Annotated in this window: 56 protein-coding genes, 1 tRNA gene and 1 pseudogene (2 of these 58 running past the window's edge); 24 read left to right on the forward strand and 34 right to left on the reverse strand. The window is 54.0% G+C overall.

The window, feature by feature from the left end; all coding sequences use genetic code 11:
• Positions 1–18, forward strand: partial view of a cell division protein FtsP gene (gene ftsP, locus ACE3MN_RS03545; RefSeq protein ID WP_004125252.1) — the end only. The gene continues 1,395 nt to the left of window position 1, outside the view; the window shows 18 of its 1,413 coding nt (coding positions 1,396–1,413); its start codon lies beyond the left edge, outside the window; the stop codon is at positions 16–18.
• A gap of 30 nt (positions 19–48) precedes the next feature.
• Positions 49–2,289 (forward strand): annotated as a pseudogene (locus ACE3MN_RS03550) (YgiQ family radical SAM protein); the annotation flags it as partial.
• A gap of 127 nt (positions 2,290–2,416) precedes the next feature.
• On the opposite strand, the gene dkgA reads toward ACE3MN_RS03550, so the two are convergent.
• Together dkgA and yqhD are read right to left on the reverse strand one after the other, a co-directional pair.
• Positions 2,417–3,244 carry a 2,5-didehydrogluconate reductase DkgA gene (dkgA, locus tag ACE3MN_RS03555; RefSeq protein WP_004135777.1) on the reverse strand — a complete coding sequence of 276 codons (828 nt, stop codon included), beginning with the start codon at positions 3,242–3,244 and terminating at the stop codon, positions 2,417–2,419.
• 132 nt (positions 3,245–3,376) lie between these two features.
• Positions 3,377–4,540 (reverse strand): alcohol dehydrogenase, encoded by a 1,164-nt coding sequence (gene yqhD, locus ACE3MN_RS03560; RefSeq protein WP_004125245.1) that lies wholly within the window; start codon positions 4,538–4,540, stop codon positions 3,377–3,379.
• Positions 4,541–4,736: 196 nt separating this feature from the next.
• On the opposite strand from yqhD, the gene ACE3MN_RS03565 reads away from it, so the two are divergent.
• Positions 4,737–5,636: an AraC family transcriptional regulator gene (locus tag ACE3MN_RS03565; protein ID WP_004115613.1), complete on the forward strand. Its 900-nt coding sequence runs from the start codon at positions 4,737–4,739 to the stop codon at positions 5,634–5,636.
• Between the two features lie 31 nt (positions 5,637–5,667).
• On the opposite strand, the gene yghB is transcribed toward ACE3MN_RS03565, so the two are convergent.
• Both yghB and metC read right to left on the reverse strand, forming a co-directional pair.
• On the reverse strand, positions 5,668–6,327 hold the full coding sequence (yghB, locus tag ACE3MN_RS03570; RefSeq protein WP_004125241.1) for a DedA family general envelope maintenance protein YghB: 660 nt from the start codon (positions 6,325–6,327) through the stop codon (positions 5,668–5,670).
• 132 nt (positions 6,328–6,459) lie between these two features.
• Positions 6,460–7,647 carry a cystathionine beta-lyase gene (gene metC, locus ACE3MN_RS03575; protein WP_004125240.1) on the reverse strand — a complete coding sequence of 396 codons (1,188 nt, stop codon included), beginning with the start codon at positions 7,645–7,647 and terminating at the stop codon, positions 6,460–6,462.
• 251 nt (positions 7,648–7,898) lie between these two features.
• On the opposite strand from metC, the gene exbB reads away from it, so the two are divergent.
• From exbB to ACE3MN_RS03600, 5 genes are all read left to right on the forward strand, one after another.
• Entirely contained in the window at positions 7,899–8,630 is a 732-nt protein-coding gene (exbB, locus tag ACE3MN_RS03580; RefSeq protein WP_004125237.1) for a tol-pal system-associated acyl-CoA thioesterase, read from the forward strand.
• A 6-nt stretch (positions 8,631–8,636) separates the two neighbouring features.
• Entirely contained in the window at positions 8,637–9,062 is a 426-nt protein-coding gene (gene exbD / locus ACE3MN_RS03585; protein WP_004135785.1) for a TonB system transport protein ExbD, read from the forward strand.
• Positions 9,063–9,204: 142 nt separating this feature from the next.
• Positions 9,205–9,699 carry a TIGR00645 family protein gene (locus tag ACE3MN_RS03590; protein ID WP_004105804.1) on the forward strand — a complete coding sequence of 165 codons (495 nt, stop codon included), beginning with the start codon at positions 9,205–9,207 and terminating at the stop codon, positions 9,697–9,699.
• Between the two features lie 121 nt (positions 9,700–9,820).
• On the forward strand, positions 9,821–10,708 hold the full coding sequence (gene yghX / locus ACE3MN_RS03595) for a YghX family hydrolase (RefSeq protein WP_064411354.1): 888 nt from the start codon (positions 9,821–9,823) through the stop codon (positions 10,706–10,708).
• 83 nt (positions 10,709–10,791) lie between these two features.
• Positions 10,792–11,079, forward strand: coding sequence for a DUF2623 family protein (locus ACE3MN_RS03600; protein ID WP_024358670.1), 288 nt, complete (start codon positions 10,792–10,794; stop codon positions 11,077–11,079).
• Positions 11,080–11,114: 35 nt separating this feature from the next.
• Here the strand turns inward: ACE3MN_RS03600 and yghU are convergent, their stop codons facing one another.
• Positions 11,115–11,981: a glutathione-dependent disulfide-bond oxidoreductase gene (gene yghU / locus ACE3MN_RS03605; RefSeq protein ID WP_049099283.1), complete on the reverse strand. Its 867-nt coding sequence runs from the start codon at positions 11,979–11,981 to the stop codon at positions 11,115–11,117.
• A 60-nt stretch (positions 11,982–12,041) separates the two neighbouring features.
• The gene (locus ACE3MN_RS03610; protein WP_004135790.1) at positions 12,042–12,602 is read right to left on the reverse strand and encodes a DsbA family protein; all 561 of its coding nucleotides are present in this window, start codon (positions 12,600–12,602) and stop codon (positions 12,042–12,044) included.
• Here ACE3MN_RS03610 and ACE3MN_RS03615 point away from each other — a divergent pair.
• The 3 genes from ACE3MN_RS03615 (at position 12,602) to ACE3MN_RS03625 (ending at position 16,125) form a co-directional block, all read left to right on the forward strand.
• A complete protein-coding gene (locus ACE3MN_RS03615; protein WP_305955025.1) occupies positions 12,602–12,730 on the forward strand; it encodes a hypothetical protein in 129 nt (42 codons plus the stop codon). The two genes, ACE3MN_RS03610 and ACE3MN_RS03615, sit on opposite strands and share 1 nt — an antisense overlap.
• A 76-nt stretch (positions 12,731–12,806) precedes the next feature.
• On the forward strand, positions 12,807–14,678 hold the full coding sequence (gss, locus tag ACE3MN_RS03620) for a bifunctional glutathionylspermidine amidase/synthase (RefSeq protein ID WP_004135792.1): 1,872 nt from the start codon (positions 12,807–12,809) through the stop codon (positions 14,676–14,678).
• Positions 14,679–14,943: 265 nt separating this feature from the next.
• Positions 14,944–16,125 (forward strand): PLP-dependent aminotransferase family protein, encoded by a 1,182-nt coding sequence (locus tag ACE3MN_RS03625; RefSeq protein ID WP_004135794.1) that lies wholly within the window; start codon positions 14,944–14,946, stop codon positions 16,123–16,125.
• Positions 16,126–16,459: 334 nt separating this feature from the next.
• On the opposite strand, the gene ACE3MN_RS03630 is transcribed toward ACE3MN_RS03625, so the two are convergent.
• The 3 genes from ACE3MN_RS03630 to ACE3MN_RS03640 all read right to left on the reverse strand — a co-directional run bounded on the left by ACE3MN_RS03630 (position 16,460) and on the right by ACE3MN_RS03640 (position 17,875).
• Positions 16,460–16,648: a hypothetical protein gene (locus ACE3MN_RS03630; protein WP_004135795.1), complete on the reverse strand. Its 189-nt coding sequence runs from the start codon at positions 16,646–16,648 to the stop codon at positions 16,460–16,462.
• Between the two features lie 181 nt (positions 16,649–16,829).
• Positions 16,830–17,168: a hypothetical protein gene (locus tag ACE3MN_RS03635; protein ID WP_004135798.1), complete on the reverse strand. Its 339-nt coding sequence runs from the start codon at positions 17,166–17,168 to the stop codon at positions 16,830–16,832.
• A gap of 104 nt (positions 17,169–17,272) precedes the next feature.
• Positions 17,273–17,875 (reverse strand): short chain dehydrogenase, encoded by a 603-nt coding sequence (locus ACE3MN_RS03640; RefSeq protein ID WP_004135806.1) that lies wholly within the window; start codon positions 17,873–17,875, stop codon positions 17,273–17,275.
• A gap of 98 nt (positions 17,876–17,973) precedes the next feature.
• Between ACE3MN_RS03640 and ACE3MN_RS03645 the strand changes: the two genes are divergently transcribed.
• Positions 17,974–18,873: a LysR family transcriptional regulator gene (locus tag ACE3MN_RS03645; protein ID WP_004135809.1), complete on the forward strand. Its 900-nt coding sequence runs from the start codon at positions 17,974–17,976 to the stop codon at positions 18,871–18,873.
• 79 nt (positions 18,874–18,952) lie between these two features.
• Here the strand turns inward: ACE3MN_RS03645 and ACE3MN_RS03650 are convergent, their stop codons facing one another.
• Complete coding sequence (locus ACE3MN_RS03650; protein WP_014839554.1) at positions 18,953–20,098, reverse strand: trans-sulfuration enzyme family protein; 1,146 nt, start codon at positions 20,096–20,098, stop codon at positions 18,953–18,955.
• Positions 20,099–20,108: 10 nt separating this feature from the next.
• Complete coding sequence (locus ACE3MN_RS03655; RefSeq protein ID WP_004135812.1) at positions 20,109–21,479, reverse strand: pyridoxal-phosphate dependent enzyme; 1,371 nt, start codon at positions 21,477–21,479, stop codon at positions 20,109–20,111.
• 545 nt (positions 21,480–22,024) lie between these two features.
• On the opposite strand from ACE3MN_RS03655, the gene ACE3MN_RS03660 reads away from it, so the two are divergent.
• Complete coding sequence (locus ACE3MN_RS03660) at positions 22,025–23,413, forward strand: SLC13 family permease (protein ID WP_102650092.1); 1,389 nt, start codon at positions 22,025–22,027, stop codon at positions 23,411–23,413.
• 137 nt (positions 23,414–23,550) lie between these two features.
• On the opposite strand, the gene ACE3MN_RS03665 is transcribed toward ACE3MN_RS03660, so the two are convergent.
• The 4 genes from ACE3MN_RS03665 to ACE3MN_RS03680 are packed head-to-tail and all read right to left on the reverse strand — an operon-like array spanning position 23,551 to position 28,593.
• The gene (locus ACE3MN_RS03665; protein WP_180971302.1) at positions 23,551–24,714 is read right to left on the reverse strand and encodes a hypothetical protein; all 1,164 of its coding nucleotides are present in this window, start codon (positions 24,712–24,714) and stop codon (positions 23,551–23,553) included.
• Between the two features lie 50 nt (positions 24,715–24,764).
• Complete coding sequence (locus tag ACE3MN_RS03670) at positions 24,765–27,290, reverse strand: fimbria/pilus outer membrane usher protein (RefSeq protein WP_142385541.1); 2,526 nt, start codon at positions 27,288–27,290, stop codon at positions 24,765–24,767.
• Between the two features lie 37 nt (positions 27,291–27,327).
• Complete coding sequence (locus tag ACE3MN_RS03675; RefSeq protein ID WP_102650093.1) at positions 27,328–28,026, reverse strand: molecular chaperone; 699 nt, start codon at positions 28,024–28,026, stop codon at positions 27,328–27,330.
• Positions 28,027–28,074: 48 nt separating this feature from the next.
• Positions 28,075–28,593, reverse strand: a complete 519-nt coding sequence (locus ACE3MN_RS03680; RefSeq protein WP_102650094.1) for a fimbrial protein — start codon at positions 28,591–28,593, stop codon at positions 28,075–28,077.
• A gap of 791 nt (positions 28,594–29,384) precedes the next feature.
• On the opposite strand from ACE3MN_RS03680, the gene ACE3MN_RS03685 reads away from it, so the two are divergent.
• From ACE3MN_RS03685 to ACE3MN_RS03695, 3 genes are all read left to right on the forward strand, one after another.
• A complete protein-coding gene (locus ACE3MN_RS03685) occupies positions 29,385–29,750 on the forward strand; it encodes a RidA family protein (protein WP_257999605.1) in 366 nt (121 codons plus the stop codon).
• A 513-nt stretch (positions 29,751–30,263) separates the two neighbouring features.
• Positions 30,264–31,088, forward strand: coding sequence for a transcriptional regulator (locus ACE3MN_RS03690; RefSeq protein WP_102650097.1), 825 nt, complete (start codon positions 30,264–30,266; stop codon positions 31,086–31,088).
• Positions 31,081–31,554, forward strand: coding sequence for a hypothetical protein (locus ACE3MN_RS03695; RefSeq protein WP_102650098.1), 474 nt, complete (start codon positions 31,081–31,083; stop codon positions 31,552–31,554). Before ACE3MN_RS03690 ends, ACE3MN_RS03695 begins: the two co-directional genes overlap by 8 nt.
• Before the next feature lie 39 nt (positions 31,555–31,593).
• Here the strand turns inward: ACE3MN_RS03695 and ACE3MN_RS03700 are convergent, their stop codons facing one another.
• A complete protein-coding gene (locus ACE3MN_RS03700) occupies positions 31,594–32,142 on the reverse strand; it encodes a LuxR C-terminal-related transcriptional regulator (RefSeq protein WP_102650099.1) in 549 nt (182 codons plus the stop codon).
• A 389-nt stretch (positions 32,143–32,531) separates the two neighbouring features.
• Between ACE3MN_RS03700 and ACE3MN_RS03705 the strand changes: the two genes are divergently transcribed.
• Positions 32,532–33,398 (forward strand): nucleoside deaminase, encoded by an 867-nt coding sequence (locus ACE3MN_RS03705; protein WP_257999606.1) that lies wholly within the window; start codon positions 32,532–32,534, stop codon positions 33,396–33,398.
• Between the two features lie 154 nt (positions 33,399–33,552).
• Positions 33,553–34,446, forward strand: coding sequence for a PHP domain-containing protein (locus tag ACE3MN_RS03710; protein WP_102650101.1), 894 nt, complete (start codon positions 33,553–33,555; stop codon positions 34,444–34,446).
• Positions 34,447–34,658: 212 nt separating this feature from the next.
• Here ACE3MN_RS03710 and ACE3MN_RS03715 read toward each other — a convergent pair whose 3' ends face one another.
• From ACE3MN_RS03715 to ACE3MN_RS03725, 3 genes are all read right to left on the reverse strand, one after another.
• Positions 34,659–35,432 (reverse strand): alpha/beta hydrolase, encoded by a 774-nt coding sequence (locus ACE3MN_RS03715; RefSeq protein WP_102650102.1) that lies wholly within the window; start codon positions 35,430–35,432, stop codon positions 34,659–34,661.
• Positions 35,433–36,141: 709 nt separating this feature from the next.
• Positions 36,142–36,217, reverse strand: a tRNA-Phe gene (locus ACE3MN_RS03720).
• Between the two features lie 105 nt (positions 36,218–36,322).
• Positions 36,323–37,039 carry a DUF554 domain-containing protein gene (locus tag ACE3MN_RS03725; protein ID WP_004135818.1) on the reverse strand — a complete coding sequence of 239 codons (717 nt, stop codon included), beginning with the start codon at positions 37,037–37,039 and terminating at the stop codon, positions 36,323–36,325.
• 437 nt (positions 37,040–37,476) lie between these two features.
• On the opposite strand from ACE3MN_RS03725, the gene ACE3MN_RS03730 reads away from it, so the two are divergent.
• Positions 37,477–39,615: an ornithine decarboxylase gene (locus ACE3MN_RS03730; RefSeq protein WP_102650105.1), complete on the forward strand. Its 2,139-nt coding sequence runs from the start codon at positions 37,477–37,479 to the stop codon at positions 39,613–39,615.
• A gap of 67 nt (positions 39,616–39,682) precedes the next feature.
• Here ACE3MN_RS03730 and ACE3MN_RS03735 read toward each other — a convergent pair whose 3' ends face one another.
• The 4 genes from ACE3MN_RS03735 to mutY all read right to left on the reverse strand — a co-directional run bounded on the left by ACE3MN_RS03735 (position 39,683) and on the right by mutY (position 43,627).
• Positions 39,683–40,939 (reverse strand): nucleoside permease, encoded by a 1,257-nt coding sequence (locus tag ACE3MN_RS03735; RefSeq protein WP_102650106.1) that lies wholly within the window; start codon positions 40,937–40,939, stop codon positions 39,683–39,685.
• Positions 40,940–41,132: 193 nt separating this feature from the next.
• Positions 41,133–42,215 carry a membrane-bound lytic murein transglycosylase MltC gene (mltC, locus tag ACE3MN_RS03740; protein ID WP_004135825.1) on the reverse strand — a complete coding sequence of 361 codons (1,083 nt, stop codon included), beginning with the start codon at positions 42,213–42,215 and terminating at the stop codon, positions 41,133–41,135.
• A 50-nt stretch (positions 42,216–42,265) separates the two neighbouring features.
• Complete coding sequence (locus ACE3MN_RS03745; protein WP_004105744.1) at positions 42,266–42,541, reverse strand: oxidative damage protection protein; 276 nt, start codon at positions 42,539–42,541, stop codon at positions 42,266–42,268.
• Between the two features lie 27 nt (positions 42,542–42,568).
• Positions 42,569–43,627 carry an A/G-specific adenine glycosylase gene (gene mutY, locus ACE3MN_RS03750; protein ID WP_024358655.1) on the reverse strand — a complete coding sequence of 353 codons (1,059 nt, stop codon included), beginning with the start codon at positions 43,625–43,627 and terminating at the stop codon, positions 42,569–42,571.
• Positions 43,628–43,764: 137 nt separating this feature from the next.
• Here mutY and trmB point away from each other — a divergent pair, with 137 nt between their 5' ends.
• From trmB to ACE3MN_RS03765, 3 genes are read left to right on the forward strand one after another with little or no spacing between them, the layout of a single operon-like run.
• Entirely contained in the window at positions 43,765–44,484 is a 720-nt protein-coding gene (trmB, locus tag ACE3MN_RS03755; RefSeq protein WP_004125186.1) for a tRNA (guanosine(46)-N7)-methyltransferase TrmB, read from the forward strand.
• A complete protein-coding gene (locus ACE3MN_RS03760) occupies positions 44,484–44,810 on the forward strand; it encodes a YggL family protein (RefSeq protein WP_024358654.1) in 327 nt (108 codons plus the stop codon). Before trmB ends, ACE3MN_RS03760 begins: the two co-directional genes overlap by 1 nt.
• Before the next feature lie 50 nt (positions 44,811–44,860).
• Complete coding sequence (locus ACE3MN_RS03765) at positions 44,861–45,580, forward strand: DUF2884 domain-containing protein (RefSeq protein ID WP_024358653.1); 720 nt, start codon at positions 44,861–44,863, stop codon at positions 45,578–45,580.
• 48 nt (positions 45,581–45,628) lie between these two features.
• Here the strand turns inward: ACE3MN_RS03765 and ACE3MN_RS03770 are convergent, their stop codons facing one another.
• From ACE3MN_RS03770 to ACE3MN_RS03805, 8 genes are all read right to left on the reverse strand, one after another.
• Positions 45,629–46,930, reverse strand: a complete 1,302-nt coding sequence (locus ACE3MN_RS03770; protein WP_004135833.1) for a TRAP transporter large permease — start codon at positions 46,928–46,930, stop codon at positions 45,629–45,631.
• On the reverse strand, positions 46,930–47,433 hold the full coding sequence (locus ACE3MN_RS03775) for a TRAP transporter small permease (protein ID WP_004135834.1): 504 nt from the start codon (positions 47,431–47,433) through the stop codon (positions 46,930–46,932). The genes ACE3MN_RS03770 and ACE3MN_RS03775 overlap by 1 nt, the downstream gene beginning before the upstream one ends.
• A gap of 46 nt (positions 47,434–47,479) precedes the next feature.
• On the reverse strand, positions 47,480–48,466 hold the full coding sequence (locus tag ACE3MN_RS03780; protein ID WP_049099832.1) for a TRAP transporter substrate-binding protein: 987 nt from the start codon (positions 48,464–48,466) through the stop codon (positions 47,480–47,482).
• Between the two features lie 304 nt (positions 48,467–48,770).
• Positions 48,771–49,907, reverse strand: coding sequence for a radical SAM family heme chaperone HemW (gene hemW, locus ACE3MN_RS03785; protein ID WP_004135839.1), 1,137 nt, complete (start codon positions 49,905–49,907; stop codon positions 48,771–48,773).
• Positions 49,900–50,493 (reverse strand): XTP/dITP diphosphatase, encoded by a 594-nt coding sequence (locus ACE3MN_RS03790; protein WP_102650107.1) that lies wholly within the window; start codon positions 50,491–50,493, stop codon positions 49,900–49,902. The genes hemW and ACE3MN_RS03790 overlap by 8 nt, the downstream gene beginning before the upstream one ends.
• A gap of 12 nt (positions 50,494–50,505) precedes the next feature.
• Positions 50,506–50,796, reverse strand: a complete 291-nt coding sequence (gene yggU / locus ACE3MN_RS03795; RefSeq protein WP_102650108.1) for a DUF167 family protein YggU — start codon at positions 50,794–50,796, stop codon at positions 50,506–50,508.
• Positions 50,793–51,359, reverse strand: a complete 567-nt coding sequence (locus ACE3MN_RS03800; protein ID WP_004135843.1) for a YggT family protein — start codon at positions 51,357–51,359, stop codon at positions 50,793–50,795. The genes yggU and ACE3MN_RS03800 overlap by 4 nt, the downstream gene beginning before the upstream one ends.
• Positions 51,360–51,367: 8 nt before the next feature.
• Entirely contained in the window at positions 51,368–52,081 is a 714-nt protein-coding gene (locus ACE3MN_RS03805; RefSeq protein WP_004125172.1) for a YggS family pyridoxal phosphate-dependent enzyme, read from the reverse strand.
• A 16-nt stretch (positions 52,082–52,097) separates the two neighbouring features.
• Here ACE3MN_RS03805 and ACE3MN_RS03810 point away from each other — a divergent pair, with 16 nt between their 5' ends.
• The gene (locus tag ACE3MN_RS03810; RefSeq protein WP_004135845.1) at positions 52,098–53,078 is read left to right on the forward strand and encodes a type IV pilus twitching motility protein PilT; all 981 of its coding nucleotides are present in this window, start codon (positions 52,098–52,100) and stop codon (positions 53,076–53,078) included.
• A 348-nt stretch (positions 53,079–53,426) separates the two neighbouring features.
• Entirely contained in the window at positions 53,427–54,080 is a 654-nt protein-coding gene (locus ACE3MN_RS03815) for a LuxR C-terminal-related transcriptional regulator (RefSeq protein ID WP_004135847.1), read from the forward strand.
• Between the two features lie 55 nt (positions 54,081–54,135).
• On the opposite strand, the gene ruvX is transcribed toward ACE3MN_RS03815, so the two are convergent.
• The 3 genes from ruvX to gshB form a co-directional block, all read right to left on the reverse strand.
• Entirely contained in the window at positions 54,136–54,552 is a 417-nt protein-coding gene (ruvX, locus tag ACE3MN_RS03820; protein ID WP_024358650.1) for a Holliday junction resolvase RuvX, read from the reverse strand.
• Positions 54,552–55,115, reverse strand: a complete 564-nt coding sequence (locus tag ACE3MN_RS03825; protein WP_004135851.1) for a YqgE/AlgH family protein — start codon at positions 55,113–55,115, stop codon at positions 54,552–54,554. Before ACE3MN_RS03825 ends, ruvX begins: the two co-directional genes overlap by 1 nt.
• A gap of 176 nt (positions 55,116–55,291) precedes the next feature.
• Positions 55,292–55,751 carry the 3' portion of a glutathione synthase gene (gshB, locus tag ACE3MN_RS03830; protein WP_024358648.1) on the reverse strand. Its footprint extends 488 nt past the window's final position, so only the last 460 of its 948 coding nucleotides appear in the window; its start codon lies beyond the right edge, outside the window — the gene reads right to left on this strand; the stop codon is at positions 55,292–55,294.

The raw sequence follows: 55,751 nt of genomic DNA on the forward strand, positions 1-55,751 counted from the left end.
GTGAATCCGGCGCCGTAATGTGTTCTGTCCCGGCCCCTGCTGGCCGGGATCGGAAAAACCTCCTTCATTTCTTCCATCGTTCCGGCTTATAATCGCCGCCCTTTTTGATTATTTTTTTATCATTTCCCCGGAAGCAATATGAGCGCAATATCCCTGATCCAACCGGATCGTGACCTTTTCTCCTGGCCGCAGTACTGGGCCGCCTGCTTTGGCCCCGCGCCGTTCTTGCCGATGTCGCGAGAAGAGATGGATCAACTTGGCTGGGATAGCTGCGACATTATTCTGGTTACCGGCGATGCTTATGTCGATCACCCGAGCTTCGGCATGGCGATCTGCGGACGCATGCTGGAAGCGCAGGGATTCCGCGTGGGGATTATTTCCCAGCCGGACTGGAATAATAAAAACGACTTTATGCGCCTGGGTAAACCGAACCTGTTCTTCGGCGTCACCGCCGGTAACATGGACTCGATGATCAACCGCTACACCGCTGACCGTAAGCTGCGCCATGACGATGCTTACACGGCGGGTAACGTGGCCGGCAAGCGCCCGGATCGCGCTACGCTGGTCTACACTCAGCGCTGCAAAGAGGCGTGGAAAGATGTGCCGGTGATCCTCGGGGGCATCGAAGCCAGCCTGCGCCGTACCGCGCACTATGACTACTGGTCCGATACCGTGCGCCGCTCGGTGCTGGTGGACTCTAAGGCCGATATGCTGATGTTCGGCAACGGCGAGCGTCCGCTGGTGGAAGTGGCGCACCGTCTGGCCGCCGGCGAGCCTATCGGGCAAATTCGCGACGTTCGCAACACCGCCATCATGGTGAAAGAGGCGCTGCCGGGCTGGAGCGGAGTCGATTCCACGCGTCTGGATACGCCGGGGAAAATCGACCCAATCCCGCATCCGTACGGTGAAGATCTGCCGTGCGCGGATAACAAAACCGTCGCACCGCCAAAACAGGAAGCGAAGCGCGTCACCGTGCAGCCGCCGCGTCCGAAGCCGTGGGAGAAGACCTACGTCCTGCTGCCTTCCTTTGAAAAGGTGAAGGGCGACAAGGTGCTCTACGCCCATGCGTCGCGGATCCTGCACCATGAAACCAACCCCGGCTGCGCCCGCGCGCTGATGCAGAAACACGGCGAGCGCTATATCTGGGTTAACCCGCCCGCTATTCCGCTTTCCACCGAAGAGATGGATAGCGTGTTTGCCCTACCGTATAAGCGCGTTCCGCATCCCTCATACGGCGATGCCCGCATTCCGGCCTACGAGATGATCCGCTTCTCGATTAACATTATGCGCGGCTGTTTTGGCGGCTGTTCCTTCTGCTCGATTACCGAGCATGAGGGCCGTATCATTCAGAGCCGCTCCGAAGATTCGATCATCAATGAAATCGAAGCGATTCGCGACACGGTCCCCGGCTTTACCGGCATTATTTCCGATCTTGGCGGTCCGACGGCTAACATGTATATGCTGCGCTGCAAGTCGCCGCGCGCCGAGCAGACCTGCCGCCGCCTGTCATGCGTTTACCCGGATATCTGTCCGCATATGGACACTAACCATGAACCGACGATTAATCTTTATCGCCGCGCCCGTGACCTGAAAGGCATCAAAAAGATCCTTATCGCGTCCGGCGTGCGTTACGACATCGCCGTTGAAGACCCGCGCTATATCAAAGAGCTGGCCACCCATCACGTCGGCGGCTATCTGAAGATTGCCCCGGAGCATACGGAAGAGGGGCCGCTGTCGAAGATGATGAAGCCGGGAATGGGCAGCTACGATCGTTTTAAAGAGCTATTTGATACCTATTCGAAACAGGCCGGTAAAGAGCAGTATCTGATCCCTTACTTTATCTCCGCACACCCGGGGACGCGCGATGAAGATATGGTGAACCTGGCGCTGTGGCTGAAGCAGCATCGTTTCCGTCTGGATCAGGTGCAGAACTTCTATCCGTCGCCGCTGGCGAACTCAACCACCATGTATTACACCGGTAAGAACCCGCTGGGTAAGATTGGCTATAAGAGTGAGGATGTGGTGGTGCCGAAGGGCGACAAACAGCGCCGCCTGCACAAGGCGCTGCTGCGCTACCACGATCCGGCTAACTGGCCGCTGATCCGCCAGGCGCTGGAAACCATGGGTAAAAAGCACCTGATTGGCAGCCGTCGCGATTGTCTGGTACCGGCGCCGACGATCGACGAAATGCGCGAAGCGCGTCGCCAGAACCGCCATACCCGTCCGGCGCTGACCAAGCATACGCCGATTGTGCACCAGCGCTCGAACGGCGGGGCGACGGCGAAGAAGCCCGTAAAACGCGGTAAGGTCGCCGGTCGTTAATTCGGCTGCATTGCCCGGCGGCGTTAGCGTCTGCCGGGCTTACAAAACATCTCCAGGCCGGATAAGCGCCAGCGCTATCCGGCTTTTTTACGGTTTAGCCGCCAAACTGATCCGGGTCTGGCCCCAGGCGTTTGTTCTGGTCCAGTTTAGTGATTTCACTTAATTCATCTTTATCAAGACGGAAGTCCCAGACGTTAAAATTCTCGGCAATGCGCGATGGCGTCACCGATTTCGGGATCACCACCAGGCCGCTGTCCAGATGCCAGCGAATAACGATCTGCGCCGGGGTTTTACCGTATTTATCCGCCAGTTGACGAATAATTTTCTGATCGAATACCCCTTCGCCGCCCTGCGCCAGCGGGCTCCAGGACTCGGTCTGAATTTTATGCGTCGCATTCCAGGCGTGAAGCTGACGCTGCTGCATCAGCGGGTGAAGTTCAATCTGGTTTATCACCGGCGCGACGCCGGTTTCATCGATGATTTTTTGCAGATGATGAACCTGGAAATTACACACGCCGATGCTTTTTGCCAGCCCCTGCTGCTGCAGCTCAATTAAGCTTTTCCAGGCGTCGACGAAGTGGTTCGTTGCCGGAACCGGCCAGTGAATTAAATATAAATCGACATAGTCGAGCTTCAGTTTTTTCAGGCTTTCCTGCAGCGCTTCTTTGGGCTGCTTTTGATCGTCATTCCACAGTTTCGTGGTGACGAACAGCTCATCGCGGGGGACGCCTGCGCTGCTCAATGCGTTGCCGACGCCGGTTTCATTCTGGTACACGGCGGCGGTGTCAAACGAGCGATAACCGACTTCCAGCGCCTTATGAATGGCGGAGACGACTTCCTCGTTGCCTGCTTTCCACACGCCGAGCCCCAGCTGCGGCATCAGGTTGCCGTCGTGTAGTTTTATAACGGTTGGATGTGTCATGCCTTCCTCCTGTTAATGAACTCAGCGGAATAAAATCCGCCGAGGGGTAGCATTAAGTCTGGACGAAATAGCTAAAAACGGTAGTTAAACTCCTCTCCTTTGCGCGAGTTTACGCGTCGGAGAGGAGGTTGATTAGCGCGCAGCCTCGTAAATACGGCGGCTGACGTCCAGCGTAATATCCTGGTTTTCGCCCAGTTGGGTCATGCCGTGCTCTTCCAGCTTCGCCAGTAGCGCCGGGATAGAGCTGCCATCCAGACCGTAGGCGGAAAGGCGCGTCGGGACGCCCATCTGTTCGAAGAAATCACGCGTTGCGGCGATGGCGGCATCGATACGCTGTTCTTCAGAACCTTCGGTGATGTTCCAGACGCGAGCGGCGTACTGCAGCAGCTTGGCGCGTTTAACGTCGCGTTTTTCATTCCACAGCGCAGGCAGGACGATAGCCAGGGTCTGGGCGTGATCGAGACCGTGCATGGCGGTCAGCTCGTGGCCGAGCATATGGGTCGCCCAGTCCTGCGGCACGCCTGCGCCAATCAGGCCGTTCAGCGCCTGGGTGGCCGCCCACATAATATTGGCGCGTACGTCGTAGTTTTCTGGCTCTTTCAGCGCTTTCGGGCCATCTTCCACCAGGGTCAGCAGAATGCCTTCGGCGAAGCGGTCCTGAATTTTGCCGTCGACCGGATAGGTGACGTACTGCTCAACGGTATGGACAAATGCGTCGACTACGCCGTTAGCCACCTGGCGCGGCGGCAGGGTGTAAGTGTAAACCGGATCCAGGATAGCGAACACCGGCTGGACGTGGCTGGACATAAACGCGCGTTTGTCGCCGGTGGTTTTGCGCGAGATGACCGCGCCTTTATTGGATTCGGAACCGGTCGCCGGCAGCGTCAACACGGAGCCCATCGGGATGGCGCTGGCCACTTTGCTACCGTAGGTTTCGAGGATTTCCCACGGATCGCTGTCGGCATTGTAGTGGGCCGCTGCGGCGATAAATTTGGTGCCGTCGAGAACGGAACCGCCGCCCACCGCCAGCAGGAACGTGATCTTTTCATCACGGGCGATTTTCACCGCGTTCATCAGCGTTTCGTAGGATGGGTTGGGCTCGATGCCGCCAAATTCCCGGACGTCAATGCCGTTCAGCGCACTGAGAACCTGATCAAGCACGCCGGTTTTTTTCACGCTACCGCCGCCGTAGGTGACAAGCACGCGAGCATCCGCCGGGATTTGATCGCGCAGATTTTCAATCGCGCCTTTACCGAACAGAATGCGGGTTGGGGTATGTAGGTCGAAATTATTCATGGCTGGTGCCCTCAAATAGATAAAACCGCCAACAGAGACAATCCCTCTGTCAGATGACGGACATTGTGTTCCCGTCGCCCGTTCCCCTCAATGCACATTCCTGCCGTTGTCTTGCCCATTTCTCCTTGGGGCTGGAGAAATGCGCCGCAAGTGCGCACAATACGGAGGTATAAAAACGTTCGCAGAGGCCCGAAAAATGAACCGCGCTGAGATATGCCAGCTATTAACGCATAAAGTTAATCAGCTGAAAGATAAAGAAGAAATGCTTAATGGTCTGCTGCCGGATATTCGCCTGCTGTACGGTACCCAGCCGGGGACGCGGACGCCGGTCATGTATCAGCCGGGGATCGTTTTTCTCTTTTCCGGGCATAAAATTGGCTACATTAATGAGCGTACCTTTCGCTATGACACCAATGAGTATCTGCTGCTGACGGTACCGCTACCGTTTGAATGCGAAACCTTCGCCACCCCGGAAGTGCCGCTGGCGGGGATTCGGCTGAACGTCGATATTCTGCAGCTGCAAGAGCTGCTGATGGATATCGGTGAAGATGAGCAGTTTCAGCCGTCCATGGCGTCGAGCGGGATCAACTCCGCGGTGCTGTCCGAAGAGATTCTGTGCGCGGCGGAGCGCCTGCTGGATGTGATGGAGCGCCCGCTGGACGCGCGCATTCTGGGCAAACAGATTATCCGCGAAATCCTTTATCACGTGCTGACCGGGCCGTGCGGTGGGGCGCTGCTGGCGCTGGTCAGCCGGCAGACCCACTTCAGCCTGATCAGCCGCGTGCTGAAGCGTATTGAAAGCCAGTACACGGAAAACCTCAGCGTCGATCAGCTGGCGGCGGAAGCCAATATGAGCGTCTCGGCGTTCCATCATAACTTTAAATCGGTCACCAGCACCTCCCCGCTGCAGTATCTGAAAACCTACCGTCTGCACAAAGCGCGCATGCTGATGATCCACGATGGTATGAAGGCCAGCGCGGCGGCGATGCGGGTAGGGTATGAAAGCGCGTCGCAGTTCAGCCGCGAGTTTAAGCGTTATTTCGGCATGACGCCGGGGGAAGATGCGGCGCGAATCAGAACGATTCAGGGGATGTGAGGGCGGCGAATCCGCGCCGCCCTGGAAACGCTCAGGCGTTACAGTATTTCTTTTTAATCACCACGATAACCGTACCGAGCAGCCCGGCGATCAGCAGCGCGATAGGCAAAATCATCAGGCAGGTCATGACCTGATCTTCATGACGCTTAACGAAGGGAATCATGCTCAGCGCATAGCCCAGGCCGGTAACCACGCCAACCCACAGCAGCGCGCTCAGCCAGTTGAAGAACTGGAAGCGGCGGTTTGGCAGCCCGGAAATGCCCGCCATGGTGGGCAGCAGGGTGCGAACAAACGCCAGAAAACGCCCGGCCAGCAGCGCCAGCAGGCCGTGTTTGTCAAACATGCAGGTTGCCCGCTGATGGTACTTATGCGGCAGATGCCCAAGCCAGCGCTTAACCGTGACGGTGTTACCCAGCCAGCGCCCCTGGATATAGCTCAGCCAGCAGCCGAGGCTGGCCGCGGCGGTTAAAATGGCGACCGTGGGTACAAAGTCCATTACGCCTTTGGCGATCAGCGCCCCGGCGAGCAGCAGCAGGCTATCGCCCGGTAAAAATGAGGCGGGCAGCAGACCGTTTTCCAGAAACAGGGTTGCGAACATGACCAGATATACAACGCCCACAACGTGGGGGTTTGCCAACGCGGCAAAATCATGCTGCCACAGCGCGGCGACAATTTCTTGAATGACAACCATGGACTTTCCTAAGTGGTACCGTGTTTTTTGTCTAGTGTACTCCTGAAGAGGCTCGGGCACCTTGATCCCGGGCGCAACTAAAGCGGCCGTTTTTCTAAAAAACGTCCGCTATTGTTGCCACTGAGTGTCACTTTACACGATACGCGCGAAGCCCGCCGCTAAATCATCCTGCAGATCGGTAACATTTTCTAACCCGATATGCAGGCGGATCAGCGTGCCGCTGAAATCAACTTCAGCATCAGGTCGGATTGCGGCAATGTGTTCCGGCTGATTGGCTAAAATCAGCGATTCAAAGCCGCCCCAGGAGTAGGCCATGCTGAACAAGCTGAAGTGGTCCAGATAAGCGGACAATTCGGCGTCGGTCAGGCGTTTATTGAGCACGAAAGAGAACAGGCCGCTGCTGCCGGTGAAGTCGCGCTGCCAGAACTCATGGCCTTTGCTGCCGGGCAGAGCGGGGTGGTTCACGCGGGCCACCTGCGGATGCTGCGCCAGCCATTCGGCAATCTGCAGGCTGCTTTCATGGTGCTGACGCAGGCGCACCGCCAGGGTGCGCAGACCGCGGCTGGTCATATAGGCGGTATCGGCATCCACCATTTGCCCCATCAGATAGGCGTTTTCGCGCAGCTGCGCCCAGCAGCGCTCATTGGACACGGCGGTACCGACCATGGCGTCGGAATGGCCGATCAGGTATTTGGTGCCGGCCTGAATGGAGATATCGATACCAAACTCCAGCGCTTTGAACAGCACCCCCGCCGCCCAGGTGTTGTCGATCATAATGATGGCTTCTGGAGCGACGCGGCGCACCGCTGCAACGATCGCCGGAACATCATGAACTTCCATGGTGATGGAACCGGGGGATTCGAGGAACACCACGCGGGTGTTCGGCTGTACCAGACGGGCGATATCGCCGCCGATGAGCGGGTCGAACCAGCCGGTGGTGACGCCGAGTTTGGCGAGGATTTTGGTGCAGAAATCCTGGGTAGGTTCATAGGCGGTGTTGGTCACCAGAATATGGTCGCCCTGCTCGACAAACGCCAGAATGGTATTGGCGACCGCCGCCGCGCCGCAGGGAAAGAGCGCGCAGCCGGCGCCGCCTTCCAGCTCGCACATCGCTTCCTGGAGAGAAAAGTGGGTCAGCGTCCCGCGACGCCCGTAGAACAGCTCGCCTTTGGCGCGGTTGCGGGTGGCGTGTTTTTTCGCTTCGACGGTGTCGAAAACCAGCGATGAGGCGCGCTGAATGACGCTGTTTACCGAGCCCTGGGTGTATTTTTTGCTGCGCCCGGCATGAACCAGCGCAGTATCAAGATGTTTATCAGCCATGTTCAGATAACCTGTTTTTATACGTCTGGACGTCTAAACTAACATGAATACCCGTTGATGTACCGGGTCGCGGCGGATACAGGTAAAAATTTTACCAACGGCGGGGTCAGCAACTTTTTTACTGCGTAAGCGCAAGGAAAATAATCGTGATTTACTGCACAGTGTAAATACTAATGAGAACCACTATCAATTCGATGCCGTTTTGATATTATTGTGCGCAGTTTTTGTGATTTACGTCCTGGAGATACAGTGTGGGTAATAATTTGATGCAGGCGGATCTCTCCGTTTGGGGTATGTATCATCATGCCGATATTGTCGTTAAGGTAGTGATGATCGGCCTGATTCTGGCGTCGGTGGTCACATGGGCTATCTTTTTCGGCAAAGGCGCAGAGATCCTGGCCAGCAAGCGTCGCCTCAAGCGTGAACAGCAGCTGGTTGCCGAAGCACGCTCTCTCGACCAGGCCAGCGATATCGCTAACGCGTTCGAGGCGAAAAGCCTGACTTCCCAACTGATCAACGAAGCGCAGAACGAGCTGGAGCTGTCCGCAGGTTCTGAAGATAACGAAGGCATTAAAGAGCGTACCGGTTTTCGACTGGAGCGTCGCGTGGCGGCGGTGGGTCGTTACATGGGGCGCGGCAACGGTTATCTGGCGACCATCGGCGCGATTTCCCCGTTCGTCGGTTTGTTTGGTACCGTCTGGGGCATCATGAACAGCTTTATCGGTATTGCCCAGACCCAGACCACCAACCTGGCGGTCGTGGCGCCAGGCATCGCGGAAGCGCTGCTGGCTACGGCAATTGGCCTGTTCGCTGCGATTCCGGCGGTGGTCATCTACAACATTTTCGCCCGTATGATTGCCAGCTACAAAGCTTCACTTGGCGATGTCGCCGCCCAGGTTCTGCTGCTGCAAAGCCGTGACCTGGACCTGAGCGCCAGCGGCGTTAAGCCAGTGCGTACCGCCCAGAAACTCCGCGTAGGTTGATGCTTTATGGCCATGCATTTTAACGAAAACCTCGATGATAACGGTGAAATGCACGACATCAACGTGACGCCGTTTATCGACGTCATGCTGGTGCTGCTGATCATCTTTATGGTGGCGGCGCCGCTGGCCACCGTAGACGTGAAGGTGAATCTTCCGGCTTCTTCCAGCCAGCCGCAGCCGCGCCCGGAAAAACCGATCTACCTGTCGGTGAAGGCGGACAAAACCATGTTCCTCGGTAATGACCCCATCACCGAAGAGAGCATGATTGCGTCCCTGGATGCCCTGACCGAAGGCAAGAAAGATACCACCGTCTTCTTCCGCGCGGATAAAACCGTGGACTACGAGACGATGATGAAGGTCATGGATACTCTGCACCAGGCGGGCTATCTGAAGATTGGCCTGGTGGGCGAAGAGACCGTCAAAGCCAAGTAACCCCTTACCGACTCATCTCCCAGGCTGGCCTTGCGCCAGCCTTTTTTATCTCCTCGAATCGCTCTCCTGTTGGACGACTGTTGCTATAACGTTACCCTGTTGCGGTATAATGGCGGTCGTTTATGTTAACTGACAGGATCTTATGGAACGCTTTCTGGAAAATGCTATGTACGCCTCGCGCTGGCTGCTGGCGCCGGTTTATTTTGGCCTTTCGCTCGGTTTGATTGCGCTGACGATCAAATTTTTTCAGGAGATCTTCCACATACTGCCGCATATTTTCAGCGTCAGTGAGTCGGATATGATTCTGACCCTGCTGTCGCTGGTGGATATGACCCTGGTGGGCGGTCTGCTGGTGATGGTGATGTTCTCCGGCTATGAAAATTTTGTTTCGCAGCTGGATATCAACGAAGGTAAGGAGAAGCTCAGCTGGCTGGGCAAAATGGACGCCACTTCGCTGAAAAATAAGGTGGCCGCCTCCATCGTGGCGATCTCCTCTATTCACCTGCTGCGGGTGTTTATGGATGCGAAAAACGTCCCGGACAATAAGCTGATGTGGTACGTCATCATCCACCTGACCTTTGTGCTGTCAGCCTTTGTGATGGGCTACCTCGATCGTCTGACCAAAGTGAAACACTGATCCCTTCTCTCCCGGCGGCGTTGGCCGCTGGGCTTTTTACTCCCCGTTTCTGCTTTTCTGCGCTGGCGTATGTCGGGGCTTCTGCTTTGCTTAAAGGGCGCTTAACAACGGAGGCAGGGTGATGACGCGATTAACGGCCAAAGATTTCCCGCAGCAGCTGCTCGAATACTATGACTACTACGCCCACGGCAAAATCAGCAAACGCGAGTTTCTCCAGCTGGCGGGGAAGTATACCGTCGGCGGGATGACCGCGCTGGCGCTGTTTAATCTGCTGAAGCCCGACTATGCTCTGGCAGAGCAGGTACCGTTCACCGACCCGGATATCCGCCCGGAGTATATTCATTATCCCTCTCCTGACGGCCACGGCGAAGTGCGGGCTTATCAGGTGATGCCGGCGAAAATAGCCGACAAAGCGCCTGCCGTGGTGGTGGTTCATGAGAACCGCGGCCTGAATCCCTATATTGAAGACGTTGCCCGGCGGGTGGCGAAAGCGGGCTATATCGCGCTGGCGCCGGATGGCCTGAGCTCCGTCGGCGGCTATCCGGGGAATGATGATGAAGGCCGCGCGCTGCAGCAGAAAGTCGATCCCGTGAAGCTGATGAATGATTTCTTTGCGGCGGTCGCGTTTATGGCGAAGCATCCGCAGGCGACGGGGAAGGTCGGTATCACCGGTTTTTGCTACGGCGGCGGCGTCAGCAACGCGGCGGCGGTGGCTATCCCTGAGCTGGCCTGCGCGGTGCCGTTTTACGGCCGCCAGCCGCCATTGAAGGAGGTCGATAAAATTAAAGCGCCGCTGCTGCTGCACTATGCCGGCCTCGATAGCGGCATTAATGAAGGCTGGCCCGCCTATGAACAGGCGCTGAAGGCGCATAATAAAGTTTACGAGGCCTATCTCTATCAGGGCGTGAATCACGGCTTTCATAATGATTCCACGCCGCGCTACGATCGGGCTGCGGCTGACCTGGCCTGGCAACGCACGCTGGCATGGTTTGAACGGTATTTACGTTAGCGAACTCGTCAGAAATAGCGCTACCGCTCGCTTAAAAAAACGCTATATAATTTAATATATAGCGATTGGGTGGGGAGGGCGCGATGGAAAATCATTTTGGTAAAGGCTTAATGGCGGGGCTACAGGCATCCTATGCTGATACCGCTACGCATGCGGCGAACTTTTGCGCCGACTATAAACGCGGGTTTGTGCTTGGCTACTCGCACCGCATGTTTGAAAAAACCGGCGATCGCCAGCTTAGCGCCTGGGAAGCGGGGATCCTCACCCGTCGCTACGGTCTGGAAAGAGATTGGGTGATGGACTTCTTTAAAGAGGGAAATTCGTCTACCGCGCAGCGCTACTTTATGGCGGGCTATCGGCTGGAAAGCTAAAAACCGGAGGTGGGCGCCTCCGGTGGGCCAGAGCGTTACGCCTGGCGCTTATCTTCGGTTTGCGTGTCGAAGTCGCTGGCGTCATGGCGCTCGTGAAGCTGCTCGTTGAGCGGGCCAGAGGTGCGGTTAACCATACGTCCGCGCTGAACGGCCGGACGGTTGCCGACGTCCTGCGCCCAGCGCAGCACGTTTTTATAGCTACCGGCATCAAGGAACTCGGCGGCGTTGTAAACGTTCCCCAGCACCACGTTGCCGTACCACGGCCAGATAGCCATGTCGGCGATGGTGTACTCCTCTCCTGCCACAAAACGGCCGCGGGCAAGCTGCTTGTCGAGCACGTCAAGCTGGCGTTTGGCTTCCATCGTAAAGCGGTCGATCGCGTATTCGATTTTCACCGGCGCATAGCTGAAGAAATGGCCAAAACCGCCGCCGAGGAACGGGGCCGAGCCCTGCAGCCAGAACAGCCAGTTGAGAGTTTCAGTGCGGCCTGCCGGATCTTTGGGCAGGAAGAAGCCGAACTTTTCCGCCAGATAGAGCAGGATGCTGCCGGATTCAAAAACGCGGGTCGGCGGCGTGGTGGAGTGGTCGCGGAGCGCGGGGATTTTCGAGTTCGGGTTAACCTCGACAAAGCCGCTGGAGAACTGGTCGCCTTCGCCGATGCGAATCAGCCAGGCGTCGTATTCCGCGTCGCTGACGCCTAACGCCAGCAGTTCTTCCAGCATAATGGTCACCTTCTGCCCGTTAGGCGTCCCCAGCGAATAGAGCTGAAGCGGGTGCGCGCCCACCGGCAGCACCCGATCGTGCGTTGCGCCGGAAACGGGACGGTTGATATTGGCGAATGCGCCGCCGTTGTTTTGCTTCCATTCCCACACTTTAGGTGGCTGGTAGTTATTCTCTGACATGCTGATCTGCCTTTTTAGTGAGGTGTTGAAGTCGTGGCGCTAAACTTTCGGTGCGCCGGTCTAAGCCAGAATCCGCGCGGCCCATACGCTGACGTCGTCGCCGCTGCCGAGATCCGCCTGCACCAGGCCGTTAACCATAAAGGTCGGCGACACGTGGATGCCGTTCTGGCGGGCATACTTGCTGTGCCATTTGATCTCGTTTTGCAGCTCCGGGCGGGCAAACGCCGCAGCCAGCGAAACGTGGCTATAGCGTTCGATACGCTCGATAATCTGCTGCGGCGTGGCGTCCATGTTTGGCCCGCTGCAGTGGTCGGTAAACTCAAACTCTTCGCGGTGGTCGGCGACGGCTTTAAGCACCTTATGCGCCTGCTCCCGGCCGTGCGGCAAGGTGGAAGCGGCGAGAATGCAGCGCACGATGACGCCGGAAAACAGATGCCAGGGCTGGGACTGGAGACGAATTTTGATCGTCACGTTATCCGCGCCAACTTCATCCAGCAGATCATCCAGCTTATTAAAGGCGCGCACGGAGAAAGGGCAGGTGGGTTCGAGGAACACCTCAAAGGTGCGTGGGCCATGCCCCCAGACCAGCGGTTGGGCAGTCAGATGCGAAGGTGTGCTCATTGTCGACTCCTGTTTTTTTTATCTCAAATAACGATATCACTTTTGCCCGGCGGCGCAGGCTTATTTTCCTTAAGGGCACGATTAGCGAATCGAATGAGTGGTATCATCACTCCACCTCTGTCTGGTAAGTGCCTGCGGCAGGATAAGAAGAGGGAGTTTTGTTTCGCCAACTGCCCGGGCTGCATTAATTTGAGGTCAGGCTAAATGAGCAAAGGTTCGACAAGCAGTGACGCCCCGTTTGGTACACTCTTAGGCTACGCACCGGGCGGCGTGGCGATTTATTCTTCGAATTACAGTAGCTTAAATCCGCAAGATTACCCGGATGACGCCACGTTCCGCAGCTATATCGGTAATGAGTATATGGGGCACAAATGGCAGTGCGTGGAGTTCGCGCGCCGTTTTCTGTTCCTCACCTACGGTTTTGTTTTCACCGATGTCGGCATGGCCTACGAAATCTTCTCCCTGCGTTTTTTACGCGAGGTGGTCAACGACAATATTCTGCCGCTGCAGGCGTTCGCCAACGGCTCCCGCCGTCCGCCGATCGCCGGCTCACTGCTGATCTGGCAGAAAGGCGGCGAGTTTAAGCACACTGGCCACGTGGCGGTGATTACGCAACTGGTAGGCAATAAGGTCAGGATTGCCGAGCAGAACGTGATTCACTCGCCGCTGCCGCAGGGCCAGCAGTGGACCCGAGAGCTGACGCTGGAAGTGAAAAACGGCATCTACACGATTAAAGACACCTTTGCCGATACCGAAATCCTCGGCTGGATGATCCAAACCGCCGATACCGAGCACAGCCTGCCGCAGCCGGTGCTGCCGGGTGAGGCGATGGCCATCAAAGGCGCGCGGCTGCCGAATAAAGGCCAATACCGCGGCAACTGGCTCAACGAGAAAGATTCGCTGCAAAAAGCCTACGTGGAAGCCAACGGCCACGTCATCAATAAAGACCCTTACCAGTATTTCACCATCACCGAAAGCGCCGAGCAGGAGCTTATCAAGGCCACCAACGAGCTGCATCTGATGTACCTGCACGCCACCGACAAGGTGATGAAGGATGACAGCCTGCTGGCGCTGTTCGATATTCCGAAAATTCTCTGGCCGCGCCTGCGCCTCTCGTGGCAGCGGCGTCGCCATCATATGATTACCGGCCGCATGGATTTCTGTATGGATGAGCGCGGGCTGAAGGTATATGAGTACAACGCCGACTCCGCGTCCTGCCATACCGAAGGTGGGCTGATCCTCGAACAGTGGCTGAAACAGGGCTACTACGGCACCGGCCACAACCCGGCGGAAAACCTGCTGGATGAGCTGGCTGGGGCGTGGAAGCACAGCCGGGCGCGCCCTTTCGTGCACATCATGCAGGATAAGGATCTGGAGGAGAACTACCACGCGCAGTTTATCCAGCGTTCGCTGACCCAGGCCGGTTTCGAGAGCAAAATTCTGTTTGGCCTTGATGAGCTGCGCTGGGATGCCGCCGGGCAGCTGATCGACGCCGACGGTCGTCTGGTTAACTGCGTCTGGAAAACCTGGGCATGGGAAACCGCCATTGAGCAGGTGCGGGAAGTCAGCGCCGATGAGTACGCGGCGGTGCCGATCCGTACCGGACACCCGAATAATGAAGTTCGCCTGATAGACGTTCTGCTGCGCCCGGAAGTATTAGTCTTCGAGCCGCTGTGGACGGTCATCCCCGGCAATAAGGCGATTTTGCCGGTGCTGTGGTCGCTGTTCCCCAACCATCGCTATCTTCTGGATACCGATTTTGTGGTCAACGAGCAGTTGGCGGAAAGCGGCTATGCGGTTAAGCCTATCTCAGGCCGCTGCGGCAACAATATCGACCTGATTGGCCCGCAGGACGAAGTGCTGGATAAAACCAGCGGCCAGTTTTTCGACCGCAAAAATATCTACCAGCAGCTGTGGTGCCTGCCAAAAGTGGATGGCAAATACATCCAGGTTTGCACCTTCACCGTCGGCGGTAACTACGGCGGGACCTGCCTGCGCGGAGATGATTCTCTGGTGGTTAAAAAAGAGAGCGATATTGAGCCGTTAATCGTGCTAAAAGACACAGATAGCCGTTAAGTTTGGCCCGGATTGCGGCGATGAGCGCCTTATTCGGGCTGCGGTTCTCGTCACCTGCGGCATTTGTAGCCCGGGCAAGGCGCATCGCGCCGCCCCCGGGGGAAGGCCGCAGGATGCTGAAGAATATCCCGGAGGCGATGCTGCGCATCTGTCCGGGCTACCGAACATACGAACCCGTAGCCCCAGTGAGCATAGTGCGACCGGGAGAATTATCGGTAAAAAATAGATAAAACATCACAACAACAAGACAGAAAAGGAAAATAGTATGCACGATCGGCGACTCGCCGCCCGCGCGGGTGAACTTAAGCCCTCCGCCGTCCGCGAACTCCTCAAGCACAGTAAACTGCCCGGCGTGATCTCCCTGGGCGGCGGTATTCCGGCCCCGGAGCTTTTTGATACCGAAGGCCTGAACCTGGCGGTGCAGCAGGTGATGAACGGGCGCTTTAACGATGCGTTTCAGTACGGGTTGACCGAAGGTTATCCGCCGCTGCGTCAGGCCGTTAGCGAACTGTGTCAGGCGCGCGGCGTTGCCTGCCCGGCAAGCCATGTCTATATCACCTCCGGTTCGCAGCAGTCGCTGGATATCGTCGCCCGCACGCTGCTCGATCCGGGCGATGCCATCGTCGTTGAGCGCCCGACCTATCTGGCGGCGCTGCAGGTCTTCCAGCTGGCGCAGGCGAACATTCTCAGCGTCGATACCGATGATGACGGTATGCTGGTGGAGCAACTGGCCGACCTGCTGGAAACCACCCGGGTGAAAGCCGTTTACCTGGTGCCGACGTTTGGCAACCCCGGTGGGAAAACCCTGAGCGAAGCGCGCCGTCGCCGCCTGGTAGAGCTGGCGAAAAAGCATGACTTCGTCATCATTGAAGACGATCCGTACGGTGAAATCAGCTTCACTGACGAAGTGCGCCGCCCGCTGTATCAGTACGCGGTTGAGTTGGGCTGTGAAGATCAGGTGGTTTATACCTCCACCTTCTCCAAGATCCTCGCGCCGGGGATGCGTATTGGCTGGATCGTCATGCCGGACTGGCTGGCGCAGCAGACGGTGATCGTCAAACAGGCGGCGGATCTGCACACTAACATGCTCTCGCAGGTGATCACCGCGGAATACCTGAGCATGAACCGTCTGGAAAGCCAGATTGCCCTGATTCGCGAAGATTATCGTAAGAAGTGCGTGGCGCTGGCCGACGCGCTGGAATCGCAGCTTGGCGAGCATCTGGAGTTTAGCCGTCCTAAAGGCGGTATGTTCCTGTGGGCTCGCTTCCGTTATCCGTTCGATACCATGGAATGGATGAAGAAAACGCTGGAAAACGGCGTAGTCTACGTGCCTGGGGAAGCGTTCTATAACGATAACCCGGATACCCGCACGCTGCGTCTCTCCTACTCTACGGTGTCGGCAGACGGTCTGATGACCGCCGTCGAGCGTCTGGCGAAGTCGCTGTAATCGCCCTGCTCTGCGCCGTTGGCGGCGCGGGGCTTCCTTGCCGTTCTCTTCTCTAAGCCCCCCATCTTCATGCGAATGCATGGTCTGCCCGTTGAGCGAAAAACAGCAATGAGTAACGTGAAAATGGCCTGGGCGGGGTTTTTGAATCGCCCGTAGCCTTTGGCTACGGGCGAGAGAAACACAGAGGCGGGCCTTCTGCGACTTATCGTCGGCCCGGGTCGTTAATCCTGGTCGGCAATGCGATCGTCAAGCCAGATCAGCATCAATGCGGAAAGAAAAGCAACAGCGACGGTACCAATAGCTAACAGCATAAGAAGAGCCTCAGGGGTTTTTATTATTTTTCTGCGTTGACCGATGAGCGATTATTTCTGTCTGTGATGGTGACTTTGGTTGCTGACTGGGATGTGGCGAGGGTGAAAAAATCGTCAGCATCGATATCGAAATTGAGGACGATTTCTTTGTACTTCCCGCAATTCATTAACTCTTTTGCTTCTTTCATACTACTGGCTGTAATAGTAGGCATCAGTTTCATCTCGTTGAAAAACTGAGAAGCAAAATAAGAGCTTGTCGATACCAGATCAACTACTTTTTATGATAAGGGCAATCCGGCGTCAGATTGATGATTGCCGCCGCCAATAGCCAATTGAAACATAATTTCTGCTTAACCTTTCCTGCCAGCGTTTCGTTTTGCTCAGCGCGAATTCTTAGCGCGAACGCTGTTTTTCGCTCATCAGCTGGCGACAGCGCTGCTGGTCCTTACTGATACTTTTCTGTTCTTCCGGCGTGAGCTGCTGCCAGGTGTCCAGCATCCGTTGGCCCAGGGCGGGCACGTAATGGGTCTTATGCAGCGCATAGTCCGAATTGCCGCCTTCAATCATATTTTCCATATCGCGGAGAAACGCGCGGCTGTCCTGATGGTCGATCGCGCAGAAGACGGAGCGGTAGTACGCGACATCCTCTTCGGCGTAGCGGGGCGTGAACCACCAGATAAGCAGGGCGATAAGCGCCAAAAGCGGGGCAATAAAAGCGAGTTTTTTCAACATGAGTGGTTCAAAAAGGCAAATTGAAGGGCCAGTGTAACTGTTGATGGAACAGGATGTAAGCGCCGTCGCGGGCCGGAAGGGGGATTCCAGCCCGCAGCGGCCGGTTAGTAGCCGACCTTATAGATCCGTCCGTTCTGGATGCCTTCTACGCTGCGGCGGTAGGCCTGAGCCACGCTGGCGGCGGGGACGCTGGCAAAACCGGGGAAGAAACCATCGTAGGCTGCTGCCGATTCCGTTAATACGGTCGGGCTAATCAGGTTAATGCGTATTCCGCGCGGCAGTTCGCAGGCGGCGGCGCGAACGAATCCTTCCAGCCCGGCGTTGACGGTGGTGGCATTGACGCCCTGAGCGATGGGCTCATGGGCGACGATCCCGCTAATCAGCGTAATAGATCCGCCATCGTTCAGATAATGCTGGCCGGTCAACGCCAGGCGAATCTGCCCCAATAGCTTATCCTGTAAGCCCTGGTTGAAATCGCCGTCGGTCATGGTTGCCAGTGGGCCAAAGAACAGATTACCGGTGGCGGAAACAATCGCGTCTACCCGGCCGGTTTTCTCAAACAGGCTCTCTACGCTTTGCTGTGAGGTGATATCCACTTGATAGTCGCCCTGAGTGCGGCCGACGTGAATAACCTCATGACGCTGACTTAACTCTTGCGCAACCGCGCGGCCAACGGTACCGCTGGCGCCAATAACGATGATTTTCATAGCAGGTTCCTCTCTCGGGTGAGAGGCTATTCTTTAATAAAACAGATATCGGATAAACTGGCTAAAAGTTAAATGATTACTAACCTGAGGTTTGCAATATGGATAAGCTGCGGGCGATGGAGACCTTTATTGCGGTGGTGGAATGCGGAAGCTTTACCGAAGCCGCATCGCGGCTCGATATGTCGGCGGTGATGGTCGGGAAATATATCGCGCTGATCGAGCGGCAGCTTAATACCCGTCTTCTTGAGCGCAATACCCGCCGCCAGAGCCTCACCGACGCCGGGCGGGTCTATTTTGACGAGGCGAAACGCGTCCTTGAGCAGGTTTCAATCGCCGAAAGCGCGGTGGAGAGGCTGCGGATCGCGCCCGCGGGGACGCTGCGGGTAAGCGCGCCGACGTCGTTTGGCGCCTGCGTGATCGCACCGCTGGCCGCCACTTTTCTCCAGGCCTGGCCCGACGTGCGCGTGGAGCTGGATCTGACCAACCGGATGGTCGATCTGGTGGATGAGGGTATCGATCTGGCGATCCGCATCGGCGAGATCCGCAATAACGATCTGGTGGCAAAGTATCTCGCGCCCTACCGGATGACGATCTGCGCCGCGCCCGGGTATTTAGCCCGCCACGGTACGCCGACAACGCCTGCGGACCTGGCCGATCACCTCTGTTTGTCGCATACGGTGTGGACCGCGCGCAATGAGTGGAAGCTGCCGGGCGCGGAGGAGGGCGTCCGCTGGAAGCGCGATGCTGTTCTGCGCTGTAATGATGGCTACGCGCTGCGAACGGCGGCGATCGCCGGCGCCGGACTGCTGCTGCAGCCGGAAGTGCTGCTGGCGGATGCGCTCGAGTGCGGCCAACTGGTGCGCGTGCTGGAGGCTTATACTCCGCAGCCGAGACCGGTTCATCTACTCTGGCGTCAGGATCTGCGCCCGCTGCCGAAGCTGACGCGGTTTGTTGAGCATCTTTTGCAGGGGCAGCGCCAGAACGGGCTGACCGCTTAATTCTCTGCCGGGCGGCGGGCCTGATGTGATGGGGGGCTTGTCGGCCCGGCAAGAGGTTAGCCGCCGCCGGGCAATCTGCTTAGTCGCGCAGCGCGTGGCGCCAGTCGGCGATCAGATCCTGCGGATCTTCAATCCCTACCGACAGACGAATCAGCTGCGGAGTAATCCCGTTGGCTAACCGCTGCTCCAGCGGGATCGACGCGTGGGTCATGCTAAACGGCTGGCTCACCAGGCTTTCCACGCCGCCGAGGCTCTCCGCGAGGGTAAACAGCTTCAGTTTACGAATGATCCGCTCGGCGTAGCCGTCGTCGCCTTTGACCACCACGGAGATCATCCCGCCGGGAAGCGCCATCTGCCTGCGCGCCAGCTGATGATGCGGATGCGAGGCCAGCCACGGGAACCAGACCTTTTCGACCTGCGGCTGCTGCTCCAGCCACTCGGCGAGCAGCAGCGCATTGCTGCTGTGGCGCTCCATACGCAGCGCCAGGGTACGAATACCGCGCAGCGTCAGGAAGCTGCTGAACGGATCGAGAACGCCGCCAACCGCGTTTTGCAGATAGCCCAGCTTTTCCGCCAGCGCGGCGTTGTCGCCGACCACCGCCAGCCCGGCGACCACATCGGAGTGGCCGTTGAGGTATTTGGTCGCCGAGTGCACCACGATATCGAAGCCCAGCTCCAGCGGACGATGGATAGCCGGCGAGGCGAAGGTGTTGTCGGTGACGCTGATAATATTGTGCCGCCGGGCAATGGCGGCGATAGCGCTGAGGTCTGCCAGCTTAAGCAGCGGGTTGGTCGGCGTTTCGACCCAGATCATGCGCGTATCGGGCCGAATGGCCGCTTCGATGGCCGCCAGATCGTCGGGCTTCACCCAGCTCACCCGCAGGCCGGCGCTGCGGCGGCGAACGTTTTCAATCAGCCGGTATGTGCCGCCGTAGACATCGTCGACGGCGACCAGGTGGCTATCTTTATCCAGCAGCTCCAGCACGGTTGAGATGGCCGCAAGGCCGGAAGCAAAGGCGTAGCCGCGCGTGCCGCTTTCCAGGTCGGCAATTGCCGTTTCCAGCGCGTGGCGGGTCGGGTTGCCGCTGCGCGAATATTCGTACCCGGTATGCTGGCCCGGCGCGGGCTGGGCAAAGGTAGAGGTGGCATAAATAGGCGGCATCACCGCGCCGTGTTCATCGGTGAATGTGCCGCTATGTACGCTCAGAGTATGCAAATTTGTCATTGAGAAGTCCTTACTGTTCGAGTCGGTTACGCCAGGTGGTCAGCACATCGCTGCGGGTAATGAGGCCAAGAAAACGATCGTTGTCGGCGATAACGGCTACCAGGCCGCGATCGAAAATGGCCTTCAGCGCGCTTTCCGGCGCGTGCTTATCCAGGGTTTCCACGTTACGGGTCATCGCTTCCCTGACCGGCAGAGCAAAGCGCTGGCTGTCGCCCTGGACATGGCTAATCAGATCCCATTCGTCGACGATGCCGACGACGCGGCCGTTTTCCAGCACCGGCAGCTGCGAGATGTCGTAGAGGCGCATACGCGCGAGGATGGCCGCCAGGGTATCGTCCGGCGCGGCGGTGACGGTTGCCCCTTCGTCGTGGCGCAGAGCGATAAAATCGCTGAGATCGCCGCGCGATGGGCGGCTTAAAAAGCCCTGCTGGCGCATCCAGTCATCGTTAAACATCTTTGATAAATATTTATTGCCGCTGTCGCAGGCGAAGGTCACCACGCGTTTAGGGGATGTCTGCGACCGGCAGTAGCGCAGGGCGGCGGTGAGCAATGTTCCGGTAGAGGAGCCTGCCAGAATACCTTCAACCTGCAGCAGCTGGCGGGCGGTGGCGAAAGCTTCGCTATCGGTGACGCGGTAAGCGCTGCGGACGCCTTCAAGATGGGCCAGCGGCGGAATAAAGTCTTCGCCGATCCCTTCAACCAGCCAGGAGCCGGTTTCACCGTAGCGCCCGGTTTCGACCTGGTCCGCCAGAATGGAGCCCGCCGGATCGGCAAGGATAAATTCCGTTTTAGGGGAGTGTTCAGCAAACCAGGCCTGTAGCCCGCCGAGCGTTCCGCCGGAGCCGACGCCGACGACGATCGCGTCGATATCGCCTTCCAGCTGCTGGAAGATTTCCGGGGCAGTGGTGGTGGCATGCGCCAGCGGATTGGCCTCGTTATTAAACTGGTCGATATAAAAGGCGCCTGGCGTTTCGTCGGCAAGACGCCGGGCGTAGTCCTGATAGTAGGCGGGATGGCCTTTGTTAACGTCCGAGCGGGTAAGCTGCACCTGCGCTCCCAGCGCGCGCAGATGGAAAATCTTCTCGCGGCTCATTTTGTCCGGCACCACCAGGATCAGGCGATAATTTTTCTGCGCGGCGATCAGCGCCAGCCCGAGGCCGGTATTGCCGGCGGTGGCTTCGATAATCGTGCCCCCGGGCTTTAATTTTCCTTCGCGCTCTGCCTGGGTAATCATGGATAGCGCGACGCGGTCTTTTATCGAGCCGCCGGGATTTTGATTTTCCAGTTTTAGAAACAGGTTGCAGGGGCCGGTATCCAGCTTATGCAGCTGCAGCAGGGGAGTATGACCAATCAGGTCGCTAACGGAATGAAAAACTGACATAACATTTTGCCCATTCGTATCGAGATGATTTGAATGGTAGGGCTGCAAAATTGGCATTTTAAAGAACTTTTGTCTGCCGTTAAGAGCAAAAAGGAATATAAGATGCTTTTTAGCCATCCGGAGGGAAAGGTTGTTAGCCGCCTGGGCGTGTCGATTTCCAGAAAATAGCTTTTTTGCCGGGTTTTTCACCGAATTATCCGTTTTTACGCGCTGCTTTATCTCTATTTCAGAAAAGGATTGCTGAAAATAATCGATAGTTCCCAGCGGCAACTTTCAGGTGCCAGCGAAAATATCAGTACCCGGTATACCGGGGCATTGTTCAACGACGGAAATTCAGGTGAGTGAATTAATCCTGATAAGATGTTCCTGCTCGCTTCAATAAATAACCTATATCAGGAACCCTATTTCCAAAAATATCCTGCCCAGTAGTTAATCAGTCGGAAAATTGTCTGGTACGATCCAGTTAACAGAACAGGAACATAATTTATACCTGCAAGACATATACATGTAATGATTCAGTCGTAACCAGTTACAAGGAAGCTACTATGAATAAAAACGACATGAGTCCTTTACCCACCAATACCCACGAGTGGTTTTTTAATCGTAACAGCATCATCATTTTGCTCGATATTGTTCTGTTTATCGTTCTCTACAACACGCTACCCTATGAGCCGAAGGTGGTCATGGGACTGAGTATGCTCGCTTTTATCGCCGTATTATGGTTAACGGAAGCGCTGCATGTGACCGTCACGGCAATAATGGTTCCCGTCATGGCCGTGCTGCTGGGGGTATTTAATACCCAGGCGGCGCTAAACAGTTTTGCCAACTCTACGATATTTCTTTTCCTCGGCGGCTTTGCTCTGGCGGCGGCGATGCATGTGCAGGGGCTGGATAAAGTCATTGCTGATAAGGTATTAGCGATGGCGAGGGGTAAAATGAGCCTCGCGGTCTTTATGCTGTTTGGCGTGACGGCGCTGCTGTCAATGTGGATCAGTAATACGGCGACGGCCGCAATGATGATGCCGCTGGTATTGGGGATCCTGAGCAAAGTCGATAGCAAAAACAGCCATTCGACCTATGTGTTTGTGCTCCTGGGGATTGCCTATAGCGCCAGCATTGGCGGGATGGCGACGATCGTCGGCAGTCCACCGAATGCGATTGCCGCCGCCGAGGTGGGGCTCTCCTTCTTTGACTGGATGAAGTTCGGTTTCCCGGCAATGATCGTCTTACTGCCTGTCGCTATTGCGATTCTTTACCTCGTGTTCGGGCCGGAACTTAAGGGGACCTTCGAAACGAATAGTGAACGGGTCGATTGGGATAAAGGCAAAATAGTCACCCTGGCTATTTTTGCGCTTACCGTATTCTTCTGGATTTTCAGCGGACCCATTAACGATCTGCTGGGCGGTTTTAAATCCTTCGATACCATCGTGGCTTTAGGCGCCATTATATTGGTCAATTTCGCCCGGGTGGTTCACTGGAAGGATATAGAGAAAACGGCTGACTGGGGCGTGCTGCTATTATTCGGCGGTGGTATTTGCTTAAGTAATGTGTTGAAAGAGACGGGCACCAGCTTGTTCCTGGCAAACCAGATTAGCGGGATGGTGGCTCATATGGGGATATTTATTATTATCCTGGTGATTGCAACATTCGTGGTGTTTCTAACCGAGTTTGCCAGTAATACGGCCAGCGCTGCGTTGCTCATTCCCGTATTTGCCTCGGTGGCCGAAGCGTTCGGCATGTCTCCTGTGATTCTGTCGGTATTGATTGCCATTGCGGCTTCATGCGCTTTTATGCTGCCCGTGGCGACGCCGCCAAACGCTATCGTTTTCGCCACCGGTCATATCAAGCAGCAGGAGATGATGCGCGCCGGCCTGTTTTTGAATATCGCCTGTATTATCGTTTTGACCGGATTTAGCATGTTGTTTTGGGTATAACTTAAACGCAGCGCGGCGGTCATTGCTGGCCGCCGTGTCAGGATTACTCTCTTTGAGCGACAGGTGGGGCGCGCTCTTGCCATCGGCGGCATCGCCAGTATAAAGCGATGCCGGGCGTTAACGATTAAGCCAATAATCTAGGGCAGCGTAAAGGTGACCGTAGCTCTGGCGCTCCAGGCGCCTGAGGCGCTCGAACTTTGCGCTTTCCACTGCGCCGTCAACGACTGTGGCGTCTGCACGGGGTGGGTATAGGTGGCGCCCGAACAGACGTTGGCGTTGGTATTGTCGCGCATTATTCGAAAATCGATTTGCCCTGTTGTCGCGCAGCTCCATGATTCAAGAACGTTAAAGTTTTCCGATGCGCCAAAATTGCGGGTTATATTGCCCTGCCCGGTTACGGTAAGCGGTTGTTCCATATAGGTTGTGCGCCAGGCGGAGATAGTTCCGGTGTTGAATACCGTCCTTGGGAGAATGTCAATCGCGGTAATATTGCGGATATTAACGGCGATAGTATTGGTTATAGGAAGCGCCGGCGAGTAACTAATCGTCGGAGCAAAGGCGGGTTTGTTGACCGTGGTTACCATCTCAAAAGCCCGCGCGATGACTGTCGCTGTGCTCAGAGTTAAGTTCGCACCTTGTGGTACGGAACAGTTAAAATAAACATAAGGTGGTGTTTTGGCGGTGAGTGTCGCCCTCATGTTGGCGTCATACGGAGAAGACGATACTTGAAATGGCCCGACCGTCTGGCGCGGATAAGTAACAGAAGTCGTATTGACGCTTGATATTGCTGATTTACTTAATGAGTAATCTCGTTGAGTAGAACCTAAATTAAAGGTCAGCCCAACAAATTCCCCAAAACTCGTTAAATAACTTACATTGCTATGTACACTATAAAACGATTTACAAGAGGCGCTTTTGCCCATGTAGATCATATAAGGCTCCATAAAGGAGAAGCATCCGCTTATGGTAAGCGATGTACCGCTGGCAGATGCTGAGCATACCCCAGTAGCGTTAATATTTGTTGCGGCGGTTGTGGCAATAGCAGAACTGCTCATTGTATGGGTATGCGGCCCCCAGTAAAATGGTCCTCCACGTTGAGCATAATTATTAGCGGCCCAGTAAACCCTTTCACCATTAGCGATTACCGACGCGCTGGCCGTAACGGTCCTTGGCGTCAGCGTGACGGTTATCGGATCCGTAGTATAAGCGCCGGTTACCGGATCAAACGATCCGCTATTGGCTTCAGGGGTGACCATCAGCGTCGCTGCGATGGCAACGAACATAAACACAAACCACTTCATTCTGTTCTTCCTCGTAAGGAGTGCTATTTACTTCGCCCAAGGGCGCAGAATTATTGACAGACGCTCGTCGCGTTCCAGAGACCGGATGCGCCAGCAGATTTATGGGCTATATAATCCGCCCGGCAGGCGGTTTCCTGCCCCTGGCCATTCCCCCATTTCACCTGCAGCGTCCCTTTTTGCGGTAAACCGCTCAGCAGCACTTCTCCGCCATCACCGACAATTGACGCGTTTTCTTCACTTTTAAGCAGCGACGCCATTGCGCCAAAGGGGACCGGTTTACCGTCGGGCAGCGTTAATGTCATCAGGACACGGTGGCCAATGGCGGTTTTATACTCCGCCCTGACAATAGCCCCGCGGGTGGGGACAACTTTATTGGTCATATAGGTGATATCGGTATCGTCCCGCAGGGTCTTGCTATTCAGGCTAATATCATTGCGGCGATAGGGTGTCAGATAAGGAACAACCGCATAGCCCCGGCTGTCCGTAGAGATATCGGCGTAGTTATTGATGCCAATGCCTTCAGCGCCAGGAGCCTTAACTAACCCGATGGTTTCACCCAGCGATTGGGACAGCGTGATACCATTCTCATGAATCACTACCCCACCGGCTATGCCATACCCCAGCTGTTGACTGTCGCGGCTGCGGCTGTAGGAACCATTTAACGTTCCGTAGCTTGCCTTCCAACTGACGTTGCCCCCGACGACTTGTTGTTCGCTGCGCCCGGCGTGCGTCGCGTTTATCCCCCAGTCAAGACTGGCATCCTCAAAGGCTGAACCATTCAGTCGCAGGTTGTGGCTGGTCCCGTTTCCACTCGCATGGGTTGTCCCGTATGAGGCGTATGTCCGGTTGAGGAATTTATCCAGCGGCACATTGATTTCAAAGGAGACCACATTATCCTGTTCGGCATGGCCATACAGTCCGCTATTCCGGTTCCAGGAGTAGTTCAGACTGATACCAATCGCGTTGAAATTTTTGTAATACCCCAGGTTCGCCGACAGGCTGTTACGTTCTTTCTGCCAGTAATCCTCGCTGATTAAGGATGCATTCAACGCTCCAAAGTTATCGCCAAGATCCTGATTCAGCGACAGCTCTGCACGGTTGCGTCGGCGATCGGTGATATAAGACGGAATGTTATTATCGCTGCGGTAGGTCCCCAGCGTTTCTTCCAGCGAGCGAAATCCGGAGGTGGAATAGCGATAGCCGGCGATGGTAAAGTTCGTTCCCGTCTGCAGGAAATTTTTGCTATAGCGTACCCGGAGCGACTGGCCCTGTTGCCTGCCGGTATCGGTCGACATGGATCGGGAATGGATGGCGTCGGCGGAAAAGGCGCCCCAGCTACCGATATTCTTACCCACACCCAACGCATATGACTGATATTTATTGCCTGCGTTTTGCACGCCGCCGTAGAGCGTAAAGCCCCATGGAAGGCCGTAAATTCCGGTCCCCTGAACAAACAGGTTTTTTTCCGTGCGAGAATCGTAGGAGCGGAATTGACCGCCCGTTACGCTATAGCGAAACTTACCTTCACGCTGTAGAACAGGCAAAGATGCGTAGGGGATGCGCAAGTGCTGCTCGCTGCCGTCGGCTTCTTTGATGGTCACGTCAAGATCGCCTGCTCCCCCGGTGGAGGCCAGATCGGAGATCTCAAACGCTCCTGGCGCCACTTTGGTCTCATAGACCACGTAGCCGTTCTGACGGATGGTGACCAGGGCGTTGCTGCGGGCAACCCCTCGAATCACAGGCGCGTAGTTACGTACGCTGGAAGGCAGCATGTCGTCGTCCGAGGCCATCTGAAAACCACGAAACGGCACGCTATCGAAGACATCAGCTGGTGCTGAACTGTCGCCTAACGTCAGCTGGCTGCGCAAAGAGATAATATTCCGCTGAAGATAGCTATAGACGTTGTCCCATTTACTTCCACTCTGATTACTATGCTCAAAGGTGGTGTAGTTGCGCAGACGCCAGGGACCGATATTGAGACCGGGACGCAGGTTCAAATACGTGCTTTCGTAAGTTTCTGCGCCCTTAAATCGGCTCTGATAGCTATTCATGTTGTAATTGAGGAGGAGGGCTGGAATACCTTCATCCCAACGTTCAACGGGCACTTCATCCAGGCTGCGCGTATTCATTGCCGCATGAGGGATACTCAGATTCAGCTTTTGGCGGTTAAACTGAAAGTCGGCAAATGCATCCGGGATACCCGCAAGATTGGCGCATTCGCTATCATTGACGGCAAGTTCTGGAAATGAGGCGGTATCAATTCCCCAGACGCTAAGTTCTGCCAGGGTGACGCAGGGATCCAGCTTTCCATCCTTGTTTTTTGAAAACATCACATCGCGGGCATCTGCGGTCACCATTTCGTTATTGACGTAGATATCTACACGGTAGTTTCCTGCTGGCTGTCCATTGACGACTTCAAATACGGAGAGGTCTGTCGTCGGCGCGCCATCCCCTTCGCGAACCTCAAGCAAAGCAGGGTTAAAAAACTCATCTGCAAATGATATGCCTGGAGCATTGAATAGCGCAGACATAATCAAGAGGCATGTATATTTTATATTGAAATTGAACTGGTCCAAAATTCCATACCTGTTAATCAGATGTGAACAGAAAAAATTAATATTTTGAGTGAAACTCTTTGCCACTCGTACCGTAATCATTAATTATTTTCCAGCTAACGGTGTTACCGACTGCCCCTGCTGGAATAGTAAATAGTCGTTCTGTTGCTGGTGCCACATAGGTCTGTTCTGGTAAGGTGGGTTTAAACATCTTTCCGCCCACCGTAATGACGCTGAAGTTCATATAAAACGGCGTCGGGTTAGTCACCTGGATCTGGTTACCGACTTTTTTCCAGATAAGTTTATCCCCGCTTTCTTCAGGTAAACCTTTCACAGCTGAAGGGCGATAAATAAATTTTAGCCTTTTTTTGATCGCCAGCTGCAATGTATTACCCCGTACCTCATTTTTTTTAACTGAAGGGATAGTCTTAATGTTTAGCCAGAATAATGACTCCCGGTCTTGCGCAAGGTTTGCACCTGTAAAGACGGCGCGCAAAGTATTGTCCTGGCCTGGCTCAAGACGAAATAATGGTGGGGTAATCATAAACGGGGCCTTAGCTTTGCTATTCTCCCCTTCGTCCACCCATGACTGAATAAGAACGGGAATGCCCTTGTTCGTATTGCTGACAGTAATCGATGCTTCTTTTTCATCGCCATGAAAAACCAGGCGAGTCCCGCCGACCGAAACCGCCGCATGACTATTTATTGAAAAAGTCAAACATGACGTCATTAAAGATAAAACAAGCAACGCTTTCATTAATACTCCGGTAGCGGAGGTGTTACCACCTCCGCTGCATGTCAAAAATTACATATACGAGATGTTTACCTGGGCTACGGCGTTAGCAACGCCTGCGGTGACAGAAGCCGCAGTACTGATGTAATTAGCCGTAAAGCGGAGCTGTTGGGTCGCGGCGCTAGTCAGCGCAATACCTGAATCGGCAGAGTTAATATCGATATTGGTGCCGTCAGCCTTTTTGATATTAATAGATACGCCGGTTGCGCCGCCGCCGGTCAGCGCCAGGTCGCCTGCCGCATCCGCTGCCCCTGAAAAGGTCACCAGTGCAGCTGTCGGGCCGCCTGAAACCGGGCATCCCGTTAAGTTGATGGAGAAAGGAACAGGAAGGGTCGTTGTTCCAACCGTCGGAAATTGAGCAACGCCGTAGGTGCCTAGCGGAACGTTCACAGTACTGTCTGAAGTGTCTACACGGCAGGCTTCCTGAAGAATGGTTCCGCTGAAGTTAACGGTGGCATCTGCAGCCAGTGCCTGAGATGCAGACACAGATAACAGACCAAATGCAAACGCAACTGCTGATAATTTTTTCATACATCATTATCCTTAATGTAAGCAACCGAAGGCATTCGGCGCATATTGCTATAAAGTTACACAGAGCCATATCATATGAACGGCCTTGGGTAACAACATAACGATCCCGTTATTTCTATGCACCTGAAAACGTCTTATTAAGAATGTTTGACCGCTCATAATTCACGCCTGGAAAAATCCCTCTCCCGGCATATGAAAGTTGCAGCATGACATTTTGCTGCCGGCTAAAAATGGCACGAAGCGCACTTATCAATATGCTTAATAACATTACCTCTTCATTTATCTGGTTTTTTATTATCGAACCACAGGGGGGGGCGGTTGAGGGCGGGCTTTATTACAGGTTATTGTCCTGAGTTTTATGTTATAATTTTGTTTAAAAATACCATTTAATTTAAATAGATATTAACAAGGTGCCTTGCTTTGACTGTTTATAAATATTTTTTAATACCTGTTTTTATTATTTTAATAGCAAGGGGTGAAATCGATAATGTTCTTTCTAATCAATGTGTTGTGATATTTAATTTTGGGGTTTTAAATGTATTTAAGAACCTTTAAGATTTTTTAAGGGTATTTCATGTGGCAGCACGTGACAGTTTTTAGCATTAAATGAGATGATTTCCTTGAGAAAAGTGTATTTTACTTTCATGTCCCGGGTTTATCCCTGACACAGGAAAACCAGGATATTACGCTATGGCTTTTTTATGATACGTCACGGGACGCGCGTTTTTGCCATGCACTCACAAATCGTGACCTGATTTTGGCTTTCAGTCATATAAGATTTAAAAGGATCAATGATGAGTAAGATTATAAGGCACGAAATTAATGAAAGCTGGGCAATATCCGGAGTAGTCGAATCCTGTGGTTTGGTCTTTGTGAGTTACTGTATTGGTAACATCGGGAAGCCCATTGAGGAACAGATAAATGGCGCTTTCGATAATTTGAGCGAAAGGCTTAACGCTATCGGCCTGACGCTGGAGTCAGTCGTAAAAATTGATGCTCTGTTTCGCGACGTATGGAATATCCCATTAATGGAAAAAGTCATGCGTCAGCGATTTAACGGCCATTATCCCGCCAGAAAATCAATTCAAACCGAGTTTGCCCATGCTGGCGGGGACGCAGGTATGCTCTTTCAGCTTGATGCGATTGCCTGTCGTTAATCGATGTCGCCTCTTCTGTAATTGACAGAGGCGCGCCGTTTCGCTGTTCAAGCTGGAAGCCATTGAATTAGCCCCCGGCTTGCGGGGCCGCTAAAACAACGGGACGGGGTCCCGTCAGCAAAAAAAGATGTTTAAAAGGAAAAAGAATGATCCGGGGCGCTAGGTTTTTACGTTAACGATGAAGAGGGCTTTGAGTGCTGGCATGCGAATAAGACTGGCATGGCAAAAAACGCGTTCGTTGGAAAATAACAGATTGTAGTTGCTGGGGTTATTATATTTAAAGGCCGAGTTTTTTATCCCTGCGTTCAGCAAATTTAAGACCGTGAACGGTCTAATACGCGAAAGGACGCAGCCGCTTTTAGCGAAGTTTGACGGGAGCAAAAAGTTAAGCATGAAAATTTAAGGTCAAATATTTTTTTCAATTATATAATTAGCTATAATGCATGTAATTCCAGTTGCACCGATTATCTCCTTACTGCTTTAACCTCTTTTAACATCAATCGCGAATGACATATGTATTGGATCATAAACAAAAATATAGAATTTTGGCCTGAAAATAGACGGTTAATCTCGTTGAAAAACCCGGCGCTGAGCGTCACATTGACGGCTCCGGCAAGCCACTGCCTTGACCTTTTACTGGAAGCCTCACCGAAGCTGGTCAGCCAGCAGACTTTTTTTAAAAAAGTTTGGGAAGATGAGGGGATCCTGGTTCCTGCAAATACCTTGTATCAAAACATATCGATTGTCAGGCGTGGACTGCGCGATGTCGGGGAAACGGATAGCTCATTAGTCGTGACGGTGCCGCGTAAAGGTTTTCATATCAATGCCAACGTTAACGTTGAAAAACGTGAAAAAATATCTTTAGATTCAGAAGGTTCTGCTGATGCAGCTCTCACGGTGCAGGATAGCGTTGCGGAAAAAAAAACAACCACTGAATCTGTAGCTACCGTGCATACGGCTGATAAGAAAAACGTCCGCTTAAAGGCTGTCACACTCTTGATTATGGCATTGAGTTTCCTGGCGGGCTTTTTTTCTCTTCATTACCTCTGGCACTTTAATGATGAAAAACCCTTTTTTAGCAGCTATACATTAGTTGAAAGCGATCGCGGTTGCCATTTTTATACCATAGATGATAATCATGCCAGCATTGATAAATTTAATAGTTATAAGTCTTTGATTTTCAAATCCGGACTGGACTGTAAGAAGTATCCCTTTGTTTATTTTTCCATGTCGCAGATGTCTCCCAGTCTTATAGTGTTGATTTGCAGAAAAAATTACACCGCGAAGGCTTCTGCCGGATGTGTTACTCTCTCTTTTCGTGGAAATGTAGATGAATAAAATAAAAATTGTGATTGGCTTTTTTATTTCTGGCGCTCTGGCAGGGGGGATCTATAATTTTGTGAACGATAAAATAAATCATAAGGAAGAGTGTACGGCATCGCTCGTGGTCTTCAAGGATAATACACAAACTAATTTGACGTTAAATTTCATGTATTCACTTGCTGAACGTAAGGGTACCGTTGCGGTCAGCGGTAGCTATCTGGATGGCGGGAAACTGCAGGGCCATATCAGAAGAGATGTCATCTATGATATGGTCAAAAATCATGAAACTCACCATTTCCACTCCAGAGAAATAAACCGATACGGTAACATTGACTCCGTGTCGGATGAATTCCTGGCCAGCATCCTGCCTGACTTTTACGTTTATCCAAATGAAAAAATAAGCTATATTATTTCAAAGCAAAATGAGCATAGCTTTCTGATAAAAATTGGGTCACGACCGCTACTGTATTGTGCTAATTAACGGTACGGATGATGAGTCAGGCTTGCTTATCATCCACAATTATCTGGCATAATCGTCCTTTAAATGGTCTTTTATAATGAGTAAATCAGTTAGCTTCCCTGCGCCAATTTTTCGACAGGCCACATATCTGTAATTGCTGACGATCTTACTGGTGAGCGATAGAGATTCAGCGATAACATGCGTATCTTTACCTTCAAGGCTTTTGTTGAGAATGATTTTTTCAATTTTGCTTAAGCGCTGGTTTTTGGTCGGTTTACACTTAACCCGTCTGATCAGGCAGCGGAGCGCTTTCATTATGACTTCCGGCGGCGCTTTAGCATTTATCACGGTATCTGCATCACAGATGAGTGCATGCTGCGACGAACTCAGAATCAGTAATACTTTGCATCGCTGGTTTAACGAGGAAAGTTTGCTGGCGTTGCATTTGTTTTCTAAACTCAGATGCAGGATAACAATATCCTCATAGTTTAAACGATCGAGTTGCGGGTCGTCACAATGACAGCTTTTGATTTCCATCGCGTTATATTGTCCGACACAGATAATGCCATCTCGAAGATACTGGTTATTGCTGATGATGAAGATAGCCATGATAACTCCCGTAAGCATTTCACTCATGATGTGTCGTATTAAATGACTATATCTGATTGTTCAGAAATTCAAACTTATCTCGTCTTAAATTTTCTTATTTACTCATATTAAATGGTAAAACTTATAGTAAACAAGAGGTTGTATGATTTTCTTGAGGTGTCTGATAAGATATAAATAACATTTAGAAAATTCCTTATTAAATAATAATCGTCTTTTAATGTGCTTAGAATAATCTTAACGTTGATTTGCGTCATTATATCGTGGTTGTGATTAGTGTTTTACTAATCTCATGCGTATTAATCATCTTATCTTTTTACGCAGCGTATAGCACTTGTCACCAGGTGCCATAAATAAATTCACTTGCGGGATGTGGTTTTATGAATGGGGTTATGGAACTAGAATTCTGGATGCGTGTTGCCATTGGTGAAGCTGAAGAGAGTTTGCGTGAGGGGAATAAAGGTTTTGGCACCGTTATCATCAAGGATGGTGAGATGGTTGCGGCGGCGCATGACTATGAGGAAACAGAGGGAGACGCAACCTCACATGCTGAAATCAACGCGATTAAAATTGCCAGCCAAAAAATTGGCAAAAATTTAAACGGGTGCATACTGATATCCACCAGTGAGCCTTGTCCTATGTGCGCATTTGCCATCGCCTGGTCCGGGATAAGCGAAATAGCTTTTGGTTTTTCTATTCAGGATGCACTTGCTCAAGGGCGGCGGCGAATTGCATTTCAGTGCGTCGAGGCTTTTGATAAGGCGGGCACAGAGGTTATTGTTCATAAAGGTATTCTGCGGCGGGAATGCGCAATTCTCTATCGTGCTGACGTTCGCAGCGAAATTAATCATCTGCGCAACGCAACCGATGAAGACCTTAAGGCGCTGAACGCGGATTCCATTGCCCGCCGTACTGCATGGTTCTGCCAAAATAAAGCCAGGTTGAATATTGGCGATAGCCATTTATTAGATACCGCACACCGCTTACTTATAACGCGATTCCACGCTGCAGAGGTTGAAATGCCCGTGGTGAACAGAACTGAGAAGCAAATTACTTTCCACTCTATGAATTTCTGCCCAACGCTTGAGGCATGCAGACTTCTGCGCCTCGATACCCGGCACGTTTGCAAACTCCTGAATGAAGAGTCCACCGATATGTTAGTGAAAAAGATAGATAGCCGGCTTCGCTTCTCTCGAAATTATAATAACCTCAGACCATATTCCTCTTTCTGCGAAGAATCTATTTCTATTGAGGATTGAACGTGTGTTGCCATAAGCGATGTGCCTGATTGTTTCAGGGCCGTTAACGGACTTTAGCTTCCTGAAAAGCAAAGCTATCCGTTAACCATCGGCGATTCAACAGGGCAAAGCAGGCGATCAGCGGCGTAATGTTAAAACTTTTAAAGGAGAAGTCATGAAATTAATCGACTTGCACATGCATTCGGCATATAGCAACGATGCCGATTTCCCGGTCAGCGATCTGCTTACCATGGCTAAAGCGGCGAATCTTGCGGCCCTGGCGATAACCGATCACAACTCGGCGCGATCCGTTGAGGAGTCTATTCGCTATGGCAGAGCAAATAGCGTAAGCGTGATGACCGGGATTGAAATCGACTGCGCGTTTGCGGGCAACAATTATCATCTGCTGGGCTACGGTTTTCGTCGAGACAGCCGGGATTTTGACGCCGTCGAACACAACTTCCATCGTCTGGAAACTGCCGCGACGCCGCTAAAGCTGGAGAAACTGCGGGCGCTGGGGTTCCAGCTTGATGAAGATCGCCTGTATGCCATGGCCGGCGATCGGGTCCCGCAGGAAGAGGAGATGGCAGAACTTATTTTAGAGGATGCGCGCAACCTGAATCATGATCTGCTGCTGCCTTACCGCGCGGGGAATGCGCGCAGCGATATGCCGTTAATTAACTTTTTTTGGGACTTTTTTGGCCGAGGCAAACCCTGCCAGGTGACGGTGGAATTGCCGCCGATGGCGGAGATGGCGGCGCTGATAATCGACAACGGCGGCATTCCGGTCATTGCGCATATCGGCGCTAACGTGAAGGAAAAGCCGTTGGCGGTGATTGAAAAGATGTTGCCACTTGGCGTACGCGGCGTGGAAGTGTTCTCCAGCTATCATGATGAGGAGCTATGTCGCGAACTTTATCACTACACGCTGGATAAATCGCTGCTGGCGACCTGCGGCAGTGACTTTCATGGTAAAAACAAACCCAACATTAAGCCTGGCGACTGTAGACCATGGCGTGACGCGCTATCGAAAACCCTGGAAATCCTCGAGCAGGTTGATCTTTATTGACGCCTGAAACCTACCGGCTGTGGGCGAGTTATTAAATAACAAGGACAAAAGATTTTGTGTATAGGTATTATCGGGCAGGAAAAGAGGCACAGGAAGAGGTATCTGCTGTCAGTCAGAGAAAGAGATGGACCACTTTCGTTATGCCTCTAAATAGAGAGTCACAAAATCGCGTATATTTTATGGGGGCGCATAGTTTTGTTGAGAGCCACGTTTCACGCCAATGACTCTCTCCTTCGGATAAATTTAGCTACGGCTTGTAACGCCTCATCCGCTTCAGGTACCTTTCCCACCGATGACTGAAATACATGCCAGAGCCCGTCCCATATCTCAAGCTCAACTTGCATCCCAGCCTTTTTAGCATATTGGGAGAGGCGTAATGCATCATCGCGCAATAACTCCTCGCTTCCCACCTGAATAAATACGGGAGGAAGTCCAGACAAATCACCAAACAGGGGAGACAGCAGAACAGACGAGTCCGGCAAAGGATCTTGATGCTGTTTTAACAGGAGTAAAAGCGACATGACCAGTCCACCACCGCTAGAGTCTCCCGCGAGGATAATGTCCTCTGCTGAATAACCATTAGCAAGCAGCCATAAATAGGCCTGATGACAATTTAATAAGGCCGCAGGAAATCGATTTTCTGGCGCCAGAGGATATTCCAGTACCAGAGTTCGGCAACCAGAATATTGTGCGAGACAGGCAGCGAGTTTTCTGTGAGTCAGACACGATCCCTGAGAATTTCCACCGCCGTGGAAATAGAGAATAATCCTGGTATTTATCGAATCGGGATATGAAATCCATTCCGCGGTTATCTCTGTATCGTTAACCGTTTCGATGCATACACCCGCAGGTAGTGTTGCCTTTATGGCTGCAGACTCCCAGACCTGGCGCTGAAGGGAGAGTGGGGTATTCAAAAGAAAATGAATATTCTCATCATGATTTTCAAATAGCTTAGCTTTATAATCTTTTGCTCCGTTACTCAGCATCTTCATTCCTTTTGCTGCTTACGCCAGAAATAATAATTGTCGGAAGTGCTTTTTTTGCATTTTAATAGGCATTAATTTATTTACTCATTCATAAACAATCTGAGAAATACGCCACATTATAAGTTTATTAAAATTCTTCGGCTTTTTTTTATCTTTTCCTACTAACCGATAAATAGCTTACTTTTTCAACGACGCTGGTGATAAGGGTTTTCCCGCAAAACAAGCGGACCTACGCTCAGGCAATTGATGCGAGAGAGCGTGGGGCAGACAAAATCCCTGGCAATGAATTTTTTCTGGCAGAGAGGGGGAGGGGACTTTGACGGGAAGCTAGTGCTGGCTCCCCAAAAGCAAAAAACCGCCTTGTGGGCAGGTTCTTTAAATAGTGGTGCCCGGACTCGGACTAACGCCGCAGGCGTTGAACAGCGCGCTTGCCGCGCTGGCCCCGGAGGGGTGAGCCGCGGAGCGGCGAATAATCGAACGAAGTTCGATGGAGAGTCCGCTCGCAGAAAAGCAAAAACCCAGCCATAGGCTGGGTTCTCTGAATAGTGGTGCCCGGACTCGGACTAACGCCGCAGGCGTTGAACAGCGCGCTTGTCGCGCTGGCCCCGGAGGGGTGAGCCGCCGTGCGGCGAATAATCGAACGAAGTTCGATGGAGAGTCCGCTTGCAGAAAAGCAAAAACCCAGCCATAGGCTGGGTTCTTTAAATAGTGGTGCCCGGACTCGGAATCGAACCAAGGACACGGGGATTTTCAATCCCCTGCTCTACCGACTGAGCTATCCGGGCAACGGGGCGCATTAAACCTGATTCACCGCACCTCGTCAACGAAATTTATCTGTTTCGCAGCAGACTGAACAATCTATCACCAGATTGCGTCAAAAGCACGCATCTTCAGGCGAAAAACGCCGTCCAGGCCACTGAAATCGGCATCGCCAGCACCAGGGCCGGCAGCATATTCACTACTGCGAACATTTTAATTCCGCAAATGCGCAGACCAGTTGCGACCAGCAACATGCCGCCGACGGCGGTGAAATCCGCCATCATCATCGGCGTGGTTAACGGCATAATCAGCGACGCGCAGGCCGCCAGCGCCAGCTGGATGGCCAGCATCGGTACGCAAATGGCCGAGACCGCCAGCCCCAGGGTGCAGGCGAAGATGGTGGCGGTAAAGAAGTCGAGAAACGCTTTGGCGATAAGAATGCTGGCGTCGCCGGTCATCCCTTCGCGCATCGCGCCGAAAATCCCGGTTCCGCTGGCGCAGAACAGCACGATAATCGCGACGTAGCTTTGAATATAGGACTCATGCGCTGAGACCTTTTTCTGCCCCTTTTTGGGCGAAAGCAGCTGCTGGAGCTTACTGACCAGCGTATTAATGCCTTTCTCCATGTTGCACACTTCGCCGAGCAGCGCGCCCACCAGCGTTGAAAGCACCATCACCGGCAGGTTGGCGCATTTGATCACCAGCAGAATGCCGATGCCTAACGACGCCAGGCCAAAAATAGAGGTCATTGATGTCCGAATCCGTTCCGGCAATCTTTGACTTAAAAGCGCGCCGAGCACGCCGCCCAAAAGGACCGCGCCGGCGTTAATAAATGGCCCAGTAACCACAGCATGACTCCTGTTAATTATCCCTAATGACTGCATTATTATGACGCCAAACGGGCAAAAAGGCTTGCGCATCCGTGGTGTGGCTGCATAGGTAATTCATCTTGCGCGGTAGATTTAAAGATGACATGATTGCGCGAATTTTCTCCTCTCCTGAATGAGGCCGCCGTGATGACGACATCGCCGCTATATCGCCGTTGCCGCTGCGTACAGATGCGCAGGCAGCCTCGTCTTGCTACCCTTACTCTGCAACTTCTGCCCGCCATGCGGTGAGCGTAACGCAGGCTCACTGCAGGACAACAGTAAGATCGGACGCGGTCTGTTTTTACTGATGTCTGGCGGTCGGAGCTGGGATCCAGCCAGACCCTGACAGTTCGTTGGCCAGAGCACAGATGCCCTGGCCTAAGCCTTTTACTCTCCGGAAACGGGTATTCGCGCTCATGAAATCAATGCACATTGCCGCCAGCCGCGAGCTGGTATCCCGCCTGTCCACCCATCGTCGCGTGGTGGCCCTGGACAGTACCGATTTTACCGATGTGGCGGCAGTCGTCATTACCGTAGCGGACAGCCGCAGCGGCATCCTTGCGTTGCTGAAACGCACCGGGTTCAATCTGCCGGTTTATCTGTTCAGTGAAGCTGACCACGAAAAACCGCAGGGCGTCACGGCGATCGTTAGCGGCAAAGAGCAGGAGTGGCTCGAACTGGAAGCCGCCGCCTGCGGCTACGAAGAGAATCTGCTGCCGCCGTTCTTCGATACGCTGACCCAATACGTTGAGATGGATAACAGCACCTTCGCGTGTCCGGGCCATCAGCACGGCGCCTTCTTTAAGAAGCACCCGGCGGGACGGCAGTTCTTTGACTTCTTTGGCGAAAACGTCTTTCGCGCCGATATGTGCAACGCCGACGTTAAGCTTGGCGATCTGCTGATTCATGAAGGGTCTGCCAAACACGCGCAAAAGTTCGCGGCGAAAGTGTTCAACGCCGATAAAACCTATTTTGTCCTTAACGGCACCTCGGCGGCGAACAAAGTCGTCACCAACGCGCTGCTGACGCGCGGCGATCTGGTGCTGTTTGATCGCAATAACCATAAATCCAATCATCATGGGGCGCTGATTCAGGCAGGCGCGACGCCGGTCTATCTCGAAGCATCGCGTAACCCGTTCGGTTTTATCGGCGGGATTGACGATCGCTGCTTCGATGAAAAATATCTGCGTGATCTGATTCGCGAGACGGCGCCGGAAAAAGCTGATATGCCGCGCCCGTTCCGCCTTGCGGTGATCCAGCTCGGAACCTATGACGGGACGGTATACAACGCCCGCCAGGTGGTCGATAAAATCGGCAGCCTGTGCGACTACATCCTGTTTGACTCGGCCTGGGTCGGCTACGAGCAGTTTATCCCGATGATGGCCGATTGTTCACCGCTGCTGCTGGAGCTGACGCCGGACGATCCGGGCATTTTTGTCACGCAGTCGGTGCATAAACAGCAGGCCGGTTTTTCGCAAACGTCGCAGATCCACAAAAAAGACAATCATCTTCGTGGACAGGAACGTTTTTGCCCGCATAAGCGGCTGAACAACGCCTTTATGTTGCACGCCTCGACCAGCCCGTTTTATCCGCTGTTCGCCGCCCTGGACGTGAATGCCAAAATTCACGAAGGCGAGAGCGGGCGCCGCCTGTGGGCGGAATGCGTGGCGCTGGGTATCGAAGCGCGCAAGGCGATTATCGCCAACTGCAAAATGATCCAGCCGTTTATTCCGCCGGTCGTGGCGGGGCGTCCGTGGCAGGATCATCCTACCGAAGCCATCGCCCGCGAACGGCGTTTCTTTAGCTTTGAGCCGGGCGCGCGCTGGCACGGCTTTGAAGGCTATGCCAGCGATCAGTACTTCGTTGACCCCTGCAAACTGCTGCTGACGACGCCGGGGATCGACGCCGAGAGCGGGAAATATACCGATTTTGGCATTCCGGCGACCATCCTCGCGCACTATCTGCGCGAAAACGGCATCGTGCCGGAGAAGTGCGATCTGAACTCCATTCTGTTCCTGCTGACGCCCGCAGAGAGCGCGGAGAAGCTGGCGCAGCTGGTGGCGATGCTCGCCCGGTTTGAGCAGCATATTGAATCCGATACCCCGCTGGCCGACGTTCTGCCGACCATCTTTAACAAATATCCGGTGCGCTATCGGGATTACACTATCCGCGAGCTGTGCCAGGAGATGCATAACCTGTACGTCAGCTTTGACGTGAAGGATTTGCAAAAAGAGATGTTCCGCAAGAAGAGCTTCCCGCGCGCGGTGATGAACCCGCAGGACGCCAACCGCGAGTTTATTCGCGGTAACGTTGAGCTGGTGCGCTTAAGCGCAGCCGAAGGGCGGATTGCGGCGGAAGGCGCGCTGCCGTATCCACCGGGCGTGCTGTGCGTCGTGCCCGGAGAGATCTGGGGCGGGGCGGTGCTGCGCTATTTCCTGGCGCTGGAGGAAGGCGTCAATATGCTGCCGGGCTTCTCGCCGGAGCTCCAGGGGGTTTACAGCGAAACGGACCCTGACGGCATTAAGCGGCTATATGGCTATGTGCTGAAAGCATAAAAAACGCGCCCCGTTGATAACACCGGGGCGCGTTTTTTTATTCGTAAATCTGGGGTAAGCCGTTTATTTAATGTGCGACGGTCTGCGCCCCGGTTGGTACGCGGACGTGCTTGTACTTAAACAGCGCCACAAAGGCAAACGCCAGCACCAGCGAATAGCCGGCGAAAATCAGCCACACGGTTTGCCAGTCGGTGATCCCTTCGACGGTAAAGTGCTCTACGACTTTGCCGCTCACCATCCCGCCAAGAATGCAGCCAAAACCGTTGGTCATCATCAGGAACATCCCCTGGGCGCTGGCGCGGATTTCCGGGCGAACCTCTTGTTCCACAAACACCGACCCCGAGATGTTGAAGAAGTCGAAGGCGCAGCCATACACGATCATCGACAGCACAAGCAACACGGTGCCGAACGGGGTTGGATCGCCGTAAGCGAACAGGCCGAAGCGCAGCATCCACGCCACGATACTGATCAGCATCACGTTCTTGATGCCGTAGCGGCTGAGGAAGAACGGAATGGTCAGGATGAACAGGGTTTCCGAGATCTGCGAAATCGACATCATCACCGAGGCGTGCTGCACGATAAAGCTGCTGGCGAACAGCGGATCTTTATCAAAGCTGTGCAGGAAGGTGTTGCCGAACATATTGGTGATCTGCAGCTCGGCGCCCAGCATCATCGAGAAAATAAAGAAGATCGCCATGCGTTTGTTTTTAAACAGCGCGAAGGCATCGAGGCCCAGCATGGCGGTCCAGCTCTGGTTTTTCTGCTGATTAGCCACCGGAATATGCGGCAGCGTCAGGGTGAAGAGCACCAGCAGTAAGGAGAGCGCCGCGCCGATATAAAGCTGCATATGGCTCAGCTCAAAGCCGGAGAAGCTGACGGCCCACATGGCGAGGATAAAGCCGATGGTGCCCCAGATACGAATCGGCGGGAAATCGGTCACGATATCCATATCCGCAGACTGCAGGCGGTAGTACGAAATGGTGTTAATCAGCCCCAGCGTTGGCATATAGGCCAGCGAGTTGAGCAGGATGACGAGGAACATCTCGCCCGGCGTGGTGACCTGGGCGGCGAGCCACAGCGTCAGCGCGCCGACCAGATGGCAAATGGCATAAACCCACTTGGCGCTGATCCATTTATCGGCAACGATACCGAGCAGCGTCGGCATAAACACCGCGGCGATACCGAGCGAGCTATACACCGCCCCGATGGCCGCGCCGTCGAACTTGAGGGTGACGAACATATACGAGCCGAGCGTGGTGAGCCAGCTTCCCCAGAGGCAGAACTGCAGGAACGACAGTACTTTGAGCTGCAGCTTAAGATTCATGTTTTGATCCTCACGGATATAGAATTGTTTTGTGTTTTAAATAACATTTATAGCGTTATTTTGGTTGGATTCTATCATTTATGCGGTGGATGCTTTTGTTAACTGCCGCAGAAAATCGTAAAAGAGTTGCGCAACTCTATTGGGTATAGCAGAAGGAATGCGCCCTTGAGGAAACAAGGGCGCTGGAGGGAGATTACCTGCGGCGGTAGCCTTTCTGCGCAGAGTTAACCTTGTACAGATAACGACGCGACTCGGCGGAGGGGTGACGGCTGGTGATGGTTTGATAAACATCGCCCGGCGTCATGTTGTTGATGATATTCGCCGCCTGGACCTTATCGCTGGAGAAGACCCGCAGTACGCTGCCCGCGCCGCCGTTATAGGCGGTGATAACCGCATAGCGACGCGAGGTAGGGTTGGTGATACCGGACAGATAGACGTTATTCAGCATCGCCAGATAGGCGGTACCGGTGTCGATGTTATTGACCGGGTCGAACAGGTAGCTGCGGCTCGGCAGGCCTGATTTCCCCTGTGAACGGAACACGTCCTTCCCGGCGCTGTGCTGCACCACCTGCATCAGCCCGAGGGCGTCGGCGTGGCTGACCGCATAGGGGTTAAAGGAGGATTCGGTTTGCATAATCGCCAGGATCAGCGATTCATCAACGCCGTATTTGCGCGACGCCTGACGGACCATGCCAATATACTTATGCGCGCGTTTGTCGAGGTGGTTCGGCACCAGGTTAATGGTGATGCTGTAGATCATGCGCGGGCCGTTGCTGCGGCTTTTCAGGCGGGTTTGCAGCAGATAGTCGGCGAAGCGCGAGGCGCGCCACTCCCAGCGAATCGCCTCGCCGGTGTTATCCACCACCTGGCCATACAGGAACGGCTCTTTTGAAATCTGAATATCATCGACGTCGGAATAGAGGTCGATGGAGTTAGGGTCGTCGCCCATTAGCAGGGTTTTTATAATCGCCTGGCGCAGGCGCCCGGCCGGGTCGGTGCCGGCGATGGTTTCAACGGTAATCGTCCCCGCATCAAAGTTGATGTGGCTGCGGGTTTGATACTGGTCGGTGTATTTGACGTAGTCCTTCGGCCCGGCGAGCAGAACTTCGTTATAACCCCAAATATTCTCGATGTTATGGGCGAACTGGCCCATCAGGATATCAAAGCCGTTGGTGTCCTTCACCCACGCCTCGTTATACTCGGCGCCTTTTTTGGTTGAGCTGGAACACGAAACGAGCAAAGGCGCAATCAGCGCTAGCGCTAAGTATTTTTTCATCATTCCGGGAGTGCGTGTTGTGTTTATTGTTGTAAAGGGCCGTCAGGCCCTTACTGTTTTTCTGGCGGCGTATAGCCTTCGATGTGCACGTCTTTGCCTTCAAACAGGAACTGAACCATCTCCTGCTCCAGCAGTTTGCGATGCTCAGGGTTCATCATGCTGAGTTTTTTCTCGTTGATCAGCATCGTCTGCTTATGCTGCCACTGGGCCCAGGCTTCTTTGGAGATTTCGTTATAGATGCGTTTGCCCAGCTCGCCCGGATATAGCTGAAAATCCTGGCCATCGGCTTCACGCTGCAGGAAAGTACAAAAAATCGTTCTGCTCATTCTTAATCCTCTTTAATCGCCAGAAAGCTAAACCGGTGCTCCGGCTTTTAACTGTTGCAACAAGCGCTCCACGGGGGCCGCCAGACCGACGGACGGCGGCTGCGCTAAGTTATACCAGAGTGCGCCCCCTTCATCCATGCATGCGCCGGATGAGTGCACTGTAAGCCACATCGGCACAATATCCAGATGGAAATGGCTGAAAGTGTGGCGGAACGCGGTTAATTGCGTCAGATTCTCGGCCCCGATCTGCCGCTGGGCCAACCACTCCCGCAGCGCATCTTCATCTTCAAACTGCGGGAAGCAGAACAATCCCCCCCATAATCCCACCGGCGGGCGCTGGGAGAGAAATACCTTGTCGCCGTGCTGCATCAGCAGGAAATAGCCGGTACGCTCGGGGATCGTCTGTTTCGGTTTTTTGCCTGGATATTGAGCCCATGAATGATTTGCGTAGGCCACGCAGCCGTTATTCAGCGGACAAAGCTCGCATTTCGGCTTTGAGCGGGTACATACCATCGCTCCAAGGTCCATCATGGCCTGGTTAAAACGTTCGACCCCATTGGCTGGCGTGACGTCTTCGCTGATATCCCACAGGCGTTTCTCAACCTCTTTTTTCCCCGGCCAACCGCTGACAGCATAGCAGCGCGCGAGCACGCGCTTCACGTTGCCGTCGAGAATCGGATAATGCTGACCGAGAGAAAGGGACAAAATCGCGCCGGCGGTGGAGCGGCCTACGCCCGGCAGCGCGGCGACTTCATCGAAGGTCTGCGGGAATTTTCCGTCGTGCAGGGTGGCCACCTGCTGCGCCGCTTTATGCAGATTGCGCGCGCGGGCGTAATAGCCGAGTCCGGTCCACAGATGCAGGACTTCATCGAGGGGCGCGTTCGCCAGATCGGTAATTGTTGGGAAACGCGCCATAAAGCGTTCAAAATAGGGGATAACCGTCGCCACTTGCGTTTGTTGCAACATCACCTCGGAGAGCCATACTTTGTAAGGCGTCTTGCCGATTTGCCAGGGCAGGGTTTTACGCCCGTATTTGTCGTACCAGTCCAGTACCTGGGCTGAAAATTGCGCGGCGAGAAAAGTCAAAGCTACGGCTCCGGGAAAGCGATTATAAGGTGGCAGATTGCAGCACAAGGGCGAGGGGCTGTAAACCCTTGCATCCGCCGGGTAACTTTGGATAATGCCCGTTTTCCGAACACATCTCACAAGCAGACTTAACTTTTATGAAAAACGACGTCATATCTCCGGAATTCGATGAAAACGGCCGCCCGCTGCGCCGTATTCGCAGCTTCGTCCGTCGTCAGGGCCGCCTGACCAAAGGTCAGCAGCACGCGCTGGACACTATTTGGCCGGTGATGGGCGTTGAATTCAACGAAGCGCCGCTCGATTTCGCCGCCCTGTTTGGCCGTGAAGCGCCGGTCACGCTGGAGATTGGTTTTGGTATGGGGGCGTCGCTGGTGGCGATGGCGAAAGAGAAGCCGCAGCAGAATTTCCTCGGCATTGAAGTGCATTCGCCGGGCGTCGGCGCCTGTCTGGCGTCCGCCGAAGAAGAGGGCGTGCAAAACCTGCGCGTCATGTGCCACGATGCGGTGGAAGTGCTGCATACCATGATTCCGGATAACTCCCTGAGCATGGTGCAGCTGTTTTTCCCTGACCCGTGGCACAAAGCGCGTCATAATAAGCGCCGTATCGTACAGCCGCCTTTTGCCGAACTGGTGAAAAGTAAACTGAAGCTGGGCGGCGTCTTCCATATGGCGACCGACTGGGAGCAATATGCCGAGCATATGCTGGAAGTGATGTCCTCGCTTGAAGGGTATCGTAACCGGTCAGAAAGCAACGACTATGTGCCGCGCCCGGAATCGCGCCCGGTAACCAAATTTGAACAGCGTGGTCATCGTCTTGGCCACGGCGTATGGGACTTAATGTTCGAGAGGGTGAAATAATGGCAACGAATCGTAGCCGTCGTCTGCGTAAAAAAATGCATATCGACGAGTTTCAGGAAGTAGGTTTCTCCGTCGCGTGGCGCTTCGCGGAAGGAACCAGCGAAGAGCAGATCGACCAGACCGTTAACGATCTGATTGAGGAAGTGATTGAGCCTAATAAGCTGGCCTTTGACGGCAGCGGCTATCTTTCCTGGGAAGGGCTGATCTGCCTGCAGGAAATCGGCAAATGCACCGAAGAACACCAGGCCATCGTGCGTAAGTGGCTGGAAGATCGCGGGCTTGCCGATGTGCGCACCAGCGAACTTTTTGATATCTGGTGGGACTAAGTTTGACAAGGGTCGGCAGCTGCCGGCCCGTTTTGTCTGAAGGGAGTTAAATGATGCGCAAAACGCTGTTGGCAGTGGCGCTTTCCGTCACCGCTTTGTCCGCGCATGCGGACTACCAGTGTAGCGTCACGCCGCGTGACGATGTCATCCTCAGCCCGCAGCAGGTGCAGGTGAAAGGCGAAAACGGCGATCTGGTGATTAAGCCGGACGGCAATCTGACCTTTAACGGGAAAGCCTATGCGCTGAACGCCGCTCAGCGCGAGCAGGCGCAGGACTATCAGGCTGGCCTTCGCAGCAGCCTGCCGTGGATTGATGAAGGCGCCCGCACGCGGGTAGAAAAAGGCCGCGCCGCGCTGGATAAAATCATTACCGAACAGGTGGGGGCCAGCAGCAGCATGCATAGCCGCCTGACCAAGCTTGATGCGCAGCTGAAAGCGCAAATGGGCCGCATTATTGAACATCGCAACGATGGGCTGACCTTCCACTATAAAGCCATCGATCAGGTGCGCGCCGACGGCCAGCAGCTGGTAAACCAGGCGATGGGCGGTATTCTGCAGGACAGCATCAACGAGATGGGCGCGAAGGCGGTTCTCAAAGGCGGCGGTAACCCGCTGCAGGGGATCCTCGGTAGCCTCGGCGGCCTGCAAACGGCCATTCAGGACGAATGGAAAAACCAGGAGGCTGATTTCCAGCAGTTTGGTAAGGACGTCTGCGGGCGCGTGGTCTCCCTTGAGGAGAGCCGCAAAGCGCTGGTGGGGTCGTTAAAGTAAGTTTTAATTCGCTACCTGCGGGCGCAGGTAGCGATTATGGTCAGTCGGTCACATCAGCCCCAGCAGCTGCGGAATAAACAGCGAGATCTGCGGGATATAGACAATCATCATCAGCGCGATCAGCAGGGCGGCGTAGAACGGCAGCAGCGGTTTGATGAGCTGCTGAATTTTAACGCCGGAAATAGAGCAGCCTACAAACAGCGCGCTGCCTACCGGCGGCGTCAGCAGACCGATGCACAGGTTAGCGACCATCATGATGCCGAAATGCACCGGATCCATCCCCAAATCCTGCGCGATGGGCAGGAATATCGGCGTGAAAATCAGTACCGCCGGGGTCATATCCATAAAGATCCCGACGATTAACAGCACGATATTAATCAGCAGCAGAATCACCACCGGGTTTTCAGAAATCCCCATTAGCGCATCGCTTATCATGTAGGGGATATCGGCATTGGTCATCGCCCACGACATGCCGACGGAAAAGCCGATCAGCAGTAGCACGATGGAGGTCATCACCACCGACTCAAGGATCAGCTTCGGCAGATCGCGCCACTTCACTTCCCGGTAAATCAGCACCGACAGAATAAAGGTGTAAACCACGGCGATAGCCGATGCTTCGGTCGCGGTGAAAATGCCGCCGAGGATCCCGCCCATCACAATGATCACCAGCAGCAGGCTGGGCAGGGCGTCGAAAAACGCTTTTGCCGCCTGGGCGCAGGTGGGACGTTCTGAAACCGGGTAGCCGCGACGCTTAGCGATGATGGCGCAGACCACCATAATGGCCAGGCCCATCAGGATGCCCGGCAGATAACCGGCCATAAACAGCGACGCGACGGAGACGCCCCCAGCCGTCAGAGAGAAGACGATCAGGACGTTTGACGGCGGGATGAGCAGGCCCGTGATGCACGACGAGACGTTAACCGCCGTGGAGAAAGCCGGATCGTAACCTTTCCGTGTCTGAATGGGGTTAAGCGTTCCCCCTACCGCCGCCGCCGCGGCGACCGCCGAACCTGAAATCGAGCCGAACATCATGTTCGCCAGCACGTTAACGTGGCCCAGCGATCCCGGCACGCGTCCGACCATCACCTGCGCCAGATTGATTAAGCGGATGGCAATCCCGCCGCTGTTCATCAGGGTACCGGCAAAGATAAAGAATGGAATCGCCAGCAGGGCGAAGTTGTCGAGGCCGTTCGCCAGGCGCTGAGAAACGGTAATCACGGCAATATCCCACGGGAACATCAGCAGCATTGAACCGACGGTGGCGATGCCAATGGAGAAGGAGATGGGGACGCCAATAAAAACCAGAATAAAGAAAGAGCCAAATAGCATCAGTGCGATATAGCTGTCCATCAATTTGCCCCCGCTTCTTCGTTCTTCATATTTTTCAGCCCGTTGCTGATAAAACAGAGCGTGTAAAACATCATAATGATGCCGGTTAGCGGCAGGATCAGATACACATAGCCCATGGGGATCTGCATCGCGGCCGAGACCTGCGACGTCGATAGCGTTTTTTCAATCAGCTTCACGCCGCCGGTGACAATCACTGACCCGGCAAAAATAAAGATCAGCAGATTAATAATGACGCTGAGCAGTGCCTGCCTGCGGGGAGGAAGCGTCATGGCGAGTAAATCGATCGCCAGATGACGCTGGGCGCCGACGGTATATGCCGCACCCAGCAGCCCGACCCAGATCATCAAAAAGCGCGCCAGCTCGTCGGTCAGGGTGCTTGGCTGGTTTAGCACGTAGCGGCTGAACACCTGCCAGACGACGCAGACCACCAGCGCAATCATAACGGCGACAGAGAATGCGGCGATCGCGCGGTCCACCGCCAGCTTTATGCGGTTAAGTATCATCATTGTTTTCCCGGTGAAAGCGGGCCAGCGGCTGGCCCGCTAAGTGTTATTCAGCAGCGGCTTCAAATTTGGCCAGCAGGGCAGCCTGCTTCGGATCTTTTTTGAAGTCATCAAACAGCGGCTGCACGGCGGCGCGGAACGGCGCTTTATCCACTTTGACGATTTCGCCGCCCATGGCTTTGGCCTGCGCGCGGGTGTCGGCGTCGATCTTGTCCCACAGTTTTTGCTGATAAACTTCGGAAGCTTTCGCCGCCTTGATCAGGATTTGCTGCTGATCCGGCGTCAGTTTGTCCCAGGTTTTACTGGAGATAACGAGGAAATCCGGGATGGAGGCATGTTCATCTTCAGAGAACACTTTAGCGATTTCGATATGGCGCGTTTGCACCCAGGAAGGCACGTTATTTTCCGCGCCGTCCACCACGCCCTGCTGCATGGCGGTATAAACTTCTCCAAAGGAAATGGGCGTTGGCGAACCGCCCATTAATTCGACCATTTTTAAGGTTGTCGGGCTGGCCTGGACGCGGATCTTCAATCCTTTTAAATCTTCCGGTTTAGTGATGGGCTTTTTGGCGTAAAAGCTGCGGGTTCCGGCAACATAAGCGGAAAGCGCAAAGAAGCCTTTATCTTTCGTGGACTCCATTATTTCCTTGCCTACTTCACCGAAAACGACTTTATTGAAGTGATTCTGGTCCTTAAAAAGGAACGGTAAATTATATATCGCGTAGACGTTATCGAATGACTCCAGATCGCTGGCGGAACCTTTGGTCATATCCAGCGCGCCATTTTGTAATAACTCCAGCGTTTCTCGCGCGCTGCCCATTTGGCTACTGGGATAAATACGGATCTTCATAGCCCCGTTGGAAAGTTGGTTAACCTCTTTGGACATCTCCTCAAAGGCCTGATGAACAACATGGCTGCGTTCAAGGTTATGTGCCAGTTTTAACGTGACTTTTTCAGCCGCGCTGGCGCCTGAAGAGAGCAGGGCAAGTAAAGATACACACACCAGAGAACGAGAAAAAGAGAGTTTTTTCATGAGTCGGCTCCATGCACTTGGGGTAATTGGTCAATATCTTAAGAGTCATTCTTTGTTTCTGTATGACATATTATCCTTGTTGTCTGACATCTTTAAGCCGTCTGACTCACACTTTTTCTCAATGAATCGATCAAATAGGTATTTTTGTGCGGTTGGTTATATTTATTTTCAATAAACTAATGTGAACATATTTTTATTATGAATGTTGAATTGAAATAGTTCGGAAATAGCGCTATTGATATTTCGAGAATGTCGAGCAATTAATTATCCCGTTATTTTTATAACGGGATAGGCGGAGAGGGCGTTATTCGCTGAGAAAGAGTTCGAGAAGGGAATTCAAAAATAGCTTACCGTGCTCGGTAATTTGCCAGTAGCGCTCATCTTCCGTCAGGTAGCCTTCGGCGATGGCGGCATCGATTTGCGGACGGATCGTACGCTCATCAAGGCCGGTGTAGCGGCTGAATTCATCGCGCGGGGCGGCTTCCAGCAGGCGGAAACGGTTCATAAAGAACTCAAACGGTTTATCCGCATCTTCCACATCATGCTGGCGCTCCAGATAGCGGCCTTCCATGTAACCGCGTGGATGCCGGGTTTTCGCCGTCCGCAGTATGCGCCCGTCCGGGAACGTCACTTTGCCGTGCGCGCCGCAGCCAATCCCGAGGTAGTCGCCAAAGCGCCAGTAGTTCAGGTTATGCTGGCACTGATAGCCCGGCTTAGCGTAGGCGGAGGTTTCATATTGCTGATAGCCCGCCGCGCTGAGCAGGCTATGCCCCTGTTCATAAATGTCCCACAGCGCGTCGTCATCGGGCAGGGTCGGCGGCCGCGAACCAAACAGGGTGTTTGGCTCAATGGTCAGCTGATACCAGGAGAGATGCGGCGGATTGAGCGCAATCGCCTGGCGCAGGTCGTCCAGCGCCTCTTCCAGAGACTGGTCCGGCAGGCCATGCATTAAATCGAGGTTAAAACTGCGTAGCCCCAGGCCGCTTGCCAGGTTTGCCGCGCGTTTGGCTTCCTGTGGCCCATGGATGCGCCCGAGCCGCTGCAGCTTCTGTTCGCTAAAGCTCTGTACGCCGATGGAGATACGATTAATGCCCGCGCGCTGGTACTCGACAAAGCGATCCGCTTCCACGGTGCCGGGGTTGGCTTCCATGGTGATTTCCGCGTTGGACGCCAGCGGAAGAGACTCGCGCACGCCGTCGAGCAGGGTTTGCATCGCCGGGCCGGAGAGCAGGCTCGGCGTACCGCCGCCAATGAAAATAGTCCCGATTTCACGTCCCTGCGCATAGTGAGCGTCGGCTCGCAGATCGTTCAGCAGATGCTGAACGTAGTCGTCATGCGGCACCTCGCCTTTCAACGCATGCGAATTGAAATCGCAGTACGGGCATTTCTGCACGCACCACGGGATGTGAATATAGAGGCTCAGGGGCGGCAAATTAGCCATTACGTAAGGCTTCCAGTAACAGTTTAAGCGCGCGTCCGCGGTGGGAAATGGCGCTCTTTTCTTCACGGCTTAGCTCCGCTGCGGTTTTACCTTCCGTCGGAACAAAGAAAATCGGATCGTAACCAAAGCCGCCGCTGCCTGCGGCTTCGCGAGCGATGATGCCCGGCCAGCTGCCGTGACAAACCAGCGGCGTCGGATCTTCCGCATGGCGCAGATAGACCAGCACGCAGTGGAATTGCGCCTGACGCTTATCGTTCGGCACGTCGCGAAGCGCGTCGAGCAGCTTTTCCAGATTCCGCTGGTCGGTCGCACCTTCACCGGAATAACGGGCGGAGTAGATGCCCGGCGCGCCGCCTAACGCATCGACGGCCAGACCTGAGTCATCGGCGATGGCCGGGAGCCCGGTCAGCTGCGCGGCATGGCGCGCCTTCAGAATGGCGTTTTCGATAAACGTCAGGCCGGTTTCCTCTGCGGAATCCACGCCCAGCTCGGTTTGCGCAACGATATCAAGGCCAAAATATGCCAGCAGCGAGGCCAGCTCGCGCACTTTTCCGGGGTTGCCGGTAGCGAGAACAACTTTTTGCATAAGAGATCCTGTTTATTCCGTCAGCGCGGCGACCCCGTCCGGGATCTGCTGCGGATGAATGATTTTTATCTGTTTGTGGCGACCCAGTTCGCCTTTCTCAATAAGCACCTGGCTTTTCGCTACGTGAAACTGTTTGGCGAGGAATTTTACCAGATGGGCGTTGGCCTGGCCGTCAACGGGTGGCGCGGTAATGGCGACTTTGAGCTCGTCGCCATGTAAACCAACGATGCTGTCGCGGCTGGCCTTGGGCTGAATATACAGCCGTAAGACCAACCCGTCAGCGCAGGCTTCGACGGCACTCATAGCGCCATCCACAGCCCCGGAAGCAGAACGTTGCCGGTAGCCTGCAACAGTTCGGCGATACCCATGTTGATCACGTACAGCAGCAGAACCAGCACCATCGGCGAGAAATCAATGCCGCCCATCGATGGCAGCAATCTGCGGATCGGGCGCAGCAGCGGATCGGCCAGCTGCATCAGAACAAATTCCACCGGACTGCGGCCCTGGCTTACCCAGCTCATAATCGCCATTAACAGAAGAACCCAGAAGATCAGCGAGCCGACGGTTTTAATGAGGATCAGCAGCGCGGAAATCCAGATAATCGGCTGGAAGGTCACGACCATAAACAGCACGATAGCTTTCACGACGCAGAGAATAAAGGCGACCAGCAGGGAAGCGCTATCGAGAGGCCCCATCGCCGGAATAATGCGGCGCAGCGGCCCAACGACAGGCTGCGTAGCCTTGACTACGAACTGCGAAAACGGGTTATAAAAGTCGCAGCGCGCCCACTGCATCCAGACGCGTAATAACACGACCATTGTGTAAAGCTCAATGACCGTTGAGAGCAGGAAAGTCAACGTCTTCATGGCGTTCCTCAGATTCCTTGTTTTTTGCTGTAGTCGCGCGCGCCGAAAATTGCGGTTCCGATGCGCACCATAGTGCTTCCCGCTGCGATGGCGGCTTCCATATCATCCGACATTCCCAGCGACAGCGTATCGACGGTAGGGTAGTGCGTTTTTAGCCGCGCAAATGCTACCGCCATTTGTTGGGCGACGGCAAACTGCCTTACATATTCTGACTCTGGCGCGGGAATGGCCATTAAACCGCGTAGCTGCAGATTAGGGAGTTTAGCGATTTCTGCCGCCAGCGCGTCCAGCTCTTCAGGCGGAATACCCGACTTGCTCTGCTCATCGCTAATGTTGATTTGAATCAGCACGTTGAGCGGCGGCAGTTGAGCCGGGCGCTGTTCGCTCAGGCGGACGGCGATTTTGAGACGATCGACGGTATGGCACCAGTCAAAATGTTCGGCCACCAGACGGCTTTTATTGGACTGCAGCGGACCAATAAAGTGCCACTGTAGCCCGGTGGCGCCCGTTTCCTGAAAGTAGCGGATTTTATCCACGCCTTCCTGAACATAGTTTTCGCCAAACGCGAGCTGGCCGGCGGCCATCGCTTCTTCGATAGCGCTCGCAGGTTTCGTTTTACTGACTGCAAGCAACGTAACTTCTTCTGGAGCACGGCCGCAGCGTGCGGCAGCGGCTGAGATTTTGTCCCGGACCTGTGCCAGGTTATGCGCAATATCGTTCATATACCGAGGATGAGTTATGGAACTGGAAGAAATAGTGGCCCTTAGTGTAAAGCATAACGTCTCCGATCTACACCTGTGCAATGCTTCAGCGCCGCGCTGGCGTCGCCAGGGCAAGCTGGAGCCCGCGCCGTTTACCTCTCCCGATATTGGCAAGATACTCACTGATTGGCTCAACGCCGAGCAGCTCGCGCAGTGGCAGGCCTGCGGGCAGGTCGATTTCGCGCTGACTCCGGCGGACGGGCCGCGCCTGCGCGCCAGCGCATTTGCGCACAATCGCGGTCTGTCGCTGGCGCTGCGTCTGCTGGCGGAAACCTGCCCTCAGCTGGCGGATCTCGGCGCGCCGGCCGCCTTAACGGAGCTGCTCAATGAAGAGAGCGGGCTTATCCTGGTCACGGGGGCTACCGGTAGCGGAAAATCAACCACCCTGGCGGCGATGGTGGGCTATCTTAACCAGCGCCTCAGCGGCCATATCCTGACGCTGGAAGATCCGGTTGAGTTTATTCACCGCAGCGAGCGCTGTCTGATTCAGCAGCGGGAAATCGGCCGCCACTGCCCCTCATTTGCCGCTGCCCTACGCGCCGCGCTGCGTCAGGACCCGGATGTCATTCTGTTAGGGGAGCTGCGTGACAGCGAAACGATCCGCCTGGCATTAACCGCGGCGGAGACCGGACATCTGGTGATGGCGACGCTGCATACGCGCGGCGCGGCGCAGGCGGTTGAGAGGCTGGTGGACGTCTTCCCGGCGCAGGAGAAAGAGCAGGTTCGCAGCCAGCTGGCGGGGAGCTTATGCGCGGTGCTGGCACAAAAACTGTTTCCAGATGCTGCTGGCGGCAGAGTTGCGTTATACGAGCTTTTGGTTAACACCCCGGCGGTGGCTAATTTGATCCGAGAGGGGAAAACGCATCAGTTGCCCGGCGTGATGCAAACCGGGCAGCAATCGGGCATGCAAACATTTACGCAAAGCTTTCAGCAACGTACGGCCGCCGGGCTTTTATAGCTGCGCTTTTTATATTCAGAGATCCTACCAATAGCTTGTTATAATAATGTTTTATTAATGTTTGGTACCTTTATTTGATATTACAAATAAACACCTAAGATTAAGCCGAGTAATCTATTCCATGAAAAACGAATTGACATAAACCTCTCATAACCAGGAAAAAAGTTTGATAATCTTTTGACTCTCTTAAGGCATTCGATTTATGCTGTTTGCAGGGATAGGAAGATTCCTATGGAATATTGTTTCAATGTGTAAAAATGATTTGTTTTTATAAATACACAGGCGATCGTATTCTTGTTAATTCATTTAACCGCTATGAAGGCGGAAATCAACTAAGGAGAGTTTTAAGTGATTAATTTATCTGAGAATTCGGCTTTTTCTCACCAGGTTACTTTTATTACTCACCCCTCCATTCAAAGCAAAGCATTTGCGACCTGGCTGGCCGAAAGGTTATCCGCATCGGTCATTCTGCAAAATATTAACAAACCCCTCGCGCAACGCCTTTTGAAAGATTCTGTAATATTATTTGATATTGCGGTTTCAAATAAAAAGTTGAATAGCGTATGGCGCGATATTATTCGCATGCAGGCAGATAACCCCCGTTTATTGATTATCAATAGCGCACAAAAGTATGAGCTCTACGAAATGGCGCAGTGGCCAGCGCTGTATGGTGTTTTCCGTCATGACGATGATGAATCGCGCTTAATTGAGGGCGTTAAGGCTGTGCTGAACGGCGAACAGACGGCTGAATTGAGCGTGATGCACCCGGCGATGTATGCGGCGGATCATGTATCGGCGCCTGCGGAAAATTCACCGCTGACCGAGCGTGAATGTGAAATCCTCAATGAACTGCGCTGCGGGGCGACCAATCTGGATATTGCCCGCGCGCTGTTTATCAGTGAAAACACGGTGCGTACCCATCTGTACAACGTGTTCCGTAAGCTTAGCGTGAAGAACCGCACTCAGGCGGTCAGCTGGGCGAATGAACATCTGCGCCACTAAACATGAAATCAGGATGATGGCGCCTGCCGCTGGTATGGGGCGCCATCATTCAGCTTCAGTAACCCTGCTCGAAGTAACTTTCCAGAATAATAACGGCGGAAGCGGAATCCACGCTGCCTTTATTGAGCGCCCGGAATCCACCCTGTTCGAATAGCCCAGCTCTGGCTTCAACCGTGCTCAGACGTTCATCATGCAGGGTTATCTGCACACCGAAGCGGCCATGAATTTTATTCGCGAAGTTGCGCGCACGGGCGGTCAGGGGCTGTTCCGTGCCGTCCATATTCAGCGGCAGGCCGACAATCACGGCTTCAGGCTGCCACTCTTTCAGCAGTTTCTCAATAACGTTCCAGTCAGGCTTACCGTCCTGCGCTTTCAACGCGGGGAGAGGGCGGGCGGTGCCGGTGATGCGCTGCCCTACGGCGACGCCAATGCTTTTGGTACCAAAATCAAAGCCTAAAAACGTTTCGCTCATTACGCGTGCCCCGCATCGGCTGGCATGGTCACGATATCAATGCCAATCAGCTTCGCAGCCTCGCGCCAGCGGTCGGCTATCGGCGTGCTGAACAAAATATTCCGATCGGCCGGCGCGGTGAGCCAGGCGTTATCCAGTATCTCTTGCTCCAGCTGGCCTTTCTCCCAGGAAGCATAGCCCAGCGCAACCAGTACGTTCTCTGGCTGTTTATCCGTACCCAGCGTTTCGAGCACGTCGCGGGAGGTGGTAATCACCGTGTTATCGGAAATACGGATGCTGGAGGAAAAATCGGAGGGCGGCGAATGCAGTATAAAACCCCGATCCTCGGCCAGCGGACCGCCAACCATCACCGGTTTATCCAAGCGGATCTCGGGATTGCGCGGTTCAGGCGTGATTTTTAATTTCTCCAGGATCCCTTCAACCTGCAGATTTTCCATCGGCTTATTGATGATGATGCCCATGGCACCGTCATCGTTATACTCGCAGATATAGACTACGGAGCGACGGAACATCGGGTCCTGGAGAGCAGGCATGGCAATTAGAAAGTGATGCTGTAAATTCATTGTCAGAGGTTCTGTTCCTGGTTCAAAAAAGCAGCACCCAGTATGCGGGTAAAGCAAGGGAGTGTCGATTCACTTTATCTTTCAGGCTCAAGGCGCATTGCCTGCCTGAACCTGATAGCGAATCGTCTGCGCTGGCTCCAGGCTACAGGCGCAGGCCTGCAGCCGGAATAAGCGCTTTATTTATTGAGGCGCTGCTCAATGGCGTCCATCAGCATCCCGGTAATGGAAATCGGGAAGGCGGCTTCGATTTCACGAACGCAGGTGGGGCTGGTGACGTTAATTTCCGTCAGGCGATCGCCGATGATATCCAGGCCGACGAAGATTAAGCCTTTGGCCTTCAGCGTGGGGCCAACGCGGCGGGCGATGGCCCAGTCGCTTTCGGTCAGCGGGCGCGCTTCGCCACGACCGCCGGCCGCAAGGTTACCGCGGGTTTCGCCGCCCTGCGGGATACGGGCCAGGCAGTAAGAAACCGGCTCGCCGTCAACCACCAGCACGCGCTTATCGCCATCTTTAATGGCGGGTAGATAGTTCTGCGCCATGCAGTAGCGGTTGCCCAGCTCGGTCAGCGTCTCGGTGATGACGCCGAGGTTAGGGTCACCCTCTTTAACGCGGAAAATGGAGGTGCCGCCCATACCG

The sequence above is a fragment of the Klebsiella grimontii genome, from assembly GCF_042137965.1.
Taxonomy (GTDB): Bacteria; Pseudomonadota; Gammaproteobacteria; order Enterobacterales; family Enterobacteriaceae; genus Klebsiella; species Klebsiella grimontii.

What these genes read in the sequence shown, in the direction of transcription:
- ACE3MN_RS03635 (WP_004135798.1), bottom strand. Translation starts at nt 17,168, where the DNA reads ATGTTGAAAAAACTCGCTTTTATTGCCCCGCTTTTGGCGCTTATCGCC.
- ACE3MN_RS03710 (WP_102650101.1), top strand. Translation starts at nt 33,553, where the DNA reads ATGAAATTAATCGACTTGCACATGCATTCGGCATATAGCAACGATGCC.
- ACE3MN_RS03765 (WP_024358653.1), top strand. Translation starts at nt 44,861, where the DNA reads ATGATGCGCAAAACGCTGTTGGCAGTGGCGCTTTCCGTCACCGCTTTG.
- exbD (WP_004135785.1), top strand. Translation starts at nt 8,637, where the DNA reads ATGGCCATGCATTTTAACGAAAACCTCGATGATAACGGTGAAATGCAC.
- ACE3MN_RS03800 (WP_004135843.1), bottom strand. Translation starts at nt 51,359, where the DNA reads ATGAAGACGTTGACTTTCCTGCTCTCAACGGTCATTGAGCTTTACACA.
- ACE3MN_RS03660 (WP_102650092.1), top strand. Translation starts at nt 22,025, where the DNA reads ATGAATAAAAACGACATGAGTCCTTTACCCACCAATACCCACGAGTGG.
- ACE3MN_RS03645 (WP_004135809.1), top strand. Translation starts at nt 17,974, where the DNA reads ATGGATAAGCTGCGGGCGATGGAGACCTTTATTGCGGTGGTGGAATGC.
- ACE3MN_RS03790 (WP_102650107.1), bottom strand. Translation starts at nt 50,493, where the DNA reads ATGCAAAAAGTTGTTCTCGCTACCGGCAACCCCGGAAAAGTGCGCGAG.
- ACE3MN_RS03730 (WP_102650105.1), top strand. Translation starts at nt 37,477, where the DNA reads ATGAAATCAATGCACATTGCCGCCAGCCGCGAGCTGGTATCCCGCCTG.
- ACE3MN_RS03630 (WP_004135795.1), bottom strand. Translation starts at nt 16,648, where the DNA reads ATGCCTACTATTACAGCCAGTAGTATGAAAGAAGCAAAAGAGTTAATG.
- ACE3MN_RS03590 (WP_004105804.1), top strand. Translation starts at nt 9,205, where the DNA reads ATGGAACGCTTTCTGGAAAATGCTATGTACGCCTCGCGCTGGCTGCTG.
- ACE3MN_RS03680 (WP_102650094.1), bottom strand. Translation starts at nt 28,593, where the DNA reads ATGAAAAAATTATCAGCAGTTGCGTTTGCATTTGGTCTGTTATCTGTG.
- dkgA (WP_004135777.1), bottom strand. Translation starts at nt 3,244, where the DNA reads ATGACACATCCAACCGTTATAAAACTACACGACGGCAACCTGATGCCG.
- metC (WP_004125240.1), bottom strand. Translation starts at nt 7,647, where the DNA reads ATGGCTGATAAACATCTTGATACTGCGCTGGTTCATGCCGGGCGCAGC.
- ACE3MN_RS03685 (WP_257999605.1), top strand. Translation starts at nt 29,385, where the DNA reads ATGATGAGTAAGATTATAAGGCACGAAATTAATGAAAGCTGGGCAATA.
- ACE3MN_RS03775 (WP_004135834.1), bottom strand. Translation starts at nt 47,433, where the DNA reads ATGATACTTAACCGCATAAAGCTGGCGGTGGACCGCGCGATCGCCGCA.
- gss (WP_004135792.1), top strand. Translation starts at nt 12,807, where the DNA reads ATGAGCAAAGGTTCGACAAGCAGTGACGCCCCGTTTGGTACACTCTTA.
- mltC (WP_004135825.1), bottom strand. Translation starts at nt 42,215, where the DNA reads ATGAAAAAATACTTAGCGCTAGCGCTGATTGCGCCTTTGCTCGTTTCG.
- ACE3MN_RS03700 (WP_102650099.1), bottom strand. Translation starts at nt 32,142, where the DNA reads ATGGCTATCTTCATCATCAGCAATAACCAGTATCTTCGAGATGGCATT.
- ACE3MN_RS03825 (WP_004135851.1), bottom strand. Translation starts at nt 55,115, where the DNA reads ATGAATTTACAGCATCACTTTCTAATTGCCATGCCTGCTCTCCAGGAC.
- yghU (WP_049099283.1), bottom strand. Translation starts at nt 11,981, where the DNA reads ATGTCAGAGAATAACTACCAGCCACCTAAAGTGTGGGAATGGAAGCAA.
- ACE3MN_RS03600 (WP_024358670.1), top strand. Translation starts at nt 10,792, where the DNA reads ATGGAAAATCATTTTGGTAAAGGCTTAATGGCGGGGCTACAGGCATCC.
- ACE3MN_RS03665 (WP_180971302.1), bottom strand. Translation starts at nt 24,714, where the DNA reads ATGAAGTGGTTTGTGTTTATGTTCGTTGCCATCGCAGCGACGCTGATG.
- yggU (WP_102650108.1), bottom strand. Translation starts at nt 50,796, where the DNA reads ATGAGTGCCGTCGAAGCCTGCGCTGACGGGTTGGTCTTACGGCTGTAT.
- ACE3MN_RS03810 (WP_004135845.1), top strand. Translation starts at nt 52,098, where the DNA reads ATGGAACTGGAAGAAATAGTGGCCCTTAGTGTAAAGCATAACGTCTCC.
- ACE3MN_RS03610 (WP_004135790.1), bottom strand. Translation starts at nt 12,602, where the DNA reads ATGAGCACACCTTCGCATCTGACTGCCCAACCGCTGGTCTGGGGGCAT.
- ACE3MN_RS03760 (WP_024358654.1), top strand. Translation starts at nt 44,484, where the DNA reads ATGGCAACGAATCGTAGCCGTCGTCTGCGTAAAAAAATGCATATCGAC.
- ACE3MN_RS03770 (WP_004135833.1), bottom strand. Translation starts at nt 46,930, where the DNA reads ATGGACAGCTATATCGCACTGATGCTATTTGGCTCTTTCTTTATTCTG.
- ACE3MN_RS03715 (WP_102650102.1), bottom strand. Translation starts at nt 35,432, where the DNA reads ATGCTGAGTAACGGAGCAAAAGATTATAAAGCTAAGCTATTTGAAAAT.
- ACE3MN_RS03705 (WP_257999606.1), top strand. Translation starts at nt 32,532, where the DNA reads ATGGAACTAGAATTCTGGATGCGTGTTGCCATTGGTGAAGCTGAAGAG.
- ACE3MN_RS03675 (WP_102650093.1), bottom strand. Translation starts at nt 28,026, where the DNA reads ATGAAAGCGTTGCTTGTTTTATCTTTAATGACGTCATGTTTGACTTTT.
- ACE3MN_RS03745 (WP_004105744.1), bottom strand. Translation starts at nt 42,541, where the DNA reads ATGAGCAGAACGATTTTTTGTACTTTCCTGCAGCGTGAAGCCGATGGC.
- yghB (WP_004125241.1), bottom strand. Translation starts at nt 6,327, where the DNA reads ATGGTTGTCATTCAAGAAATTGTCGCCGCGCTGTGGCAGCATGATTTT.
- ACE3MN_RS03625 (WP_004135794.1), top strand. Translation starts at nt 14,944, where the DNA reads ATGCACGATCGGCGACTCGCCGCCCGCGCGGGTGAACTTAAGCCCTCC.
- ACE3MN_RS03695 (WP_102650098.1), top strand. Translation starts at nt 31,081, where the DNA reads ATGAATAAAATAAAAATTGTGATTGGCTTTTTTATTTCTGGCGCTCTG.
- ACE3MN_RS03780 (WP_049099832.1), bottom strand. Translation starts at nt 48,466, where the DNA reads ATGAAAAAACTCTCTTTTTCTCGTTCTCTGGTGTGTGTATCTTTACTT.
- yqhD (WP_004125245.1), bottom strand. Translation starts at nt 4,540, where the DNA reads ATGAATAATTTCGACCTACATACCCCAACCCGCATTCTGTTCGGTAAA.
- ACE3MN_RS03690 (WP_102650097.1), top strand. Translation starts at nt 30,264, where the DNA reads ATGTATTGGATCATAAACAAAAATATAGAATTTTGGCCTGAAAATAGA.
- ACE3MN_RS03655 (WP_004135812.1), bottom strand. Translation starts at nt 21,479, where the DNA reads ATGTCAGTTTTTCATTCCGTTAGCGACCTGATTGGTCATACTCCCCTG.
- ACE3MN_RS03805 (WP_004125172.1), bottom strand. Translation starts at nt 52,081, where the DNA reads ATGAACGATATTGCGCATAACCTGGCACAGGTCCGGGACAAAATCTCA.
- hemW (WP_004135839.1), bottom strand. Translation starts at nt 49,907, where the DNA reads ATGGCTAATTTGCCGCCCCTGAGCCTCTATATTCACATCCCGTGGTGC.
- yghX (WP_064411354.1), top strand. Translation starts at nt 9,821, where the DNA reads ATGACGCGATTAACGGCCAAAGATTTCCCGCAGCAGCTGCTCGAATAC.
- trmB (WP_004125186.1), top strand. Translation starts at nt 43,765, where the DNA reads ATGAAAAACGACGTCATATCTCCGGAATTCGATGAAAACGGCCGCCCG.
- ruvX (WP_024358650.1), bottom strand. Translation starts at nt 54,552, where the DNA reads ATGAGCGAAACGTTTTTAGGCTTTGATTTTGGTACCAAAAGCATTGGC.
- ACE3MN_RS03735 (WP_102650106.1), bottom strand. Translation starts at nt 40,939, where the DNA reads ATGAATCTTAAGCTGCAGCTCAAAGTACTGTCGTTCCTGCAGTTCTGC.
- ACE3MN_RS03650 (WP_014839554.1), bottom strand. Translation starts at nt 20,098, where the DNA reads ATGACAAATTTGCATACTCTGAGCGTACATAGCGGCACATTCACCGAT.
- ACE3MN_RS03565 (WP_004115613.1), top strand. Translation starts at nt 4,737, where the DNA reads ATGAACCGCGCTGAGATATGCCAGCTATTAACGCATAAAGTTAATCAG.
- ACE3MN_RS03640 (WP_004135806.1), bottom strand. Translation starts at nt 17,875, where the DNA reads ATGAAAATCATCGTTATTGGCGCCAGCGGTACCGTTGGCCGCGCGGTT.